This is a genomic window from Streptococcus sp. HMSC10E12, from assembly GCF_001807855.1.
In the GTDB taxonomy this organism is placed as follows: Bacteria; Bacillota; Bacilli; order Lactobacillales; family Streptococcaceae; genus Streptococcus; species Streptococcus salivarius.
The window spans coordinates 159,157-208,238 of the sequence record NZ_KV791104.1; the positions used below are offsets into that span (position 1 = coordinate 159,157).

At 40.4% G+C, this 49,082-nt stretch carries 35 protein-coding genes and 2 pseudogenes; 36 read left to right on the top strand and 1 reads right to left on the bottom strand.

All coding sequences use genetic code 11. The features are described from left to right. Nucleotides 1-202 precede the first annotated feature (202 nt). From HMPREF3112_RS11295 to HMPREF3112_RS07630, 26 genes and pseudogenes are all read left to right on the top strand, one after another. Nucleotides 203-341: pseudogene (locus HMPREF3112_RS11295) on the top strand (IS256 family transposase); the annotation flags it as partial. 208 nt (nucleotides 342-549) lie between these two features. Beyond that, nucleotides 550-5,349 (top strand): glycoside hydrolase family 70 protein, encoded by a 4,800-nt coding sequence (locus tag HMPREF3112_RS07510; protein WP_070439006.1) that lies wholly within the window; start codon nucleotides 550-552, stop codon nucleotides 5,347-5,349. Between the two features lie 142 nt (nucleotides 5,350-5,491). After that, nucleotides 5,492-6,661 (top strand): annotated as a pseudogene (locus tag HMPREF3112_RS07515) (FtsW/RodA/SpoVE family cell cycle protein); the annotation flags it as partial. A gap of 377 nt (nucleotides 6,662-7,038) precedes the next feature. Continuing rightward, complete coding sequence (gene hflX / locus HMPREF3112_RS07520; RefSeq protein ID WP_070439012.1) at nucleotides 7,039-8,277, top strand: GTPase HflX; 1,239 nt, start codon at nucleotides 7,039-7,041, stop codon at nucleotides 8,275-8,277. Next, entirely contained in the window at nucleotides 8,270-8,911 is a 642-nt protein-coding gene (locus HMPREF3112_RS07525; RefSeq protein WP_070439014.1) for a cystathionine beta-lyase, read from the top strand. Before hflX ends, HMPREF3112_RS07525 begins: the two co-directional genes overlap by 8 nt. Before the next feature lie 31 nt (nucleotides 8,912-8,942). Next, nucleotides 8,943-9,872 (top strand): ribonuclease Z, encoded by a 930-nt coding sequence (gene rnz, locus HMPREF3112_RS07530; RefSeq protein WP_070439016.1) that lies wholly within the window; start codon nucleotides 8,943-8,945, stop codon nucleotides 9,870-9,872. Next, nucleotides 9,872-10,639 carry an SDR family NAD(P)-dependent oxidoreductase gene (locus tag HMPREF3112_RS07535; protein ID WP_070439019.1) on the top strand — a complete coding sequence of 256 codons (768 nt, stop codon included), beginning with the start codon at nucleotides 9,872-9,874 and terminating at the stop codon, nucleotides 10,637-10,639. Before rnz ends, HMPREF3112_RS07535 begins: the two co-directional genes overlap by 1 nt. A gap of 11 nt (nucleotides 10,640-10,650) precedes the next feature. Then, nucleotides 10,651-11,361, top strand: a complete 711-nt coding sequence (locus tag HMPREF3112_RS07540) for a class I SAM-dependent methyltransferase (protein ID WP_014634312.1) — start codon at nucleotides 10,651-10,653, stop codon at nucleotides 11,359-11,361. 1 nt (nucleotide 11,362) lies between these two features. Further along, complete coding sequence (locus HMPREF3112_RS07545; protein ID WP_070439022.1) at nucleotides 11,363-11,767, top strand: GNAT family N-acetyltransferase; 405 nt, start codon at nucleotides 11,363-11,365, stop codon at nucleotides 11,765-11,767. Nucleotides 11,768-12,077: 310 nt separating this feature from the next. Beyond that, a complete protein-coding gene (gene recJ, locus HMPREF3112_RS07550; RefSeq protein WP_070439025.1) occupies nucleotides 12,078-14,279 on the top strand; it encodes a single-stranded-DNA-specific exonuclease RecJ in 2,202 nt (733 codons plus the stop codon). Between the two features lie 118 nt (nucleotides 14,280-14,397). Further along, nucleotides 14,398-14,916 (top strand): adenine phosphoribosyltransferase, encoded by a 519-nt coding sequence (locus HMPREF3112_RS07555; RefSeq protein ID WP_070439027.1) that lies wholly within the window; start codon nucleotides 14,398-14,400, stop codon nucleotides 14,914-14,916. A 172-nt stretch (nucleotides 14,917-15,088) separates the two neighbouring features. Beyond that, complete coding sequence (metA, locus tag HMPREF3112_RS07560; protein ID WP_004182659.1) at nucleotides 15,089-16,033, top strand: homoserine O-acetyltransferase MetA; 945 nt, start codon at nucleotides 15,089-15,091, stop codon at nucleotides 16,031-16,033. 71 nt (nucleotides 16,034-16,104) lie between these two features. After that, nucleotides 16,105-16,803 carry a DnaD domain-containing protein gene (locus tag HMPREF3112_RS07565; protein WP_070439030.1) on the top strand — a complete coding sequence of 233 codons (699 nt, stop codon included), beginning with the start codon at nucleotides 16,105-16,107 and terminating at the stop codon, nucleotides 16,801-16,803. Then, on the top strand, nucleotides 16,803-17,447 hold the full coding sequence (gene nth / locus HMPREF3112_RS07570; RefSeq protein ID WP_070439033.1) for an endonuclease III: 645 nt from the start codon (nucleotides 16,803-16,805) through the stop codon (nucleotides 17,445-17,447). The genes HMPREF3112_RS07565 and nth overlap by 1 nt, the downstream gene beginning before the upstream one ends. Nucleotides 17,448-17,574: 127 nt before the next feature. Continuing rightward, the gene (locus tag HMPREF3112_RS07575; protein ID WP_070439036.1) at nucleotides 17,575-18,336 is read left to right on the top strand and encodes a hypothetical protein; all 762 of its coding nucleotides are present in this window, start codon (nucleotides 17,575-17,577) and stop codon (nucleotides 18,334-18,336) included. A 186-nt stretch (nucleotides 18,337-18,522) separates the two neighbouring features. Continuing rightward, nucleotides 18,523-19,851: an exodeoxyribonuclease VII large subunit gene (xseA, locus tag HMPREF3112_RS07580; protein ID WP_070439038.1), complete on the top strand. Its 1,329-nt coding sequence runs from the start codon at nucleotides 18,523-18,525 to the stop codon at nucleotides 19,849-19,851. Beyond that, complete coding sequence (locus tag HMPREF3112_RS07585; protein ID WP_002884058.1) at nucleotides 19,841-20,056, top strand: exodeoxyribonuclease VII small subunit; 216 nt, start codon at nucleotides 19,841-19,843, stop codon at nucleotides 20,054-20,056. The genes xseA and HMPREF3112_RS07585 overlap by 11 nt, the downstream gene beginning before the upstream one ends. Next, the gene (locus HMPREF3112_RS07590) at nucleotides 20,056-20,928 is read left to right on the top strand and encodes a polyprenyl synthetase family protein (RefSeq protein ID WP_070439041.1); all 873 of its coding nucleotides are present in this window, start codon (nucleotides 20,056-20,058) and stop codon (nucleotides 20,926-20,928) included. Before HMPREF3112_RS07585 ends, HMPREF3112_RS07590 begins: the two co-directional genes overlap by 1 nt. Next, complete coding sequence (locus HMPREF3112_RS07595; protein WP_070439044.1) at nucleotides 20,921-21,748, top strand: TlyA family RNA methyltransferase; 828 nt, start codon at nucleotides 20,921-20,923, stop codon at nucleotides 21,746-21,748. The genes HMPREF3112_RS07590 and HMPREF3112_RS07595 overlap by 8 nt, the downstream gene beginning before the upstream one ends. Further along, nucleotides 21,735-22,181, top strand: a complete 447-nt coding sequence (locus HMPREF3112_RS07600; RefSeq protein ID WP_048674586.1) for an arginine repressor — start codon at nucleotides 21,735-21,737, stop codon at nucleotides 22,179-22,181. Before HMPREF3112_RS07595 ends, HMPREF3112_RS07600 begins: the two co-directional genes overlap by 14 nt. An 8-nt stretch (nucleotides 22,182-22,189) precedes the next feature. Then, nucleotides 22,190-23,860 carry a DNA repair protein RecN gene (gene recN / locus HMPREF3112_RS07605; RefSeq protein WP_048674589.1) on the top strand — a complete coding sequence of 557 codons (1,671 nt, stop codon included), beginning with the start codon at nucleotides 22,190-22,192 and terminating at the stop codon, nucleotides 23,858-23,860. 69 nt (nucleotides 23,861-23,929) lie between these two features. Continuing rightward, a complete protein-coding gene (locus HMPREF3112_RS07610; protein ID WP_048674592.1) occupies nucleotides 23,930-24,766 on the top strand; it encodes a DegV family protein in 837 nt (278 codons plus the stop codon). Continuing rightward, nucleotides 24,759-25,634, top strand: a complete 876-nt coding sequence (locus HMPREF3112_RS07615) for an SGNH/GDSL hydrolase family protein (protein ID WP_048674595.1) — start codon at nucleotides 24,759-24,761, stop codon at nucleotides 25,632-25,634. Before HMPREF3112_RS07610 ends, HMPREF3112_RS07615 begins: the two co-directional genes overlap by 8 nt. Then, nucleotides 25,627-26,199, top strand: coding sequence for a YpmS family protein (locus HMPREF3112_RS07620; protein ID WP_048674598.1), 573 nt, complete (start codon nucleotides 25,627-25,629; stop codon nucleotides 26,197-26,199). Before HMPREF3112_RS07615 ends, HMPREF3112_RS07620 begins: the two co-directional genes overlap by 8 nt. Nucleotides 26,200-26,335: 136 nt before the next feature. Further along, complete coding sequence (locus HMPREF3112_RS07625) at nucleotides 26,336-26,611, top strand: HU family DNA-binding protein (protein ID WP_002884048.1); 276 nt, start codon at nucleotides 26,336-26,338, stop codon at nucleotides 26,609-26,611. 59 nt (nucleotides 26,612-26,670) lie between these two features. Beyond that, nucleotides 26,671-26,871 carry a hypothetical protein gene (locus tag HMPREF3112_RS07630; RefSeq protein WP_002883994.1) on the top strand — a complete coding sequence of 67 codons (201 nt, stop codon included), beginning with the start codon at nucleotides 26,671-26,673 and terminating at the stop codon, nucleotides 26,869-26,871. A 61-nt stretch (nucleotides 26,872-26,932) separates the two neighbouring features. Here HMPREF3112_RS07630 and HMPREF3112_RS07635 read toward each other — a convergent pair whose 3' ends face one another. Continuing rightward, nucleotides 26,933-27,868: a dihydroorotate oxidase gene (locus HMPREF3112_RS07635; RefSeq protein ID WP_048674600.1), complete on the bottom strand. Its 936-nt coding sequence runs from the start codon at nucleotides 27,866-27,868 to the stop codon at nucleotides 26,933-26,935. A 256-nt stretch (nucleotides 27,869-28,124) separates the two neighbouring features. On the opposite strand from HMPREF3112_RS07635, the gene HMPREF3112_RS07640 reads away from it, so the two are divergent. The 10 genes from HMPREF3112_RS07640 to HMPREF3112_RS07685 form a co-directional block, all read left to right on the top strand. Further along, complete coding sequence (locus HMPREF3112_RS07640) at nucleotides 28,125-28,817, top strand: phosphoglycerate mutase (protein WP_002884137.1); 693 nt, start codon at nucleotides 28,125-28,127, stop codon at nucleotides 28,815-28,817. A 346-nt stretch (nucleotides 28,818-29,163) separates the two neighbouring features. After that, complete coding sequence (locus HMPREF3112_RS07645) at nucleotides 29,164-30,720, top strand: 2-isopropylmalate synthase (RefSeq protein ID WP_004182645.1); 1,557 nt, start codon at nucleotides 29,164-29,166, stop codon at nucleotides 30,718-30,720. A gap of 18 nt (nucleotides 30,721-30,738) precedes the next feature. Next, complete coding sequence (leuB, locus tag HMPREF3112_RS07650) at nucleotides 30,739-31,776, top strand: 3-isopropylmalate dehydrogenase (RefSeq protein WP_002884071.1); 1,038 nt, start codon at nucleotides 30,739-30,741, stop codon at nucleotides 31,774-31,776. Between the two features lie 4 nt (nucleotides 31,777-31,780). After that, nucleotides 31,781-32,062, top strand: a complete 282-nt coding sequence (locus tag HMPREF3112_RS07655; protein WP_037604432.1) for a DUF1294 domain-containing protein — start codon at nucleotides 31,781-31,783, stop codon at nucleotides 32,060-32,062. 30 nt (nucleotides 32,063-32,092) lie between these two features. Beyond that, nucleotides 32,093-33,484 (top strand): 3-isopropylmalate dehydratase large subunit, encoded by a 1,392-nt coding sequence (gene leuC, locus HMPREF3112_RS07660; protein ID WP_002884120.1) that lies wholly within the window; start codon nucleotides 32,093-32,095, stop codon nucleotides 33,482-33,484. An 11-nt stretch (nucleotides 33,485-33,495) separates the two neighbouring features. After that, nucleotides 33,496-34,086: a 3-isopropylmalate dehydratase small subunit gene (gene leuD, locus HMPREF3112_RS07665; RefSeq protein ID WP_070439047.1), complete on the top strand. Its 591-nt coding sequence runs from the start codon at nucleotides 33,496-33,498 to the stop codon at nucleotides 34,084-34,086. 214 nt (nucleotides 34,087-34,300) lie between these two features. Next, entirely contained in the window at nucleotides 34,301-37,411 is a 3,111-nt protein-coding gene (locus HMPREF3112_RS07670; RefSeq protein ID WP_070439050.1) for a DNA polymerase III subunit alpha, read from the top strand. Nucleotides 37,412-37,503: 92 nt separating this feature from the next. Continuing rightward, a complete protein-coding gene (gene pfkA, locus HMPREF3112_RS07675) occupies nucleotides 37,504-38,523 on the top strand; it encodes a 6-phosphofructokinase (RefSeq protein WP_002884051.1) in 1,020 nt (339 codons plus the stop codon). Between the two features lie 70 nt (nucleotides 38,524-38,593). Further along, nucleotides 38,594-40,096: a pyruvate kinase gene (gene pyk, locus HMPREF3112_RS07680; protein WP_002884118.1), complete on the top strand. Its 1,503-nt coding sequence runs from the start codon at nucleotides 38,594-38,596 to the stop codon at nucleotides 40,094-40,096. A 741-nt stretch (nucleotides 40,097-40,837) separates the two neighbouring features. Beyond that, nucleotides 40,838-49,082 (top strand): CshA/CshB family fibrillar adhesin-related protein (locus HMPREF3112_RS07685; protein WP_141738665.1); only part of this gene is annotated, 8,245 nt, incomplete at its 3' end.

Genomic DNA, 49,082 nt, shown 5'->3' on the forward strand with positions numbered 1-49,082 from the left:
AACCTCATTGAGTCTCTTAACAAAGAAATCAAACGTCAAACGAGGCTGGGACAATAGTCCTAGCCTCTTAATTGTCTTTGGATTGTCGAGCAAGACGCAGTGGTTGAGTGGGCTCTACTACGCTGATTTCATCAGCTTTTACTGCCCTACTCAACTGTGCGGAGGTGTGACGACGAAATCGACTTCTAACGAATTACCGATTTCTGTCCCACTCTCCTAACGAGGAGGCTCTGGAACGTTATTTAGTTACTTTGTTTGAAAATTATAATTTCAAGCAAAGTCAACGTATCCACAAAGGGTTTGGCCAATGTGCTGACACACTTGAAAGCTTATTTGATTAACATTCTTCAACTCTACTTGAGTGTTTACACAAAATTATTGACAGTATCCAATTCGATTACATGACAATTATTTAATCTTTCATTAAGATAGTAAAAAACTCGTTAAAATAAGATTTATCAAGTTTTTTTGGCGCTAAAAAATGATATAATGAATGAGTCTTTAAGGTGTAGATTTTTAGACAAAAAATATATTGGGGAAAAATTGAATATGGAAAATAAAGTACGCTATAAACTGCACAAAGTGAAGAAGCAATGGGTTACTTTAGCGGTTGCTTCAGTAGCCTTGGCTACCATTGTTGGTGCTAGTGTTACCACGTCTTCACTTGTTTCGGCAGAAGAAATAAATAATACTAATGGATCACCTTCAACAACTACAGTCGGGGAAAATACAAATCCTGTGGTTGAAAAAGAGGTAGGCACAACAACAGAGGTGGCAAATACTTCAAATGCCACAACAACAGACCGAGCAGCAGTTACTGCTGATAAACCAGCTGAAACGACAGTTCAACCAAATTCAGGAGCAACTAGTGATAGAGCTGCAGCAGTAGAGGTTGAAGCCAAACCTGAAACGACTGCTAAGCCAGAAGTAGCCGCTAAACCAGAAACAGCTACAACATCTGAAGTAGCTGCAAATGCTGGAGTAGCCGCTCCAACGGCTGACAAGTCTAAAGAGCTTTCTGAAGCTGAAATTAAAGCTGCAGTCTCACTCGATAATATTAAAAAAGAAAAAGATGGTAAATATTACTATCTTTTAGAAGATGGATCACATAAGAAAAACTTTGCCATTACTGTAAATGGTCAGGTCCTTTATTTTGATGAAAATGGTGCCCTTTCAAGCACATCAACTTATTCATTCACACAAGAAACAACAAATCTTGTTACTGATTTTACAAAAAATAATGCTGCCTATGATTCAACAAAAGCAAGCTTTGAACTTGTTGATGGTTATTTGACAGCAGATAGTTGGTACCGTCCAAAAGAAATCCTTGAAGCTGGTACAACTTGGAAAGCGTCAACTGAAAAAGATTTCCGTCCACTTTTGATGTCTTGGTGGCCTGATAAGGATACTCAAGTAGCTTACTTGAACTACATGACTAAGGCTCTTAGCAACGGTGAAGAAACAAAAGATGTCTTTACGATTGAAAATTCTCAAGCTAGTTTGAATGCCGCTGCTCAAATCATCCAACGTAAGATTGAAGTTAAGATTGCTGCTAATAAGTCAACAGACTGGTTGCGTCAGTCAATCGAGGCCTTTGTTAAAGACCAAGATAAATGGAATATTAACTCTGAATCTCCAGGTAAAGAACACTTCCAAAAAGGAGCTCTCCTCTTTGTTAATAGTGATTTAACGAAGTGGGCTAACTCAGACTACCGTAAACTTGATCAAACAGCGACAAGCCGTTTGGCAAAAGACAAGATCAAGAGTGGTAGTGATGCTGGTTATGAGTTCTTGCTTTCAAGCGATATCGACAACTCAAACCCAATTGTGCAAGCTGAAATGCTTAACCAATTGTATTACTTCATGAACTGGGGACAAATCGTCTTTGGTGACAAGGACAAAGATGCTCACTTTGATGGTATCCGTGTAGATGCTGTGGATAATGTTAGCGTTGATATGCTTCAATTGGTGTCTTCATACATGAAGGCTGCTTACAAGGTCAATGAGTCTGAAGCACGTGCCCTTGCCAATATCTCAATTCTTGAAGCTTGGTCTCAAAATGACCCATATTATGTAGACGAACATAACACGGCTGCCCTTTCTATGGACAATGGTCTTCGTTTGTCTATTGTTCATGGATTGACTCGTCCAGTAACTAATAAGGGGACTGGTGCACGTAATGCATCAATGAAAGACCTTATTAATGGTGGTTATTTCGGTCTCTCAAACCGTGCAGAAGTCACATCATATGATCAACTTGGTTTTGCAACCTACCTCTTTGTTCGTGCACACGACTCTGAAGTTCAAACAGTTATCGCAGACATTATCAGCAAAAAAATTGATCCTACAACAGATGGTTTCACTTTCACATTAGATCAATTGAAACAAGCTTTCGATATTTATAATGCTGATATGTTGAAAGTTGATAAGGAATATACGCATTCAAATATTCCAGCTGCCTATGCTTTGATGCTTCAAACAATGGGTGCGGCAACACGTGTATACTACGGAGACTTGTATACTGATAATGGTCAGTACATGGCTAAGAAATCACCATACTTTGATCAAATCACAACTCTTCTTAAAGCACGTCCTAAGTATGTAGCTGGTGGACAAACATCTTATATCCACAACCTTGCTGGAGATGGAGTATCATCTGCTAAAGACAATAAAGAAGTTTTGGTTTCTGTCCGTTATGGCCAAGATTTGATGTCTAAGACAGATACAGAAGGTGGAAAATACGGTCGCAATTCTGGTATGTTGACCCTTATTGCTAATAATCCAGATTTGAAATTAGCAGATGGTGAAACTATTACTGTAAATATGGGTGCAGCCCACAAGAACCAAGCCTACCGTCCACTCTTGCTTGGTACGGATAAAGGTATCGTGTCATCATTGAATGATTCAGATACTAAGGTTGTTAAATATACAGATGCACAAGGAAATCTTGTCTTCACAGCTGATGAAATTAAAGGCTTTAAGACTGTTGATATGAGTGGTTACCTTTCAGTTTGGGTACCAGTAGGTGCGACTGACGATCAAAACGTTCTTGCTAAACCATCAACAAAAGCCTACAAAGAAGGGGATAAGGTTTATAGCTCTTCTGCAGCCCTTGAAGCACAAGTGATTTACGAAGGCTTCTCAAACTTCCAAGACTTTGTTAAAGAAGATAGTCAATACACGAATAAATTGATTGCAGCTAATGCAGACCTCTTCAAGTCATGGGGTATTACGTCATTTGAAATTGCACCTCAATATGTCTCATCTAAGGATGGCACTTTCCTTGATTCTATTATTGAAAATGGTTATGCCTTTACAGACCGTTATGACTTTGCCATGAGCAAAAACAATAAATACGGTTCAAAAGAAGACCTTCGTGATGCCCTCAAGGCTCTTCACAAACAAGGAATTCAAGTCATTGCTGACTGGGTTCCAGACCAATTGTATACTCTCCCAGGTAAAGAAGTAGTGACAGCTACTCGTACAGATACGCATGGTAAGGTGCTTGATGATACTAGCTTGGTTAATAAACTCTATGTGACAAATACCAAGTCATCAGGAAATGATTTCCAAGCACAGTATGGTGGTGCCTTCCTCGACAAACTTCAAAAACTATATCCAGAAATCTTCAAAGAAGTTATGGAAGCGTCAGGTAAGACAATTGATCCATCTGTGAAGATTAAACAATGGGAAGCTAAGTACTTTAACGGTACAAATATCCAAAAACATGGTTCTGACTACGTTCTCAGCGATGGTAAATTGTACTTCACCGTTAACGATAAGGGTACCTTCCTTCCAGCAGCCTTGACTGGTGATACAAAAGCTAAAACTGGATTTGCTTATGATGGTACAGGGGTAACTTATTACACAACATCTGGTACTCAAGCTAAGAGTCAATTTGTGACATATAATGGCAAACAGTACTACTTTAACGATAAGGGTTACCTTGTAACTGGTGAACAAGCTATCGACGGTTCAAACTATTTCTTCTTGCCAAATGGTGTTATGTTTACTGATGGTGTTATTAAAAATGCCAAAGGTCAATCATTGGTTTATGGTAAGTCAGGTAAATTGACGACTCAAACTGGTTGGAAAGAAGTTACCGTTAAAGATGACAGTGGTAAGGAAGAGAAATTCTACCAATACTTCTTCAAGGGTGGCATCATGGCTACTGGTTTGACTGAAGTAGAAGGTAAGGAAAAATACTTCTATGACAATGGTTACCAAGCTAAAGGTATCTTCATTCATACAAAAGATGGACATTTGATGTTCTTCTGTGGCGATTCAGGTGAACGTAAGTACTCAGGCTTCTTTGAACAAGATGGTAACTGGTACTACGCTAATGATAAGGGCTATGTTGCCACTGGATTTACTAAGGTAGGCAAACAAAACCTTTACTTCAATGAAAAAGGTGTTCAAGTTAAGAACCGCTTCTTCCAAGTTGGTGATGCTACATACTATGCAAATAACGAAGGTGATGTTCTTCGTGGTGCGCAAACCATCAATGGTGACGAGCTCTACTTTGATGAGTCAGGTAAACAAGTTAAAGGTGAGTTCGTGAACAATCCTGATGGAACGACTTCATACTACGATGCCATTACAGGTGTGAAACTTGTGGATACATCACTAGTAGTTAATGGTCAAACCTTTAATATCGATGCTAAGGGTGTTGTGACTAAGGCACATACACCAGGCTTCTATACTACAGGGGACAACAACTGGTTCTATGCAGATTCACATGGACGTAATGTCACAGGTGCTCAGATTATTAATGGTCAACATCTCTACTTTGATGCAAATGGTCGTCAAGTTAAGGGTGGCTTCGTAATGAACACTGACGGTAGTCGTTCATTCTACCATTGGAATACTGGTGATAAATTGGTATCAACCTTCTTCACTACCGGTCATGATAGATGGTATTATGCTGATGATAAGGGAAATGTCGTTACAGGAGCTCAAGTGATTAACGGTCAAAAACTCTTCTTTGCTACTGATGGTAAACAGGTTAAAGGTGACTTTGCAACAAATGCGAATGGCAGCCGTTCATACTACCATGGAGCTACTGGTAATAAGTTAGTATCAACCTTCTTCACTACTGGAGACAACAACTGGTATTATGCTGATGCCAAAGGTGAACTTGTTGTTGGCGAACAGACGATCAACGGCCAAAACCTTTACTTTGACCAAACTGGTAAGCAAGTGAAAGGTGCAACAGCTGCGAATCCTGATGGCTCAATCTCTTACTATGATGTTCATACAGGGGAAAAGGCTATTAATCGTTGGGTTAAAATTCCTTCAGGGCAATGGGTATACTTCAACGCTCAAGGAAAAGGCTACGTGTCAAATTAAGATTAATGAATGAAAGAAGTCAATCACTTTTGTGGTTGCTTTTTTCGTTAAAAAAATTGTCTCTTTTTTATACATTCAGGTCATTTGTCTGGCCAAAAAAGTGGTATAATAACTCTTGCTAAATCTTTATTTTGGAGTACACATGGCTAAGTCAAAAAATACTATTGAAAGTCGGATAGATTACTCGATTCTCCTGCCAGTTCTCATATTGCTACTGGTTGGCCTGGTTTCGATATTTATCGCGACAAATTTTGATTACCCAAAGAATCTTGTGCAAGTCATGTCTCAGCAAGTACTATGGATTTTTCTAGGTTCAGTACTTGCTTTTGTTGTCATGTTGTTTAATACAGAGTTTCTTTGGAAGGTAACCCCCTGGCTCTATATTTTCGGTCTGGGGCTTATGGTTCTACCTCTCGTTTTCTATTCCCCTGCTTTGGTAGCCTCGACGGGAGCGAAAAACTGGGTAAGTATTGGATCAGTTACTCTTTTCCAACCATCTGAATTTATGAAGATATCCTACATCCTTTTTCTATCGAGAATAGGTGTTTGGGCTAAGCAAGGTAAGGAAGTGACCAACCTTCAGGATGACTGGTTATTGCTCTTCCAATATGTTGCAGTCACACTCCCTGTGTTAGGTTTACTGGTTCTTCAAGGAGATATGGGGACTGCCTTAGTCTTTCTGGCTATTTTAGCTGGTATCGTAGTGGTTTCGGGGATATCCTGGCGTATTATCTTACCAGTTGTTTTAGCCTTCGCTGCAGGTTTAGCCTTGTTTGTAATGGTATTTATCACAGATTGGGGTAAGGAAGCCATGCTTAAGATGGGGGTGCAAACCTACCAGATTAACCGTATCTCAGCTTGGTTGGATCCCTTCACTTATGCAGACGGTATCGCCTTTCAACAGACACAAGGTATGATTTCGATTGGTACCGGAGGAATCTATGGTAAAGGCTTTAATCATCTGGAGTTAAACGTACCGGTTCGTGAGAGTGATATGATTTTCACAGTCATTGCGGAAGATTTTGGTTTGGTAGGTGGTGGATTGGTTCTTCTAACCTATCTCTTCCTCATTTACCGCATGCTGCGAGTGACGTTCAAATCTAACAACCGTTTCTATACCTTTATTTCGACAGGCTTTATCATGATGATTGTCTTCCATATTTTTGAAAATATTGGGGCAGCAGTTGGGATTCTTCCTTTGACAGGTATTCCTTTGCCCTTTATTTCTCAAGGGGGATCATCGCTCATCTCTAACTTGATTGGTGTTGGTTTGGTGCTTTCAATGGCTTATCAGACTAACCTCAACGAGGAAAATAAAATTCTCTTGGCTATGTCTCGCCGTATGCGTACGTCTGGAACTAGTCAAGTGAAACCTATTTCTAAGAGTAAGTCTAAGAAAAACAAGCCTTCGAAGAGTGTTACTATGGCCACTCAAGAATTGGGCAAGGCTAAAGATAAGGTTGATAAGGCCACTGAGAAAATGCGTCAAACCATTTCTCAAAATACGCCAAGCATTCATCAAGGCAAACGTCGTAAGGGTTCGAAAAAGAAACCGACACGTAAACATTAAGAAGAAGCAAGTTGGTTAATCCAACTTGTTTTTCTTTGAAAAAAATTAAGGTCTGTGACCTTTTCTTTGCCCCTGCCTGTGGTATAATAAAAGTTGACTATTTTGAAAAGGGGTTTGCTATGATAGAGACAGCCAAACAGCAAGAACGTGCTATTTTAGTAGGTGTTGAATTGCAAGAAACAGAGCATTTTGACATGTCAATGGAGGAACTTGCCAGTCTTGCCAAAACTGCAGGAGCAGAGGTTGTAGCTAGCTATACCCAAAAACGTGAACGCTATGATAGTAAGTCTTTCGTAGGTTCAGGAAAATTAGAAGAAATCAAGGCCATGGTGGATGCGGATGAGATTACTACGGTCATTGTCAATAACCGTTTAACACCTCGTCAAAATACCAATCTTGAAGCAGCATTTGGCGTAAAAGTTATTGATCGTATGCAATTAATTTTGGATATCTTTGCCATGAGAGCTAGAAGCCATGAAGGGAAACTTCAGGTTCACCTAGCTCAACTTAAATACATGTTGCCCCGTTTGGCTGGTCAGGGGATTATGCTCAGCCGTCAAGCAGGTGGCATTGGTAGCCGTGGACCTGGTGAAAGTCAGTTGGAGCTTAATCGTCGTTCGATTCGTAACCAGATTGCTGATATTGAACGCCAGTTAAAGGTTGTTGAGAAGAACCGAGAAACCATTCGCGAAAAGCGTGTTGATTCAAGTACCTTTAAAATTGGTTTGATTGGTTATACCAACGCTGGGAAATCAACAATCATGAACCTTATGACGAATGATAAGCAATATGAGGCTAATGAACTTTTCGCGACCTTGGATGCAACGACTAAGAAAATTTACTTAAAGGATCAGTTTCAAGTGACCTTGACAGATACGGTTGGTTTTATCCAGGACTTGCCAACAGAATTGGTTGCTGCCTTTAAGTCAACTCTTGAAGAAAGTCGTAATGTGGACCTTCTTTTGCATGTTATTGATGCGAGTGATCCTAATCACGAAGAGCATGAAAAGGTGGTCTTAGACATTCTCAAAGACTTAGACATGACTGATATCCCTCGTCTAGCAATCTACAATAAGATGGATGTTGCTGATAATCTAGTAGCAACAGTCTTTCCTAATGTTCGTCTCTCAGCACGTGACAAGGGAAGTCGTGAGGCTCTCAGAAGACTCTTGATTGACGAAATTCAACAGATTTTTGAACCTTTTAGTATTAAGGTTCATCAGGATCAAGCGTATAAACTTTATCAGTTGAGTCAATTAGCCTTGCTAGATAGCTACTCATTTGAGACAGAAGTGGAAGAAATTACAGGTTATATTTCACCGAAAAATAAATGGAAATTGGAAGAATTTTATGACTGATTATATGGATTTAGCTTTAAAATATGGTGGTTTTACAAGTTTAGATAAGGTCTATTTGGAAAATACCTTGTCAGACCTTTCGGACAGTCAAAAATTGGCTTTCATTACGCCACCACCAAGCGTGATTAATGCTTATTTTGCAGAGATTTACCAAAAACAATCTCCTGAAGCAGCGACGGATTACTACTTAGACCTTTCAAAAGAGTTGAACCTCTTTAACCCTGCACCATCTTTTGATGAGCGCAAGCCATTTATTCGCCTCAATTTGTCAGGAAAATCCTATGGATTTTGCTATGAAAATGCTGATGAGGTGGCTTTAGTCTTTGCCGAGCATTTAGAGGTTCCAACGGCCAGTATTTTGTTTGAGCTTGCTCAAGTTTTTCCGCAGTATAAGGTTTATCTTGAAGGCACTCAAATTAAGATGACCAAGGTTGATTTTGACGAAGAAGTATTGGAAGAATTAACACCTGAGACCCAGTTACTTAGTCGTGTAACTAAGTTGAAGGGGAATGTCATTAAGTTGGCTAGCTTCAATCAAGATGAATTAGTGGAACTTTTGTCTCAATATAAAGGGCAAACCGTTTATTATGGCTTTGCTCAGCGTGAATGCCTGGCTTATATTGTCCAGAAATAAGAAGAACGATAGATAGAAAGTATAGGAAGTCATGGAATTACAATTTTTAGGGACGGGTGCCGGGCAGCCCTCCAAGGCCCGTAACGTGTCGAGTCTGGTTCTAAAGTTACTCGATGAAATCAATGAGGTCTGGATGTTTGACTGTGGAGAAGGTACCCAACGTCAGATTTTAGAAACAACAATCAAACCTCGTAAAGTTAAAAAAATCTTTATCACACATATGCATGGAGACCATATCTTTGGCCTACCTGGTTTCTTGGCTAGTCGTTCCTTCCAATCGAGTGAAGAACAAACTGACCTTGAAGTTTATGGTCCAGTCGGTATTAAACAATATGTCATGACCAGTCTTCGTACCTCTGGAACACGCCTCCCTTACCATGTGCATTTTAAGGAAATTGATGAGCATAAGCTAGGCTTGGTTATGGAAAATGACAAGTTCGCTGTTTATGCAGATAAGTTGGATCATACCATTTTTTGTATTGGTTACCGTGTGGTTCAAAAGGATCTCGAAGGAACCTTGGATGCTGTGGCCCTTAAAGCAGCAGGTGTGCCATTTGGTCCTCTTTTTGGTCAAATTAAGAATGGGCAAGATGTGGTCCTTGAAGATGGAACTAAAATCATTGCCAAGGACTTTATTTCCGCACCTAAGAAAGGTAAGGTTATCACTATCTTAGGTGACACCCGTAAGACCAATGCCAGTGTTCGTCTTGGATTGGGGGCGGATGTCCTGGTCCACGAGTCTACTTATGGTAAGGGCGACGAAAAAATTGCCAAGAGTCATGGTCACTCAACCAACATGCAAGCAGCACAGGTTGCTAAGGATGCGTCAGCTAAACGCCTTCTTCTAAATCACGTATCAGCTCGTTTCTTGGGGCGTGATATCGGTAAGATGGCAGCAGATGCTAAAACAATTTTCGAAAACACCCACATCGTTCGTGACTTGGAAGAGGTAGAGATTTAATGGCTAAACAACGTATTATCGCTATTACTGGTGCCTCAGGAGGTCTTGCACAAGAAATTGTCAATCAGCTCTCACCCAGTGATGGCATTATCCTCTTAGGAAGAGACAAGGATAAACTTGAGAAATGTTATCGCCATGTTGAAAATAAAACTTGCCTTGCCATTGACCTTAGAGACGACAGTGCCATTAAAGAAATGGTCGATTATCTCTATCAACGATTTGGACGTATTGATGCCTTTATCAATAATGCTGGTTTCGGTGAATTCAAGTCTTATGATCATTACACTAGCCAAGAAGTACGTGATATGTTTGATATCAATACTTTTGCAACGATGACCTTTTCACGTCTGATGGCTGAGAAAATGGTGGAGCAAGGCCATGGCCATATCATCAACATCGCCAGTATGGCGGGGAAAATTGCGACAGCCAACTCAAGTGTCTATGCAGCGACAAAGTTTGCGGTAATTGGCTTCTCAGATGCCCTGCGTCTGGAGCTAGCTGATAAAGGAGTCTATGTGACTACAGTCAATCCTGGTCCAATTGAGACAAGCTTCTTTGATCAAGCTGATCCCTCTGGAGCCTATCTTGAAAGTGTTAAGAAGTTTGTCCTTAGTCCTAAATACGTGGCTAAAAAGATTGTCCGTATTCTGGGTAAAAACAAACGTGAAGTCAATCTACCACGACTCTTATCAGTTGCCCACAAAGGATATACGCTATTTCCACGCATCTCGGACAAACTAGCTACCAATGTGTTTAACTACAAATAGGAGGATACTAGATGGCCGCAAATATCCAAGCGTATTTAGAGAATCTCAAGCAACCCTGGGGTCAAATCTATTATGATATTCTTTTTGACCAATTACAGGATATCAAGGGTAAGCGAGTTCTTGATTTTGGCAGTGGCTTTGGCCTTGTGGCCAACCACTTGGCTCAAGAAAATCAAGTTCTAGCTATAGAACCCAATGAAGAAATGGTAGCCTTGCGGACCCAGGATTACCCATATCAGCAACTAGTCGGGAGTCTGGATCAGTTAGAAAGCTTTGAGGATGCTAGCTTTGATGTCATTCTCTGCCACAATGTCTTAGAGTATGTAGAGAATCGCAAGGCTGTTCTCAAGGCATTCATCCGCCTCTTGAAACCAGGAGGCCTGCTCTCTATCGTCAAGCACAATGAAGTCGGCCGAGTCCTACAGACCGTCGTCTTTGAAAATGATACTCAGAAGGCCCTCGATTTACTAGCAGGCCAAGATCTGGAAACCCACTCCATGGGTTTGGCTCAAGCCTATGATCTAGATGCAGTAATAGAAAATCTAGCTCTTGAAAATAAAGACTACCAAGGAATCCGTGTCTTTTATGCCTTGCAGGATAATCGCTTCAAAGACCAAGAGGGATGGCGAGAGTCTATGCTCAAGATGGAGCTGGCGGTCTGCCAAGAGTCCCCTTATCGGGATATCGCCTTCTTCCAGCACTATAGATTAAAAAGGAGTTAAGATGTTAGAGTACAAACAAGAGATTCCAGAGATGACAGACCTACTCGCACTGTACAGTTCAGTCGGTTGGACCAATTATACCAACAACCCAGCTATGCTAGAAGAAGCTGTCAAAGCCAGTCTCTGGCAGTTGGCAGTCTATGATGAGGAAGAGTTAGTAGCCTACATTCGCTTGGTAGGAGATGGCCACTCTGTCATTTTTGTACAGGACCTCTTGGTGCGACCAGATCACCAACGCCAAGGCATCGGAACGAAACTCTTAGAAGAGGATTTAGGGACTTTCCCCAATGTCTATCAAAAGCTCCTTGCAACTGATCGTAGCGAGAAAAATCTAGCCTTTTACCAATCTCTGGGCTTTGTCGAACTTTCAGAGCAAGCTTGTACAGGGATGATTTATAAATATTGATGTAAAGGATTTCCAAATAGGGAATCTTTTTCTTGCTTTTCCTTATGTTGCTTGAAAGTGATAGTAGAATTGAGTTATATAAAAGGAAGAGAAGAAAGGAATATCTGAGAAAACATAAGTCAAATAAGGAGCAATACTCAGTCTTTTATTTTGTCTAGAAAAGCAGGGCTTGATTGGAAATGTACCGCAAGTCTAAGCAACTTACGATGTTTTCCATTCTCTTTTTAGGAAACTTAGGCTTCTATCCACTATGATAAATTTATTCATGATATAATAGATAGACTAGATGACAGGGAGAAAATATAAAAACATGATTACATCAACGTATGATTGGAAAATAAACACAAAAGAGCCAGATGCTGGCTTTTTTAAACTTGCCAAAGAACATGGGCTGGCAGAAACAGCAGCCAAGATTGCCTATGAACGTGGCGTGACGACAGAAGAAGCCCTTGAAGACTTTCTTAAGGCTGATCTATCACATCTTCATGACCCTTATCTTCTTCATGATATGGACAAGGCAGTGGCTAGGATTCGTCAGGCCATTGAAAATTACGAGCAAATCTTAGTCTATGGAGACTATGATGCGGATGGGATGACATCAGCATCGATTGTCAAGGAAGCCCTTGAAATGATGGGCGCTGAGGCTCGAGTCTATTTGCCTAACCGTTTTACAGATGGTTATGGCCCAAACGAAAGTGTCTACAAGTATTTCATTGAGCAGGAAGGCATTTCACTCATTGTTACAGTGGATAATGGGGTAGCGGGAAATGAAGCTATTGCTTATGCACAAGAGCAAGGTGTGGACGTTATCGTTACAGACCACCATAGTATGCCGGCACAGCTTCCAGATGCCTATGCCATTGTCCATCCAGAGTATCCAGATGCTGATTATCCTTTTAAGTATTTGGCAGGATGTGGTGTAGCTTTCAAATTGGCAACTGCCCTCCTTGAAACTATTCCTACAGAGATGTTGGACTTGGTAGCCATTGGTACCATTGCTGATATGGTTAGCCTAACGGATGAAAATCGTATTATGGTCAAGGTAGGTCTGGAAATTCTCAAGACTACTGAGCGTATTGGGCTTCAAGAATTGCTCCGCATTTCAGATGTAGACCCAACAACGATTTCCGAAGAAACGGTAGGTTTCAAACTGGCTCCTCAACTCAATGCCTTGGGACGCTTAGATGATCCAAATCCAGCCATTGAATTGCTGACCGGATTTGACGATGAGGAAGCTCAGGCCATTGCTCTAGAAATCAATGCTAAAAATGAAGAACGTAAGGAAGTTGTTCAAAAAATCTTTGATGAAGCCATGACCATGGTAGACTTGGACAAACCAGTTCAGGTTTTGGCCAAGGAAGGTTGGCATCCTGGTGTCCTAGGTATTGTGGCGGGGCGTATCATGGAACAAATCAGTCAGACAGTCGTGGTTTTGAATATTGAAGATGGCTTGGCTAAGGGTTCAGCCCGTAGTTTGGAATCTATCAATATCTTCCATGCCCTTGATGACCACCGAGACATCTTTACTGCTTTTGGAGGACACGCTGGAGCAGCTGGGATGACCCTTCCTGAGGAAAATCTTGGTCAACTCTCAGATATTTTGTGTCATTATGTCTACGATAATGACATTGATACGAGTGCCAAAAATACGCTTAATTTAGACGAGGAGCTTCAACTCAGCGAGCTTAGCTTGGATACCATTAAGAGCCTTGAAAAACTAGCACCTTTTGGTATGGATAATAAAAAGCCAGTCTTTTGGCTACATGATATTACCGTTACTCAAGCTAGGACAATGGGACAAAATGGGGCCCATCTTAAGTTTAAGGTTAAGCAAGGCAAGGATAGCTTTGACGTTGTCGCTTTTAATAAAGGTAATCTGCTTCAAGAATTTCAACAAGCTCAAGGTTTGGAATTGGCAGTGACCTTGTCTGTTAATGTTTGGAATGGTCAGACAACGCTACAGCTCATGCTAGAAGATGCGCGTGTAGATGGTGTTCAATTATTTGATTTTCGATCAAAAAACATGTCACTGCCTGAAGGCGTACCATCGGTAGAAGAAGCAGCAGACACAGAGCCTGCGGTTGTCCTCAACACCCTACCTGAATCAGCGACAGAATTAAAAGAGTGGTTTGAAGGTAAAGATTTTCAGGCTATCTATTTTAAAAATAGCATTAAGGAAGCCTATTATCTGACAGGTTATGGAACTAGAGAGCAATTTGCAAGACTCTATAAAATCATTTACCAATTCCCAGAATTCGATGTCCGCTATAAACTGGATGAGCTCAGTCATTACCTTAAAATTGATAAGATTCTTCTGATTAAGATGATTGAAATCTTTGATGAATTGGATTTTGTGACTATTGATAATGGTGTTATGACAGTCAATAAAGAAGCTGAAAAACGTGAGATTGAGGACAGTCAGATTTTCCAAGATCTGAAACGACTAGTTAAGTTCCAAGAACTTATGGCTCTGGGAACACCACAGGAAATTTATGACTGGCTGTATAAGTAGGGGAGTCTTAATCCAAAGGATTCGTCTCGAAATGAGGGTTAGCATTTTCTAAATTTACTATTTCATGCTATAATGATATGTAAATATTTTTTTGGCGAAAAGCCTATAGGAAGAACAAATGAAATTAGAAGATTATATTGCATCTATTGAAAACTACCCGAAAGAAGGGGTTACTTTCCGTGATATTAGTCCTTTGATGGCTGATGGAAATGCTTATAGCTATGCTATCCGTGAAATCGTTCAGTATGCGACTGATAAGAAGATTGACATGATTGTTGGTCCTGAAGCGCGTGGTTTCATCGTTGGTTGTCCAGTTGCTTTTGAACTTGGTATTGGTTTTGCTCCAGTTCGTAAACCTGGTAAATTGCCACGTGAAGTGATTTCAGCCAATTACGAAAAAGAGTATGGTGTTGATACACTTTGTATGCATGCCGATGCAATCAAGCCAGGTCAACGTGTACTTATCGTTGATGATCTTTTGGCAACTGGTGGTACCGTCAAAGCTACAATTGAAATGATTGAGCGCCTAGGTGGTGTCGTTGCTGGTTGTGCCTTCTTGATTGAGCTTGATGGTCTTAATGGACGTGAAGCTATTGAAGGTTACGATACTAAAGTATTGATGAACTTCCCAGGGTAAATCTACCTATGAATTAACAAAAGGCCTTAGGGCCTTTTTAACTCTTTTAAAACAAAGGTGGCCTCTAAATATAGTTTAAAGCTATAGCTAACTAGAGAAAATATATATTTGATAACAATACCTCCCCGGTTTATAATATGAAGATAGAATAAATAAGGATGGAGATATTGTTATGCCTATAAAACTTGATAATAAGTTACCAGCTCTTGATGTATTGCGTTCGGAAAATGTCTTCATCATGGATGAGAACAGAGCTAGTAGCCAGGATATTCGACCAATGGAGGTCTTAATCCTTAATCTTATGCCTACTAAAGAAGTTACGGAAACTCAATTGCTACGTCTTTTGGCCAATACGCCACTTCAAATTAACGTCGAGTTTCTTTATATGGCTAGTCATAAGTCAAAAAATACCCATGCCGAACATATGGAAACCTTTTATAAGACTTTTGATGAAATTAAGCATAAGTATTATGATGGTCTCATCGTAACAGGTGCTCCTGTTGAGCAAATGCCTTTTGAAGAAGTTGATTATTGGCAAGAATTGACACAGGTTTTTGACTGGTCTAAAAAGCATGTCTATTCAACCCTTCATCTGTGTTGGGGAGCTCAAGCAGGTCTCTATTATAAGCATGGAGTCGACAAGGTCCCATTATCAGAGAAACTATCTGGTATCTATAAACAAACGGTTGACATGCCTGAAAACTTCCTTATGAATGGCTTTGATGATAGCTTTGTGTCACCACACTCTCGCTATACTGAGGTTACGCTCGAGGATATTAAAAACAAGACAGATTTAGATATTGTTGTGTCAGGACCAGAGGTTGGTTTATCTATTTTAGCAAGTAAAAATCTTCGTGAAGTATATAGTTTCGGTCATTTTGAATATGACCGTGATACTCTGGCCAGAGAATACCGAAGAGATTTGGATGCAGGGATTAATCCAGACGTACCGGCAAACTATTTCCCAGAGGATGATCCAAGCCAGGAGCCTAAACTTCGTTGGAATCTTGCGGCATCTGCTTTCTTTAGCAATTGGATTAACTATGCGGTATATCAAGAAACACCTTATCGTTTAGAAGAGTTGGAAGACGATTTTTCATTCTACGGTTATTTGTAGTAGACAGTCTCAAAAGACTTATGTGAGCGCATAAAGACTTTTGGGGTGTCTAGCTACTCTGAAAGGTAAATATGAGTTTTTTTGAACAGTATCGATCAGGCAATCTGGTCCTTCCTAATGCTTTATTTTTCCACTTTAAGGATATTTTTCCATCTGCGGATGACTTTCTAGTTTGGCAGTTTCTCTATCTACAAACGACAACTCAGATTGGAGAAGTGGCTTCTAGTCAGATAGCGCAAGCAACTGGAAAGACACCAACTGAGGTTAATAAAAGTATTACGACATTGACTGAGGCTGGGCTCCTTGATTTCACGACTATTAAGGTTAATAATGAAATTGAGATGGTTGTAGATGCTTCACCTGCCTTGGCAGTTTTGGACAAGTTAGTGAGCAATGAAAAGACAACCTCAGGGCCTGTAGTTGGTCAGCCAACAAATACACAGCTCATCAAGCAATTAACAGATGAGTTAGAACAAGCTTTGGGAATCTTGAATCCTATGGTTATCGAAGATTTAAACAAGGAAATCCAACAAGAACACACTGATCCCGAGCTTATCCGTGAGGCTTTGAAAGAAGCAGTATTTAACCGCAAGACAAATTGGAATTACATCAAAGGGGTTCTGCGTAACTGGAAATTGAGTGGTATTACGACGAAAATTCAAGTTGAAGAGCGTCGTTTGGAGCATCAAGGTAAGAAGCACCATCACCAAGTTTCGGATGACTTCAAAACAGGAATGGATGCAGCCCGTCAATTATGGGGTGGCCAATAATGTTAGGAAGAAAACGTGTTAATGAGTCTCTAGCTCTCATGGGGGAGATGTTTCCCAATGCTCATGGAGAGTTGGAGTGGGAAACTCCTTTCCAACTGTTAGTTGCTGTTATTTTATCAGCCCAGACAACTGATAAGGCTGTTAATAAGATTACACCAGGCTTGTGGGCGCGTTATCCAGAAATTGAGGATTTGGCTTCTGCTAATCTTGATGATGTTGAGATGTGTTTGCGAACAATCGGTCTTTATAAGAATAAGGCAAAGAACATCATCAAGACTGCTAGAGCTGTTTTAATGAATTTTGATGGACAGGTTCCGAAAACGCATAAGGAATTGGAAAGTCTACCTGGTGTGGGACGAAAAACAGCTAACGTAGTATTGGCTGAAGTCTATGGCATCCCTTCTATTGCTGTAGATACGCATGTCTCACGTGTATCTAAGAGGCTAAATATCGTGCCAGAGGATGCTAGTGTAGAGGAAATTGAAGCAGAACTGATGAAGAAAATCCCAAAGAGGGATTGGATTATCAGTCATCACCGTATGATTTTCTTTGGACGTTATCATTGCTTGGCTAAGAATCCTAAATGCCAGACATGTCCTCTTCAAAGTTATTGTAAGTATTATAAAGAAACAACCAAGAAATAAGCTGGAGAATGTGGTTTTCTTCGGCTTTTTACAGCTGTAAGAATTTGTTACAAACTAGTAACTTGACAAAAGTCTCAGGCTTTAAGAAAATAGAAGAAACGATTTAGAAGCAGGAGCGATATAGTGAATGGCTGAATTCAGTAATGAAGAGTATCTGAGAGCCTTAGCTGATAATGGTGATAGAGAAGCAGCCAAAGAATATGAGCAAGCTTTGGATAATCGTATTTTTCAGTTGCAGATTTCATTGGCTCAAACGAGTGATCCGCAGGGTCGTAGGGAAGTGCAAAAACTCTTGGAACAAGAGGAAAAGAAAAAAAGGGACTACTTTCAAGAAAAAGAGGAAAAAGCTGTGAGCGAATTTAGACGTCGTAAAAATGAAACTACAAAGGGAAGAAAAGTTACGAGTTTTGATAAACTCAAAGATCCTAATATCATTAGATGGGTAATTGGAGTTGTTGCAGTACTTGCAGTGGTTATTCCTGTGGTTACCTTGATGTGGTATAGTAATAACCAAAAAGAGAGTGTAACAAATCCATGGAAAAACGGTCAGTTGGCTAAAAGCAAGGAAGCAGCTGCAGCATCATCTGATAACCAATCCTCTCAAGTTGATACCTCATCTTTGTCTGACCAACAGTTAGAAGACTGGGTAGTTTCTACTTATGCTAAAGAACAGGGGTCAACAGGAGAAAATTATAAGAATCTAGGTTGGAATGTCTATTCATGGACTGACGATGACGATGAATTGGTATATGCTCAACTTTATGATGCCTATGGTAATGATGTTCTTCTTTTCCGTGTGGACAAGAAGGGACAACTCGAAGCCTATGGTGGTATTGATGGTTCAAGCGATTCTTGGGACGTTGTTTCAAAAAAATATACAACCGATTAATGAAACCATATAAAACACCTGACAATGGTGGTTGAGACTGTCTTTTGACAGTCTTTTTTGGTATAATTTTAAGTAATCGTGTATACAATTAAAAAGCCGACTGAGAAGATTTGGGGATGATAGTTCTGCAGAACTTTTTTAATGTCTTCAGGTTTTCAAGGATAGCTTAAATAAAGGAGAGTTGTCGTGTCAGACTATTTATCGGTCACATCCTTAACCAAATATTTGAAAATGAAATTTGACCGTGATCCTTATCTAGAGAGTGTATATTTGACGGGGCAGGTTTCCAATTTTCGTCGACGCCCGAGTCACCAATATTTTTCGCTAAAGGATGAAGGAGCTGTTATTCAGGCGACGATTTGGGCTGGAGTTTTCAAAAAACTTGGTTTTGAACTCGAAGAAGGGATGAAGATCAATGTCGTTGGTCGGGTCCAGATTTATGAGCCTAGTGGTTCTTATTCCATTATTATCGAGAAGGCAGAGCCAGATGGTATTGGGGCTTTGGCCATCCAGTTTGAGCAGCTTCGTAAAAAATTGACTGCAGAAGGCTACTTTGATGATCGTCATAAGCAAGCTCTGCCTAATTTTGTCAAAAAAATTGGGGTTGTCACTAGTCCTAGTGGTGCGGTTATTCGAGATATTATTACGACCGTTAGTCGCCGTTTTCCTGGGGTAGAAATCTTACTTTTCCCAACCAAGGTTCAAGGTGAAGGAGCTGCACAGGAAATTGCTGAAAATATTCAAAAAGCCAATCAAAGGGATGACCTAGATTTACTTATCGTTGGCCGTGGTGGAGGTTCTATTGAAGATCTCTGGGCTTTTAACGAGGAAATTGTCGTCCAGTCCATTTTTGAGAGTCGTCTACCTGTGATTTCAAGTGTTGGTCACGAAACAGATACAACTTTGGCTGACTTTGTTGCAGACCGTAGGGCTGCTACGCCTACAGCAGCAGCAGAACTTGCGACTCCGGTATCAAAGGCTGAAACCTTAGTTTGGATTCGTGAAAGACAAAATAGAGCCTATCAAGCCTGTTTGAGACGTATACAATATAACCAGGAACGCTTGGCCAAATTGTCACAATCTGTTGTCTTTAGGCAACCTGAGCGCCTTTACGATGGTTATCTACAAAAGTTGGATCGACTAACAACAAGGCTTGAAACCTTTATGAGTCAAGATTTCGAGCGAAAACAAAAAGAAGCGGAACTTTTGAGACAACGATTACAAGGCTTAAATCTTCTGACTAGTGTTCAGAACTACCAAGACCGTCGAGAGTCTTTGCAACGTTTATTGGTGACTACAACCAAGAATACCATTAATGGTAAGCGTGTGAGATTAGAAAAGGCACAGGATGCCTTATTGTCTCTAGATACTAGCCGTATTGTTGCAAGGGGTTATGCCATTGTCAAGAAAGATGATAAACCTTTAACAAGTACCAAGAATATTACCGAAGGTGATCAATTAACCGTCCAAATGAGAGATGGAGAACTAGAAGTAGAGGTGAAAAATGTCAACTAAAAAAACATTTGAGGAAAATTTACAGGACTTAGAAGCTATCGTCACTAAGCTCGAAACAGGTGATGTTGCTCTTGAGGATGCTATTGCTGAGTTCCAAAAAGGTATGGCCTTGTCTAAAGATTTGCAGAAGACCTTGGAAGATGCTGAAAAAACACTGGTTAAGGTTATGCAAGCAGATGGTACAGAAACGGAAATGGATGCCTAATGAGCAAGCTAAATAAAATTGATGCGGCTATCCGTGATTACTACCAAAAAAAGAATCTTCCTGTATCAAGTGATTTAATCACTGCCATCCTTTATTCAGTTGATAGTGGAGGCAAGCGCATTCGTCCACTGATTTTCTTAGATTTACTTGAAGGATTTGGTTTAGAGCTTACTCCTAGTCATTTCGATGTCGCAGCGAGTCTTGAAATGATTCATACTGGAAGTCTTATTCACGACGATCTGCCGGCCATGGATGATGATGATTACCGTCGAGGACGTTTAACCAACCATAAGAAATTCGATGAAGCAACGGCAATCTTGGCTGGAGATTCTCTCTTTTTGGATCCATTTGACCTCCTGGCTCAAACAGACCTATCCGCAGAAATTCGAGTTCAATTGATTCAAGTATTGTCTCATTCCTCAGGAACCTTCGGTATGGTAGGTGGTCAGATGCTGGATATGAAGGGTGAAGGTCAGGAACTTGATTTATCGCAACTGGCTAAGATTCATGAGCATAAGACAGGTAAGCTTTTAACCTTTCCTTTTGTGGCGGCTGGTATTGTTGCTCAAAAAGATCAACAGGTCTTGGAAAACCTTCAAGAAGCTGGTCACTTGATTGGTCTTGCCTTTCAAGTACGTGATGATATTTTGGATGTGACTGCTGATTTCGAAGAACTTGGGAAGACACCTGGAAAAGATGTAGTTGCTGGAAAATCAACCTATCCGGCTCTGCTTGGTCTTGAAAAATCACATGCTATCCTCGAGGAATCACTTAATAAAGCGGAGGCTATTTTCCAAAATCTAGCTGAGACTCAAGGTTTCAAGAAAGACAGTATTATAGAAATCATAGAAAGGTTACGACTCCATGCCTAAGGAAAGAGTAGACGTCTTGGCTTATAAACAAGGCCTTTTTGAAACACGTGAACAGGCTAAACGTGGCGTAATGGCTGGTTTAGTTGTGAATGTTATCAATGGTGAGCGTTACGATAAGCCTGGTGAAAAAATTGACGATGGTACAGAGTTAAAGCTCAAAGGTGAAAAACTCAAGTATGTGAGTCGTGGAGGGCTTAAACTTGAAAAAGCCTTGAAAGTTTTTAATCTGTCAGTTGAGGGCATGACGACCATTGATATTGGAGCTTCAACAGGTGGCTTTACCGATGTTATGCTTCAAAATGGGGCCAAACTGGTTTATGCCGTGGATGTCGGTACCAATCAGTTGGTTTGGAAATTGCGTCAAGATGAGCGTGTTCGTTCCATGGAGCAATATAATTTCCGTTATGCTGAACCTGTCGATTTTACGGAAGGGTTACCGTCTTTTGCATCAATTGATGTCAGCTTCATCTCTCTTAATCTGATTCTACCGGCCTTGGCTAAGATATTGGTTGATGGAGGGCAAGTTGTTGCTCTTGTGAAACCCCAATTTGAGGCTGGCCGTGAACAAATTGGGAAAAACGGGATTGTCCGTGAGAGCAGTGTCCATGAAAAAGTGTTAGAAACAGTGACAGCTTTTGCGGTTGACTATGGCTTTTCAGTTAAAGAACTGAACTTTTCACCTATCCAAGGTGGTCATGGTAACATTGAGTTTCTCGCACACTTGGAGAAGACAAATTCTCCTCAAAATGATGCTCAAACCTCTATTAAGGAAGTTGTAGCACAAGCACATAAGGAGTTTAAAAAGAATGAAGAAGAATGATCGTTTGGAGTTAATCCGAAAGATTGTCCAAGAAAATAAAATTACGACCCAGGGAGAATTGGTAAAATTACTTCAAAATGAGGGATTAAAGGCTACTCAAGCGACTGTATCGCGTGATATCAATGAAATTGGTATTACCAAGGTGCCAACTGAAGACGGTTCTTACATCTATGGGCTCTCAACTGTTCCTAGACGAGTAGGTGGAACATCTGTTGCGCCCCGTCGCTTGTTGCGTGTTGATCGTCAACATGCCTTTATGAATATCGTTGTTCAACCTGGGACAAGCCGCCTCATCAAGAAGATTCTTTTGGATGAGTACAAGCATTTGATTTTTAGTGTCATTGCTGACGATGATACCCTCTTTTTAGTGGCTCAGTCAGAGTTAGCAGCTATCGAACTACAGGGGCAAATCATTAAGTGGGTTGAAGAATAGGAGGGCCTATGCTTCTCGAAATTACGATAAAGAATTTCGCAATTATTGAAGAGATTTCTCTAAACTTTGAGAATGGTATGACCGTCCTTACTGGTGAAACAGGTGCTGGTAAGTCCATTATTATAGATGCCATGAATCTTATGTTGGGCGCACGTGCCTCAAGCGAAGTCGTCCGTCATTCAGCATCTAAGGCTGAAATTCAGGGCTTCTTTTCAATCGAACAAAATCCTGCCTTGGTTAGTATCTTGGAAGATAATGGGATTCCTGTCGAGGATGAATTGATTATCCGTCGTGAAATCTTCCAAAATGGTAGAAGTGTTAGTCGCATCAATGGACAGATGGTCAATTTAACGACGCTTAAAGCTGTTGGGCACTTCTTGGTAGATATCCATGGACAGCATGACCAGGAAGAACTTATGAAACCTGCTCTGCATATTACCATGCTTGATGCCTTTGGGGATAAGGAATTTTTCCAAACAAAGAAAGAATACCAAGAGTATTTTGACCGCTATCGTGAGTTAAGAAAAGCTGTTCTTGAAAAGCAGAAAAATGAGCAGGAGCATAAGGCTCGAATTGAAATGCTAGCTTTTCAGATTGCAGAAATTGAAGCAGTCTCTCTAAAATCAGGAGAAGATTTGGCATTGATGAAGGAGCGAGATAAGCTTCTTAACCATAAGCAGATTGCTGATACCTTAACTAATACCTATGTCATGCTGGATAATGAAGATTTTTCAAGCCTTTCAAATGTCCGTTCTGCTATGAACGACCTCCAGTCTCTTGAAGAGTATGACTCTGATTACAAAGAACTCTCTGGAAATCTATCAGAAGCCTATTATGTTCTTGAAGATGTCACTAAGCAACTTGGTGACCTTTTGGATAATTTGGACTTTGATGCTGGGCGTTTGCAAGAGATTGAACACCGCTTAGATACGATTAATGCAATTACTCGTAAATATGGTGGAACTGTTGATGACGTCTTGGATTATCTGGAAAATTCAAGTAAAGAGTACAATCTTCTGACTGGCAATTCCAGTTCGTCAGATGCCATGGAACAAGAGCTTAAGCAACTTGAAAAAGATCTGCTAGCGTCTGCAGAGACACTACAAACGGCACGCCATCAAATAGCTAAGGCTCTTGAAGCTGAAATTAAGAACGAGTTATGCGACCTTTACATGGATAAGGCTGATTTTAAAGTTACCTTTACTAAAGGGAAATTTAACCGTGATGGCAATGAGCAGGTTGAGTTTTACATCTCAACCAATCCAGGTGAAGGCTTTAAACCGCTTGTTAAGGTTGCTTCAGGAGGAGAATTATCTCGACTCATGTTAGCGATTAAGTCAGCCTTTGCCCGCAAAGAAGACAAAACAAGTATTGTCTTTGATGAGGTTGATACTGGCGTTTCAGGTCGTGTTGCCCAAGCCATCGCTCAGAAAATTCATAAGATTGGGAGTCATGGTCAGGTCTTGGCCATCAGTCACCTTCCACAAGTTATTGCCATTGCTGATTATCAGTTCTTTATTTCTAAGGAAAGCGATAATGAGACGACTGTCTCTCGTGTTCGTCTCTTGACACCTGAGGAAAGGGTGCAAGAAATTGCTAAGATGTTAGCAGGAGATAATGTGACAGAGGCTGCCTTGAGCCAAGCAAGAGCCTTGTTAAAGGTGGATGACTCTCTTTAGAAAAAGACTTGGGAAAAGTTTTCCAGTCATGCTATAATAGAATAAAAATTTGTGTTAAGCGAGAAAAATATGAGTAAAATCAGAATTGTAACCGATTCGTCAATTACGATTGAACCAGAATTGGTTGAAAAATATAATATCACTGTTGTTCCATTGTCGGTTATGGTGGACGGTGTCATCTATTCAGATAGTGATCTTCGAGAAGAAGGCCGTTTCTTGGATATGATGAAGCATAGTAAAGAGTTACCAAAGACTAGCCAACCACCAGTAGGTTTGTTTGCTGAGACATATGAAAAGCTTGTCAAAGAAGGTGCGGAACAGATTGTGGCTATCCACATCATGCATACACTCTCTGGAACATGTGAAGCCTCACGTCAAGGAGCTAGCCTGTCAGGAGCAGATGTAACCGTTATCGATTCAGGCTTTACAGATCAGTGTCTCAAGTTTCAGGTTGTTGAAGCAGCTAAACTAGCTGAAGCAGGAGCAAGTCTTGATGAGATTGTAGCACATGTGGAAGAAGTAAAAAGTAAATCTGAACTTCATATCGGTGTGTCTACCCTTGAGAATCTTGTCAAAGGTGGCCGTATCGGACGTGTAACAGGTCTATTATCTTCATTGCTCAATATCCGTGTCATTATGGAGTTGAAAGACTATCAGTTAAATACCATTGCGAAGGGTCGTGGTGCTAAGACATTCACGAAATGGTTGGATTCTTATATTGATAGTATCAAGGATCGCAAAGTGGCAGAGATTGGTATTTCTTATGCAGGGACACCTGATTTTGCACATGAAATGGCTGAAAAACTTGAGGTTTTGGGTGCTCCAATTTCAATCCTTGAGACTGGTTCCATCATTCAAACGCACACTGGTGAAGGCGCCTTTGCCGTAACGGTTCGTTATGAATAAGTGGAAAGAATCAGAATTAGTTAGAAGCCTTGTAGGCTTCTTCTTGCTTTTTCTCTTATTTGTCGGCTTCTTCATTTTTGTAGTTCCTAGTGCGCATCAGTCATCAAAAATTGCAGAAAAGATAAAATCTATTAAAAATGAAAAGGTCACCTATGTTGCTATCGGTGATTCCCTTACGCAAGGTGTAGGTGATAGTAGTAATCAAGGGGGCTTTGTTCCTGTTTTGTCTCAGGCCTTAGAGTCAGATTTTGACTGGCAAGTGACCTCTCGCAACTATGGTATCGCAGGGAATACGAGCAATCAAATTCTCAAGAGAATGCAAGAAAAGAAGGATATTCAAAGAGATCTCAAGAAGGCTAAAGTGATGACTCTTACAGTTGGAGGTAATGATGTAATCCATGTCATTAAGGACAATATCACTAATCTTAATGTAGACACCTTCACTAAGCCAGCTCAGGCCTATCAAAAGAGATTAGGACAGATTATTGAGCTTGCTCGTAAGAATAATAAAACATTGCCAATTTATATTGTTGGTATTTACAATCCTTTTTATCTTAATTTTCCAGAGATGACAGAAATGCAAACTATCGTGGATAATTGGAACCAATCTACTGAAGAAGTGTGCAAGAAGTACGATAATGTCTATTTTGTTCCTGTAAATGATTTGCTTTATAAGGGAATTGACGGTAAGGGCGGTGTTACAAGCTCTGATGATTCGTCTCAGTCTAGTAAATCTTCTCAAGATAGCCTGAATGATGCTCTTTTTGAGGATGATCATTTTCATCCAAATAATACAGGTTATCAAATTATGTCAGATGCCATTTTGAAACGTATTAACCAAACAAAGAAGGAGTGGTCAGGTGAGTAAGATATGGAAGTGGTTATTTTTAGGACTCTTGGCCTTAAATCTAGCCTTAGTTAGTGTTGTGGCCTATAGAATCATGACTCCAGTGGAGACGACGAGTTCTGTATCCCTACCTAAGGGAGCAACTAAAATTGGTAAGTATAGTATGACTAGGGAGGAGCTTGACGCTGCTCTTACAGGCTTTGCCCAAGATTATTCGACCGATAAGATGCTTTTCAAGGTCAAGGTTACCAATTCTAAAATTGTTTTCGAAAGTAGCTATAAGGTTTTAGGTCATCCTGTTCCTCTTTATGTCTACTTTACGCCGGTTGTTAGTGAATCAGGAGCAATTGTACTTCATGTTTCTGAGCTTTCAGCTGGAACCTTGAAACTGCCTGTTTCGGATGTCCTTAAGATGATTAAACGTTCAACCAACCTTCCTGATTACATCGCCATCGATAGTAAGAAGGGAAAGGTTACCCTAAATATTCAGTCTATGAAGAATGAGAAGGGGATAACAGCACGTGCTCAAAGCCTTGATTTGGTTAATGACCGTATCGAATTTGACATCTATAAGACAATAAATTAAAAAGCCTTTACTTTTTGCAAAAAAGCGATTAAATTAGCGTTTATTACTTGACCTCATAGGCCTTTTAGGATAAGATAATACTTGTTCAAGCGCTAAAAAAACTATTCGCTTAGAAATAAATTGGAGGATTGTTACAATGGCTAACAAACAAGATTTGATCGCTAAAGTTGCAGAAGCAACTGAGCTTACTAAAAAAGATTCAGCAGCAGCTGTAGATGCAGTTTTCGCTTCTATCGAAGAATTCCTTGCTGCAGGTGAAAAAGTACAATTGATCGGTTTCGGTAACTTTGAAGTACGCGAACGCGCTGCTCGTCAAGGTCGTAACCCACAAACTGGTGAAGCTATCTCAATCGCAGCTTCTAAAGTTCCTGCATTTAAAGCTGGTAAAGCTCTTAAAGACGCAGTTAAATAATGTAAAAACCCCTAAGTTTTTAGGGGTTTTGATTTATACGAAATAAGTTAAGGAAATCTATGAAAACCATAACAGTGGTATTGATTTTTCTTTTGGTTTTTACTGTTATTAAACTATCAGGTATTGTTGCTATTAGCAAACTGATGAAGCCAAGTGAAAAACAAATCGAAGAAGCTCGTCAGAAACGTCTTCAAGCTGAGAAAGAGGGCAAGGATCCTTTTGAAGACTGGGATGAACGTGACGATGATGGTCTTGTCTAATAAGAGAATCCTCATCAAATAATAAAAAAGTTTGGAAGACCTTCCAAACTTTTTTTGTAGACTAGTCAATGTAGTGAAGTTTTCCTCGGAAGTCTTCAAGAGTTTCGTAACCTTTTTCTTCCATGATTTCTTTAAGTTCTTTAGTAATACGGTCAAAAACAGCGACACCTTCTTTTTGAAGGGCAGTACCCACTTGTACCATACTTGCACCACAGAGGATGTGTTCAAAGGCATCACGACCAGATTTGACACCACCAGTACCAATAATTTGGATTTCAGGTTTCAGACGTTGGTAGAAAGCGTGAACGTTTGCTAAGGCAGTAGGTTTGATGTAGTCACCCCCGATACCACCAAAACCATTCTTGGGTTTGATGACAACAGATTCATCTTCAATGTAAAGCCCATTACCAATTGAGTTCACACAGTTAACAAAGACAAGTGGGAATTGGTTGAACACTGCAGCAGCTTGGTCAAAGTGCACAATATCAAAATATGGTGGTAATTTCACACCAAGAGGTTTCGTAAAGTAAGAGAAGACCTCAGTTAGGATCTCGGTTGTTGTTTCAAAATCGTAAGCAATTTGAGGTTTACCTGGAACGTTAGGACATGAAAGGTTGAGTTCTACAAGCCCCTCGTAGTCACTTTCTTGAACTTTTTTAAGAATAGTATGCGTTTCCTCAGGTGAGAGACCAACAAGTGAAAGAAAATGATTTTTTGTATTGGGTTGCTTTTGCAATTCAATGACATAGTCAAGGTAGTATTCAAAACCGTTATTTGGCAAGCCCATTGAGTTGATTGACCCAAGAGGGACATTAACATAACGTGGTTCAGGATTACCAGGGCGGGCTTCAAGTGTCCCTGTTTTTGTGACGAATGAACCTGCAGCTGAAGCCTCGACCTCTGCCAATTCTCCCTTAGTCATACAATGAACACCCGCAGCATTCATAAGACAGTTAGAAAATGTAAACTGACCAACTTTTGTAGCAGTAGAAACCATAAGATCCTCCTTTAAAGATAACAATGTAAAATGTTACTAATTCATCTCATTTTAGCATGAATGAAGGCCTAAAACAAGGAAATAATGGATATGCAAAAGCATCTAAAGTGAATTTCTAATACCTTCGCTTTTGAGACTGACAGGATGTAATAGAATTTTACAGAATTTTTTGGATTATGCTAGCTTTTTCAAGGTTTTTTGGGTAGAATAGAGGGAGTAAATGGGTTTAACCCAAAATAAAAAGGAGACATAACTAATGGTAAAATTGGTTTTCGCTCGCCACGGTGAGTCTGAATGGAACAAAGCTAACCTTTTCACAGGTTGGGCTGACGTAGATCTTTCTGAAAAAGGTACTCAACAAGCTATCGACGCTGGTAAATTGATCAAAGAAGCTGGTATCGAATTTGATCAAGCATACACTTCAGTATTGAAACGTGCGATCAAAACAACTAACTTGGCTCTTGAAGCATCTGACCAACTTTGGGTTCCAGTTGAAAAATCATGGCGCTTGAACGAACGTCACTACGGTGGTTTGACTGGTAAAAACAAAGCAGAAGCTGCTGAACAATTTGGTGATGAGCAAGTTCACATTTGGCGTCGTTCATACGATGTATTGCCTCCAGCAATGGATCGTGATGATGAGCACTCAGCACACACTGACCGTCGTTACGCTTCACTTGACGATTCAGTAATTCCAGATGCTGAAAACTTGAAAGTTACTTTGGAACGTGCCCTTCCATTTTGGGAAGATAAAATCGCTCCAGCTCTTAAAGATGGTAAAAACGTATTCGTAGGTGCACACGGTAACTCAATCCGTGCCCTTGTTAAACACATCAAACAATTGTCAGACGACGAAATCATGGATGTTGAAATTCCAAACTTCCCACCATTGGTATTCGAATTTGACGAAAAATTGAACGTTGTTAACGAATACTACCTCGGAAAATAAGCTGAGATAAGTAGTTATCATTAACAATTAAAAAGTTGACTTCGGTCAGCTTTTTTCTTTTACTGAAAATAAATGTAAATAGTGGTCAGAAAAGTCAGTCAATTCAGTAATTTTTCCTTGACTTTCAAGTTGGAAAGATGTATCATATTAACCAAGATACATCGAAAGGAAATGAGTCAAATGACATTCGCAACTACAACTGTTTTGCTATTGCGTAATGAGGGCTAGTGCAAAAGCATTAGTCCTGTTTGGCTTACCAAGCGGGAGGTAAAAACATCTCGCTTGGGTTTCCGAGTGAGATGTTTTTTTACTACTATCGTTTTTACTTTTAGAAAGAGGATTGTCTATGCGTAAAGTTGAATTTTTTGATACAAGTCTTCGTGATGGGGAACAAACACCTGGAGTTAACTTCTCAATCAAAGAAAAAGTTGCCATTGCTAAGCAACTTGAAAAATGGGGAATTTCTGTAATCGAAGCAGGTTTCCCTGCAGCTAGTCCAGATTCATTTGAGGCAGTAAAACAAATTGCAGAAGCTATGACAACAACTTCTGTTACTGGTTTGGCTCGTTCAGTAAAATCTGATATTGATGCTTGTTATGAAGCTTTGAAAGATGCTAAGTATCCACAAATTCATGTCTTTATCGCAACAAGTCCGATTCATCGTGAGTTTAAATTGAAGAAATCAAAAGAAGAAATTCTTGAAGCTGTAAAAGAACATGTGTCATATGCACGTTCAAAATTTGAAGTTGTTGAGTTTTCTCCTGAAGATGCTACTCGTACTGAGCTTGATTTCTTGACTGAAGTTGTTCAAACAGCAGTTGATGCTGGTGCCTCATATATTAATATTCCTGATACAGTTGGCTTTACGACTCCAGAAGAGTTTGCACGTATTTTTGATCACTTGACTGAAAATATTAAATCAGATCATAAAGTTGTCTTTGGTGTTCACTGCCACGATGACCTTGGTATGGCAACTGCAAATACTTTGACAGCAATTAAACATGGTGCTGGACGTGTTCAGGGAACAGTCAATGGTATTGGTGAGCGTGCGGGTAATGTTGCTCTTGAAGAAGTAGCTGTTGCTTTGAAAATTCGTGAAGACTTCTTCCAAGCAACAAGTGATATTGTTCTTAATGAAACAATGAATACTTCAGAGCTTGTTTCTCGCTTCTCTGGAATTCCTGTTCCTAAAAATAAAGCTGTTGTTGGTGGAAATGCCTTCTCTCATGAATCAGGTATCCACCAAGATGGTGTTCTTAAGAACCCACAAACTTATGAAATCTTCACACCAGAATTGGTAGGTGTGAAGAGTAACAGTCTTCCTCTTGGTAAATTGTCAGGACGTCATGCCTTTGTTGAAAAATTGAAAGAACTTGAGCTTGACTTTGTTGAAGAAGATATCAAACCACTCTTTGCCAAATTTAAAGTCTTGGCTGGGAAAAAACATGATATCACAGATGCAGACATTCGTGCACTTGTTGCTGGTACTAGTGTAGATAATCCAGAAGGTTTCCACTTCGAAGATCTTCGCTTGACTACTAATGCTGATGAAACAATCACTGCTACAGTAAGCTTGGCTAATGAAGACGGTGAATCTGTAGAATTTTTGGCCAATGGTCAAGGGTCAGTTGAAGCTATCTTCAATGCTATTGACAAATTCTTCAACCAAACAGTTCGCTTGACTTCTTATAATATTGACGCTGTAACTGATGGTATTGATGCGCAAGCGCGTGTACTTGTAACTGTTGAAAATGTAGATACAGATACTATTTTCAATGCATCTGGTTTGGACTTTGATGTCTTGAAAGCATCAGCAATTGCCTATATCAATGCTAATACATTGGTTCAAAAAGAAAATGCTGGTGAGATGGCACGTAAAGTTTCTTATCGTGACCTTCCATAAGCCAAAGAGGATTTAAACATGACAAAGAAAATTGTAACACTTTCAGGTGATGGAATTGGACCTGAGATTATGGCAGCGGGTCTTGAAGTTCTTGAAAAAGTAGCTTCAAAAATTGGATTTGATTATGACATTGATGCTAAACCATTTGGTGGTGCTGGTATTGATGCCGAAGGTCATCCACTTCCTAAGTCAACTTTGGATGCTGCTAAATCAGCAGATGCTATCCTCTTGGCTGCAATTGGTGGACCTAAATATGACAATGCGCCAGTTCGTCCTGAGCAAGGACTCTTGGCCATTCGTAAAGAGTTGAATCTCTTTGCTAATATCCGTCCTGTCCGCATCTTTGATGCTTTGAAACACTTGTCACCTCTTAAACCTGAGCGTATCGAAGGAGTAGACTTCGTCGTTGTTCGTGAGCTTACAGGTGGTATTTACTTTGGTGAACATATTCTCGAAGAAGATAAGGCTCGTGATATCAATGATTATTCAGCAGATGAGATTCGTCGTATCATGCGTCGTGCTTTCAAGATTGCCCAAGGTCGTGGCAAAAAGGTCACTAGTATTGATAAACAAAATGTATTGGCAACTTCTAAATTGTGGCGTAAGATTGCTGATGAAGTTTCTTTGGAGTTTCCAGATGTAACTCTTGAACACCAACTCGTCGATAGTGCGGCAATGATCATGATTACCAACCCAGCTCGTTTTGACGTGGTTGTGACAGAAAACCTTTTTGGAGATATCTTGTCTGATGAATCAAGTGTCCTTCCAGGAACTTTAGGTGTTATGCCATCTGCTAGTCATTCTGAAAATGGTCCGAGTCTTTATGAACCAATCCATGGTTCAGCACCAGACATCGCTGGTCAAGGTATCGCCAACCCAATTTCAATGATTTTATCAGTAGCTATGATGTTGCGTGAAAGTTTCAATGAAACTGAAGGGGCAGAATTGATTGAAAATGCTGTTGATAAGACCTTGAATCAAGGTATCTTGACACGTGATTTGGGTGGTCAGGCTTCGACTGCTGAAATGACAGCAGCTATTATTAGCAATCTCTAAACTCATGACACTAAAACTAGTGTTACTAAGTGTTTTGTTGGTATGGAATCTCCTTGTTTTATGTGTTTATGGACTTGATAAAAGAAAGGCTATTCGACATAAGAGACGGATTTCTGAGAAGGTATTATTATTGCAGACCCTTATTTTTGGTGGTATCGGTGCCTTTATAGGTGGAAGACTTTTTAGACACAAAATTAACAAATGGTACTTTAAGCTTTGCTGGCTTATAGGAATTGTTATGGATGTTCTTCTTTTATACCTTATCCTAACGAAACTTTCGGATTAACCAATCCTTAGATAATAATTGGAGTATTTTATGAGCGGAAAATCAATTTTTGATAAACTTTGGGAACGTCACGTTGTTACTGGGAACGAGGGCGAACCACAATTGATGTATGTGGATCAACATTATATTCACGAGGTTACAAGTCCACAAGCCTTTCAAGGACTTCGTGATGCTGGACGTAAAGTTCGTCGCCCAGATCTAACTTTCGGTACGACAGACCACAACGTTCCTACGGTTGATATTTTTAACATTCGTGACCTTATTTCTAAAAACCAAATTGATACTTTGGCAAAAAACGTTGAAGAATTTGGTATTGATGCGGCTACCCACGGTACTGCTCGTCAGGGGATTGTCCACATGGTTGGTCCTGAAACAGGTCGCAGTCAACCCGGTAAATTTGTCGTCTGTGGAGATAGTCATACGGCTACGCACGGTGCCTTTGGTGCTATTGCCTTTGGTATTGGTACATCTGAGGTAGAACATGTCTTTGCGACACAATGTTTGTGGCAAGTGAAACCTAAGAAAATGAAGGTTGAATTTGTTGGTAAACCTCAGCCAGGTGTCTATTCAAAAGACTTTATTCTTGCACTTATTGCACGCTATGGCGTTGATGCTGGTGTAGGATACGCGGTTGAATATTGTGGTGAAGCAATTGATGCCCTTTCAATGGATGAACGCATGACTATTTGTAACATGTCTATTGAATTTGGTGCTAAGATGGGTCTTATGAATCCAGACCAAAAAACTTATGACTATGTAGAAGGTCGTCCATGCGCACCTAAGGGTGAGAAGTTCGAAGAAGCAGTAGCTGACTGGAAAACCTTGGTCTCAGATCCGGATGCTGAATATGATAAAGAGATTATTATTGATGTTTCAGAATTGGCGCCTATGGTTACATGGGGAACTAACCCTGAAATGGGTGTTGAGTTTGATCAGCCATTCCCAGAAATCAAGGACTTTAATGATGAACGTGCCTATGAGTATATGGACGTTAAGCCTGGTGAATATGCTAAAGATATCGATCTTGGCTATGTCTTTATCGGTTCTTGTACCAATGCACGTCTCAGCGACCTTGAGTTAGCTGCTAAATTCGTTAAAGGAAAACATATTGCACCAACATTGACTGCTATTGTTGTTCCAGGTTCACGTCCAGTTAAGAAAGAGGCTGAACGTCTTGGTTTGGATAAAATTTTCTTGGATGCGGGATTTGAATGGCGCGATCCAGGTTGCTCAATGTGTCTTGGTATGAACCCAGACCATGTTCCAGAAGGCGTGCACTGTGCCTCTACAAGTAACCGTAACTTCGAGGGACGTCAAGGATATGGAGCTCGTACTCACCTTTGTAGTCCAGCAATGGCAGCAGCTGCAGCAATCGCTGGTAAATTTGTAGATGTACGTGATATGCCAGAAGTTCAAGCATAAGGGAGAAGATAATGGAAAAATTTACCGTCTATACAGGGAAATCAGTACCTTTGATGAATGATAACATCGATACGGACCAACTCATTCCCAAACAATTCTTGAAAGCTGTTGATAAAAAAGGTTTTGGTAAGAATTTGATGTTTGAATGGCGTTATCTTAACGATAACTATGATGAAAATCCTGATTTCGTCTTCAATAAACCTGAGTATCGCGATGCGACCATTTTGGTTACTGGTGATAACTTTGGTTCAGGATCATCTCGTGAACACGCTGCATGGGCATTGGAAGACTACGGTTTCCGCTGTGTTATCGCTGGATCATTTTCAGATATCCACTATAACAATGAATTGAAAAATGGTATGTTGCCAATCGTTCAACCCTTGGAAGTACGTCAAAAATTGGCTTCACTTCCTGCAGGTGAAGAAATTACGATTGATCTTCCAAACCAAGTCATTAAATCTTCAGTAGGAGAGTTTCCATTTGATATCGATCATGAGTGGAAACGTAAATTGGTTGAAGGGCTTGATGATATTGGAATCACGCTTCAATATGAAGATTTGATTGCTGCCTATGAAAAACAACGCCCATCATATTGGCAATAAGGGACTAAGTTGTTTTTCTAAACTTTGATATTCAATCTTGCTATCAAAAGCAATGATGTGTTAGTAAAAAAATAATGATCACTTAAAAGAATGAGATAAAGACAATATCTAAAATGTTGTTCTATCTCATTCTTTTTGTTTGAAACAGTTGATATGGTAGAGGCGTTTTTACTAGTAGCGTATGCTATAATAGAAAGATAGAAAGGAGGCCTTCATGTTTGCACAATTGGACACAAAATCTGTCTATAGTTTCATGGATAGTGTTGTAGATTTGACCACCTACATTAAGCGTGCCAAAGAGCTTGGCTATCAGTCCCTTGGTTTGATGGATCGTGACAATCTCTATGCTGCTTATCATTTTGCCCAGATTGCAAGTAGACACGGTTTACATCCTTTGATTGGTATGGAAGCTAATCTGTTTTACGAGGGAAGAAAAATTCCTTTTCGTCTATTAGCTAAAAATAATCAAGGCTATAAAAATTTGATGAAGTTGGCAACAGAGCTCTCCTCAGGACAGCGTGAGTTTACAGCTTTCTCGGACTATCTTAATGATATTGCCCTCATCCTTCCAAGTGAAGACTGGGAGCCAGGGATGACTCTTGGTTCAGAGGTTTTCATTGGGGTAAGGCCAGAAGACGCTGGCAAAGAGTTTGATTATCCTGTAGTTCCCTTACATACAGTGCGTTACTTTGAGAATTCAGACCGCTCGACGATTCAGATGTTGCATGCCATCTCGCAAAACGTTTCCTTGTCAGAGGCCTCTATTTGTCCTATGAATCAGCTTCTTTTCTCGCCTCAAGAAATCGAAAGTGCGTATAGTGATATTCCAGAGGCTTTGAACAATTTGGAGCAACTTGTTTCAGACATTACTTATCAATTTGATACGGATTTGAAGCTTCCACGTTTTAATCGAGATATGCCTGCTGTTGACCAATTACGTCAATTAGCTCAATCTGGATTGGAGTCTAAAAAGTTAACATCACCAGTTTATCAGGAACGTTTAGACAAAGAATTGTCTATCATTCATCAGATGGGCTTTGATGATTATTTCTTGATTGTCTGGGACTTGTTACGCTTTGGGCGTAGCCGTGGTTATTATATGGGAATGGGACGTGGATCTGCTGCAGGAAGCTTGGTGGCCTATGTTCTTGACATTACTGGAATTGATCCCGTTAAAAATGACTTGCTTTTCGAGCGTTTCCTAAATGAAGAGCGTTATAGCATGCCTGATATTGATATCGACTTGCCTGATATCTATCGAAGCGAGTTTCTTCATTATGTTAGGGACCGTTATGGTAGTAAGCACTCTGCTCAGATTGTTACCTTTTCAACCTTTGGAGCCAAGCAGGCTATTCGAGATGTTTTTAAACGTTTTGGTGCTAAGGAATTTGAACTGTCCCAACTAAGTAAAAAGATTTCTTTTCGTGATAACTTGACCTCTGTCTATGAGAAGAATATGTCATTCAGACAGCTGATTAATCAGAGACAGGAATTTCAGAGGGCATTTGAAATTGCTAAGGCTATTGAAGGCCAGCCAAGACAAACCTCAATTCATGCTGCCGGTATAGTGATGAGTGATGATGACCTGACTAATCATATTCCTCTAAAAGCTGGTGAGGATATGATGGTTACTCAGTACGATGCCTCCGCAGTTGAGGCCAATGGCTTGCTTAAGATGGATTTCTTGGGTCTCCGTAATTTGACCTTTGTTCAAAAAATGAAAGAGAAGCTAGAAGAAGAGCAGGGCATCACTATTGATATCAAATCCATTGACTTGGAAGATCCACAGACCCTAGCACTTTTTGCCAGTGGTAAGACAAAGGGAATTTTTCAGTTTGAGCAGGCAGGTGCCATAAACCTCCTTAAACGAATTAAACCTGCTAAGTTCGAAGAAGTCGTAGCGACAACCTCACTTAACCGTCCTGGAGCCAGCGATTATACAGATAATTTCATTGCTCGTAAGTATGGTAAGGAAAAAGTAGATCTGATTGATCCAGTAGTTGCACCAATCCTTGAGCCTACTTATGGCATCATGCTCTATCAGGAGCAGGTTATGCAGATTGCCCAAGTATTTGCGGGCTTTACACTTGGAAAAGCCGATTTGCTTCGTCGAGCGATGTCTAAAAAAGATGCCAATGAAATGTCCAAGATGTCCGAACAATTCATGGAAGGAAGTCGTCAGTTAGGACGTGACCCACAGATTGCTGAAAGACTCTTTAGTATGATGGCTAAGTTTGCGGGTTATGGCTTTAATAGAAGTCATGCCTATGCCTACTCAGCTTTGGCCTTTCAGTTAGCCTATTTCAAAACGCACTACCCACAGATATTCTATGACGTTATGTTGAATTATTCATCTAGTGATTACATTAAGGATGCAATTGAAAATGGCTTCTCCCTAGCTAGACTCGATATTAATAGGATTCCCTATCTGGACAAGATTTCAGATGGCAAGATCGTATTAGGCCTTAAGACTATCAAAGGCTTGCCAAGAGATTTTTCCCTTTGGATTATTGAGGATCGCAAACAAAATGGCAAATACATTTCTATAGAAGACTTTTTGACACGTATTCCTAGCAAATATCAGAAAGTCGATAGTCTGACACCTCTTATTCAAATTGGTTTGTTTGATATTTTTGAACCAAACCGTCAGAAAATCATTGGCAATTTAAACAACCTCTTTACTTTTGTCAATGAGTTAGGAAGTTTGTTTGCAGAGTCCTCTTATTCTTGGGTTGATTATGAAGACTATAGCCAGACGGATCGTTATAATTTAGAACAGGAGTTACTAGGAGTTGGGCTTAGTCCTCATCCTTTACACCTAGCTCAAAAAATGGCCTCTCGTCCCTATCAACCAATTTCTGATTTGACGGTTAATACTAAGGCGACGGTTTTGGTTCAGCTAGAGTCCGTTCGAATTATCAGAACTAAAAAAGGTGATCAGATGGCCTTTCTGAACGTAACTGATGGGATCAATAAACTTGATGTTACTCTATTCCCAGAAACTTATTTCTATCATAAGGATAAATTAAGTGAAGGTGGTCTCTTTTATCTTGATGGGCGGACCCAGGAGCGTGATGGACGCATTCAGTTAATTTTGTCCAACATGGAGGAAGCTAGTACGGAGCGTTTCTGGATTTTACTTGAGAATCATGATCAGGACTTAGACGTTTCTCAAATCTTAGCTAAGTATCCTGGAAACATCCCTGTAATTATTCGTTATCAAGGAAGTAAGGAAACCATCGTTAGTCAAAGATATAGAGTATCCAAGAACGAGGAACTTAATCAGGAATTAGCACCTTATGTGTTGAAAACGGTTTTACGATAAAAAAAACAATAAATCTTTTCAAATTTAAAGCCATTTAGAATTCTTTATGTTATAATGAAAATGTTAAATATATAAAAGGAGTATCAGGAATAATGAAACGTATTGCTGTTTTGACTAGTGGTGGAGATGCCCCTGGTATGAACGCTGCCGCTCGCGCAGTTGTTCTCAAAGCAATTTCTGAAGGAATTGAAGTATTCGGCATTAACCGTGGATACGCTGGTATGGTTGAAGGAGATATCTTCCAACTTGATGCCAAAGGCGTAGACAACATCCTCAGCCGTGGTGGTACTTTCCTTCAGTCTGCTCGCTATCCTGAGTTTGCCCAACTTGAGGGTCAACTTAAAGGTATTGAGCAACTTAAAAAACATGGAATCGAAGGTGTAGTAGTTATTGGTGGAGATGGTTCTTACCATGGTGCTATGCGTTTGACTGAACATGGTTTCCCAGCTGTTGGTCTTCCAGGAACTATCGATAACGATATCGTTGGTACAGACTATACAATTGGTTTTGATACTGCTGTTGCAACTGCAACAGAAGCTATCGATAAAATTCAAGACACTGCTTTCAGTCACGGACGTACTTTTGTCGTTGAAGTTATGGGACGTCACGCTGGTGATATCGCTCTTTGGGCTGGTATCGCTTCTGGTGCAGACCAAATTATCGTACCTGAAGAAGAGTACGACATCAACGAAGTTGTCCGTAAAGTTAAAGAAGGTTACGAATCAGGTGTTAAAACTCACCACGTAATCGTACTTGCTGAAGGTGTTATGGGTGCTGAAGAATTTGCAGCTAAAATGAAAGAAGCTGGAGATACTTCAGATCTTCGTGCAACAAACATTGGACACGTGGTTCGTGGTGGTTCGCCAACTCCGCGTGACCGTGTTCTTGCTTCATGGATGGGTGCTCATGCGGTTGACCTCCTTAAACAAGGTATTGGTGGTGTAGCTGTTGGTATCCACAATGAAGAGCTTGTTGAAAGCCCAATCCTTGGTACAGCAGAAGAAGGCGCTTTGTTCAGTCTTACTGAAGACGGTAAAATTATCGTTAACAATCCACACAAAGCTCGTCTTGACTTTGCAGACCTTAACCGTTCATTGGCTAACTTGAGCTAATCTCGGTTATTTAAATTATTGTTAATCCGTCGCTAGGGCGACAAAAAATATAAGGGAGTTTTTATTTATCATGAATAAACGCGTAAAAATCGTTGCAACACTTGGTCCTGCGGTTGAAATCCGTGGCGGCAAAAAATTTGGTGAAGATGGTTACTGGGGTGAAAAACTTGACCGTGAAGCATCTGCTAAAAACATTGCTCAATTGATCAAGGAAGGTGCCAACGTTTTCCGTTTCAACTTCTCACATGGTGACCACGCTGAACAAGGTGAACGTATGGATGTCGTTCGTATGGCAGAAGACCTTGCTGGTCAAAAAGTAGGTTTCCTTCTTGATACAAAAGGACCTGAAATGCGTACTGAATTGTTCGAAGGTGATGCTAAAGAGTATGCATACAAAACTGGTGAACAAATTCGTGTTGCTACTAAACAAGGTATCAAATCAACTCGCGACGTTATCGCTTTGAACGTTGCAGGTGCACTTGACGTTTTTGACGATGTAGAAGTTGGTAAACAAGTTCTTATCGATGATGGTAAACTTGGTCTTCGTGTTGTAGACAAAGATGCTGAAAAACGTGAATTCATCGTTGAAGTTGAAAATGATGGTATCATCGCTAAACAAAAAGGTGTAAACATCCCTTACACTAAAATTCCTTTCCCAGCACTTGCTGAACGTGATAACGCTGATATCCGTTTTGGTCTTGAACAAGGTCTTAACTTTATCGCTATCTCATTCGTACGTACTGCAAAAGACGTACAAGAAGTTCGTGCTATCTGTGAAGAAACTGGTAACGGTCATGTTCAATTGTTGGCTAAAATCGAAAACCAACAAGGTATCGATAACATCGATGAAATCATCGAAGCTGCTGACGGTATCATGATCGCTCGTGGTGACATGGGTATCGAAGTACCATTCGAAATGGTTCCAGTTTACCAAAAAATGATCATCACTAAAGTAAACGCTGCTGGTAAAGTTGTTGTTACAGCTACTAACATGCTTGAAACAATGACAGAAAAACCACGTGCAACTCGTTCTGAAGTATCTGACGTATTTAACGCAGTTATCGATGGTACAGATGCTACAATGCTTTCTGGTGAGTCTGCAAATGGTAAATACCCAGTTGAATCAGTTCGTACAATGGCTACAATTGATAAAAACGCTCAAACTCTTCTTAAAGAGTATGGTCGTCTTGATTCATCAACATTTGACCGTTCAACTAAGACTGAAGTAGTTGCATCTGCAGTTAAAGATGCTACTAACTCAATGGATATCAAACTTATTGTTGCTCTTACTGAATCAGGTAACACTGCTCGTTTGATTTCTAAATACCGTCCAGAAGCTGATATCTTGGCTGTAACATTCGATGAAATTACTCAAAAATCATTGATGCTTAACTGGGGTGTTATTCCAGTAGTTACTGAAAAACCAAGCTCAACTGATGATATGTTTGATGTTGCTGAAAAAGTTGCATTGGAATCAGGTCTTGTAGAATCTGGTGACAACATTGTTATCGTTGCTGGTGTTCCAGTAGGTACAGGTGGTACAAACACTATGCGTATCCGCACAGTAAAATAATTTAAGTAGAACTTAAATTGAAAGAAGGTCTTTAGGATCTTCTTTTTTTGGCTCTATAATCGATTTAGTAGGTTAAACTATTGAAGAGATTATAGAGCTTTTTTCCTAGGTAGCTAAATCAATTGGATAATAATAACAAGTGAAGAATATCATATTTATTCCAAATGGTTTAAAGCAAGATGGCTGATTTGGTTTGTATTTTAAACAGATTTAGTTCTAAGTATCATATGGCCTAGAAGATATTTAGAGAAGAGGGGAATAATCTTTTCAAAGAAATATTGCTTTTCTTGAAAACAACAGGATAAAAAATGTCGTTAAATAGGCTTCTAAACTATAGTTAAGATGGTTATAAGCTATATTTTTTAGAAGGACTGAGTAGATAACCAACCATTTTTATTTCAATAATGACTTACTAATTTAAAAGTTCTAATGAATTATTAATTCTGAAAATCGATTTTTGAAAAAAATGAAATCATAAGTTTCTTTTTACTGACAATTCTAAATGCAAATAATTATAAAATTATTAATTGAAATATTTATAAAAATATCGATATCTATAATCATTCTATTGTTTACATGATTATTTTTAAGTGAACCTTATAAAAAATTTGAAAATAAGAGCATTTCTTTTCACAAATATTAGGAATTTTGTTAAAATATTTAACGATTAGTATTTTTAAATACTTTTAATCTCATTGAGGGGTGAGATACTTAATAGTATAAGTGTGGAGGATTACCAAAGTGGGTAAAGATTTATTTAATGATCGTATAAGTCGATTTTCGATTCGTAAGCTGAATGTAGGGGTTTGCTCCGTTCTTCTTGGAACTCTGGTTATGGTTGGTACTGCTAGTCAAGTATCTGCCGATGAAACAGCTAACCAAGTCCAAGCAGGAGATGTAGCTAGCACTACTGCTACAGTGAGTGATGAGACATCTTCTCAGAATGCTGTTGCTGCTCAAGCTTCGACGGAAGTCGCAAATATTTTATCTAGTACTGAGACTAATAGTCAGTCTCAAACCGTTTCAAATGCTAGCGCAGCTACTTCTGAAACGTCTACAACACAAGCTTCTAGTGAGACAACATCTCAAGCAGCTTCGTCAACGTCAGCAACTACTGCAGCATCTACCACTAGTGTTGCTGGCTCTACAAGTGTAGGCAATACTACGGGAGTTTCAACGACAGCCTCTGTTACATCAGCATCATCTGAAACACCTGCTTCAGAAACAGCATCTGAAGCACAAGGTGTGGACGTTCAAGCAGAAGCTTCTACAACGAATGCTCTTTCAAGTGGTGCCGAAGCGTCTGCTGTAGTGCAACCTGTTGTAACAGCAGAAACTTCTGGTCGCCGTCGTACACGTCGTGCCCTTGGTGATGCCAATGATCCAAACTTGATTGGTGATGATGTTGAAGACGCAACCTCAACTCCAAAAGTTGAAAAACCAGGCTTTACTACAAATGTTGATGCCAAATCAATGGCTAGCCAAATCTCATGGTTGGACTTTGGAGATGTAGCTAACTGGACAGGAACTACTACAGTATTAGTTCCTAAAAGTGAAGTTAAACCAACTGAGAACTTAGAAGAAAAATTGGCTCTTCAAGTTGGGTCTACCTATACCAAGGAAATCATGCCTGGTTATGTAGTTACTGTAAAAGTCAAATCTTTGAAACCTTTCCAAGCGACTGAAATCTATAAGAAACGGATGGAAAATCAAGGGGCTACAGAAGCTGAAAAAGCAACCTATGATCCAAATGCAAAAAATGGTTATGTAAGTGGAGTCACTTCAAATGCTGCTAAGCAAGCTTTTAACAATGGTGAAGAGGCCAAAATCGTCGCTGATGCCCAAAATAATTGGACTGAAATCAGATTTGAGAATATTGATACGAAAACCAAGAAGACTACCATAAGTTCAGCTTTGAATGGTGGAAATATTGGAGTTCAGTTTGAAATCTCTGCAACCTTCCGTGGTAAGACAGTTAAGCCAGCTATTGTTATGGCTGATGGGGAGTCTGCTAACCCAGGTGAATTAGTTATGTTTACTACCAATGGAGAAGGTTGGCAGCATATTGGAGAATGGAAAAAGTTTACCAGACCAAGTACTTCTGTAACATATTCACCACAAGATACTGAAAATCTTTTTGGACCTAATCCTAAATTTAATAATACCAACTTAAACCAACTTCGTAGATCTACTCAAGTTGGACCAGAAAAGAAACCAGTAGCTTGGAAGTATTTTGGAAATCCTGACCAAGTTACAGGTGGTCTAGGAACCGGTATCTTTGGACCAAACATTTCTGAAGGTAATTATACTGTTCCAATCGTTATGACGCGTGGTGCCTCTGAAGTTGGACTTTATGTCGCTTCAGGTGGTAAACAGTCAGCAATGCTAGGATTCTTCCCAATTGATGAAGGGGACGCTCCTGAGTCATACGGAAAAGCTATGCATACCATTGCAACTGTAGATGGTATAACTGGTGCTAAAGTAAATCAACCATATATTGGTAATGTGAGCCCAGATATGGATGAGAATACTGTTCTTGACTGGTTCGGTGATGATAAGGCAACTACGGCCGATGAAGGAATTGACCAATTGCTTCCAGATGAGCTTAAAGGTTCAACCAATGAGATGATCAAGATGGACCGTACACGCCCAGGGAACTACAAGCTGTCAGTAGAAGCTCATACAGATGGAGCCTCAGAAGCACATATCTATGGTTGGGTAGACTTTAACCAAAATGGTAAATTCGATGAGGATGAACGCTCAAATCTCGCTACAATCACACAAGATGGCACTGTTGAGTTGACCTTTGCAAATAGCAAGACTTATATCGACCCTAGCGTTAAAGAACTAGGTGCTCGTGTTCGTATTGCCAAGAAAGCTACCGAGATTGAGAGCCCAACTGGTATGGCCTTCTCAGGGGAAGTGGAAGACTTCAGAACTCAAATTACGCACCCACCAAAAGGGGAATTCAAGGAAACAAGTGGTCCTCAAGGGGCGAAGCAAACTGCAACTGTAACCTTTACAGCACGTGGAGAACACAAGTATGAGCTTAATTCTAGTGCCGTTATTGACGAAACGGTAGAACCATACATCGTTGATAAAGATGGCAACCGTGCTACTCTTGATGGGGACGGTTACTATGTCGTTCCAGGACAAGGTAAGTACAAGATTACTGCCAACGGTAAAGATGTAGACGTTGAATTTATTCCTGAAGATAACTTCCTTGGAACAGCTGATGGTATTTCTATCCGTCGTTCAGATAACAACGGTTATGATACTGGTTGGTCAACAAAATTCCCAGATCAAGAACCAAACATTAATGGTCAGTTGAATACCATGGATGGTCAATACGTTCCAACAGTCACTCCAATTGAAATCGAAGGAGTTGACAAAACTTCGACTGATGTTCAAGGGGCGACTCAAAAAGAAACTCCGACCTTTAACACAACTGAGACTAACTCAAATGGTGACAAGATTGCAATCACTCCAAGTGCAGAATATCCTGCTAAGTTGGTGGATCCTGCCACAGGTCTCACTACTGATGCGCCATCTGTAACAGTTGAAGGGGAAGGAACTTATACGATTAATCCTTCAACGGGTGAAGTAACCTTCACTCCAGATCCAAGCTTTACTGGTACAGCAAAAGGTGTGGAAGTTACATTGTCAGCGCCAGTTGGTAGAAACAAAGATGGTAAGATCCAACAGGATTACATCAAGACTGCAACAGCTAAGTACACACCAACAGTCACACCAATCACAGTGACTCCTACAGACAAGGTTTCTGCGGATGTTCAAAACGTTCCTCAAACCCAAACACCAACCTTTGATTTGAGTAATGATAAGACTGCTGAAATCACAAGCAAGAAATTGGTGGATCCAGCAACTGGTCAACCAACTGATGAAACAACTGTAACAGTAGCAGGAGAAGGTAGCTATACTATCGACCCAACGACTGGAGCAGTAACATTTACGCCAGAAAAAGACTTTGTTGGTACTGCAAAAGGAGTAACTGTTCAGGCAACAGCTACTATTACAAATGCTAACGGTAAGACTGCAACCATTACTTCAGATGCGACCTACACACCAACTGTTGTAGCTGCTGTTCCAACAGCTCAACCAGCTACATCTAAAGATGTTCAAGGTGCAACGCAAACAGGGACACCAACCTTTGCAGGAACTACTGTCCAAGTAAACGGTGAAGATAAAGCTATTACAATCAAAGATAATAGCTACACGCTTTTGGATAATGATGGCAATGAAGTGACAAGTACACCAGCTTATGCTGCTGATGGTACAACTGAAATCGGTACTTACTCTATCGATTCAGCTACTAGTCAAGTCACTTTCACACCGACTGATAAATCATACACAGGTGTGGTAACTCCAGCCAAGGTTCAAGCGGAAAGTTCAAACGGTATCAAGGTGGATACAACATACACACCTGAAATCGTTCCAGTAACACCGACAGCAACACCAGCTGAAACAGAAGATATCCAAGGTGCAACGCAAACTGGTAAACCTGAATTTAAGGGCGGAACTGTAACAGTAGATGGCGTTGAGAAAACAGTAGCGATTAATGAAGCTGTTCCAGCGACCTTCGATGATGGTTCAACGACTAAGACAGTAGACGGCGTTGGTACTTACACAGTAGCAGCAGACGGAACAGTTACATTCGTACCTGAAAAATCATTCGTTGGAACTGCACCAGCAGTGACGGTTGTTCGTGAAGATAAGAACGGAACCAAAGCCTCTGCAACTTATACACCAACTGTGACTCCAGTAACTCCAACGGCAACACCAGTTGAAACTACAGATATCCAAGGTGCTACACAAACTGGTAAACCTGTATTTACTGAGGGTAATAGCCGTGTGCCGATGAATGATGATGTTGCTGCAACATTTGACGATGGCTCAACGACTAAGACTGTTGACGGCGTTGGTACTTACACAGTGGCAGCAGACGGAACCGTAACCTTCGTTCCTGAGAAATCATTTACTGGAACAGCACCAGCAGTGACGGTTGTTCGTGAAGACATGAACGGTACTAAAGCTTCTGCGACATATACACCAACAGTAACCCCAGTAACACCGACTGCAGAAGATACAACATCTACAGGTAAACAAGGACAAACCCAAACAGGTAAGCCTAAATTTACTGAAGGCAACAGCCGTGTGCCAATGAATGATGACGTTCCAGCTATTTTTGATGATGGTTCAACTACCAAGACAGTCGATGGCGTTGGTACTTACACGGTGGCTTCAGACGGTACAGTTACATTCGTCCCTGAAAAATCATTCACAGGTAAAGCACCAGCCGTAACAGTTGTTCGTGAAGATAAGAACGGAACAAAAGCTTCTGCAACTTACACACCAACTGTAACTCCAGTAACTCCAACTGCAACACCTGCTGAATCTACTGGACCTCAAGGTTTGGTTCAAACAGGTACAGTAACCTTCACTGAAGGTGATGAAGTAGCACCAATCGACAAGGATACCATTACTCTTCTTGATGAAAATGGTCAACCAGCAACATCTGTAGTTGCTAAGTCACCAGAAGGTAAAGAAATTGGTACCTTCACCGTTGATAAAGATACAGGTGTTGTGACCTTCACACCAACGGATAAATCTTATTCCGGCGATGTTGTCCCAGTTAAGGTTCAAGCTGCGGATACTAACGGTACAACAGTAGAAACAACTTACACACCTAAGATTACTCCAGTTGTTCCAACATCTGAAGATGCTACATCAACTGATATCCAAGGTCAAACTCAAACAGGTAAACCAACCTTCACGGAAGGCAATCCAAATGTTCCAATTGATGAGGATACACCAGCTACCTTCGAAGATGGTTCAACGACTAAGACAGTAGATGGAGAAGGTACATACACTGTTTCTCCAGATGGAACCGTAACTTTCGTCCCAGAAAAATCATTCACTGGAACTGCTTCAGGCGTAACAGTGAAACGTGTTGATAAGAACGGTACTGAAATCACAGCTAAATACACACCAACTGTGACACCAGTAACCCCAACAGCTGCACCAGCTGAATCAACAGACATCCAAGGGGCAACCCAAACAGGCAAACCTGAATTCACTGAAGGCGATAGCCGTGTGCCTATGAACGACGCTGTTCCAGCAACATTTGATGATGGATCAACTACGAAGACTGTAGATGGTGTTGGTACTTACACAGTAGCAGCTGATGGAACAGTAACCTTTGTACCAGAAAAATCATTTGTTGGAACTGCACCTGCTGTAACTGTTGTTCGTGAAGATAAGAACGGAACCAAAGCTTCTGCGACTTACACACCAACAGTTACACCGGTAACACCAACTGCGACACCAGCTGAAACAACAGGTGTTCAAGGTGCAACCCAATCTGGCAAACCAACCTTCACTGAAGGTAATAACCGTGTACCAATGAATGATGACGTTCCAGCAACCTTCGATGATGGATCTACTTCTAAGACTGTTGATGGCGTTGGTACTTATACAGTAGCTGCAGACGGAACTGTAACATTTGTTCCAGAACCAAGCTTTACTGGTACTGCACCAGCTGTAACAGTAGTTCGTGAAGATAAGAACGGAACTAAAGCATCTGCAACTTACACACCAACTGTTAATCCAGTCACTCTTACTCCAACAAATAAAGTTTCTGAAGACATTCAAAATATTCCTCAAACTGAAACTCCAACATTTGCTTTGAGTGATGATGAGACTGCTCAAATTACAAGTAAGAAATTGATTGACCCTGCAACAGGTCAACCAACAGATGAAACAACTGTAACAGTAGCAGGTGAAGGTACTTACACAATCGATCCTACTACCGGAGCAGTAACCTTTACTCCTGAAAAAGACTTTGTCGGAACTGCAACTGGCGTGAAAATTCAAGCAATAGCGACGATTACAAATGAAGATGGTAAGACTTCAACCATCACTTCAGATGCAAGTTACACACCAACAGTTGTAGCAGCTGTTCCAACAGCTAAACCAGCTACATCTAAAGATATCCAAGGTGCGACACAAACTGGAACACCAACCTTTGAAGGTGCAACTGTTCAAGTAAATGGTCAAGATAAAGCTATTACAATCAAAGATAATAGCTACACACTTTTGGACAAAGATGGTAATGAAGTGGCGACTACGCCAGCCTATGCTGAAGATGGTACAACTGAAATCGGTACGTACTCAATTGATCCAGCAACTGGACAAGTGACCTTCACACCAACTGATAAATCTTATACAGGTAAGGTAACGCCTGTTAAGGTTCAAGCTGAAAGCTCAAATGGCATCAAGGTGGATACAACCTACACACCTGAAATTGTTCCAGTAACCCCAACAGCTACACCAGCTGAAACAACGGATATTCAAGGTGCTACTCAAACAGGTAAACCTGAATTCAAGGGTGGAACCGTAACAGTTGATGGCGTTGAGAAAACGGTAGAAATCAATGAAGATGTTCCAGCCACATTTGACGATGGCTCAACAACTAAGACAGTTGATGGCGTTGGTACTTATACAGTAGCTGCAGACGGAACTGTTACATTTGTTCCTGAGAAATCATTTACTGGAACTGCTCCAGCAGTGACGGTTGTTCGTGAAGATAAGAACGGAACCAAAGCTTCTGCAACTTACACACCAACTGTAACTCCTGTCACACCGACAGCTACACCAGCTGAAACAACTGATATTCAAGGTGCAACTCAAACAGGTAAGCCTGTATTTACTGAAGGCGATAGTCGTGTGCCAATGAACGATGATGTTCCAGCAACATTTGATGATGGCTCAACTACCAAGACAGTTGAGGGAGTTGGTACTTACACAGTAGCTTCAGACGGAACAGTTACTTTCGTTCCTGAGAAATCATTCGTCGGAACTGCACCAGCAGTGACAGTTGTCCGCGAAGATAAGAACGGAACAAAAGCTTCTGCAACCTACACACCAACTGTAACACCGGTAACACCAACTGCAGAAGATACAACATCTACTGACAAACAAGGTCAAACGCAAACAGGTACACCAACCTTCACACCAGGTAATCCAAATGTTCCAATGGATGATGATACACCTGCAACATTTGAAGATGGCTCAACAACCAAGAACATTCCAGGTGAAGGAACTTACACTGTTGCTCCAGACGGAACCGTAACATTTGTTCCAGAAAAATCATTCACAGGAACAGGTACAGGCGTAACTGTGAAACGTGTTGATAAGAATGGTACACCAGTTACAGCTAAGTACACACCAACTGTAACTCCAGTAACTCCTACAGCAACTCCAGCTGAATCAGAAGCCCCTCAAGGTGTGGTTCAAACTGGAACTGTAACCTTCACAGAAGGTGATCCAGTTGCGCCAATCGACAAAGATACCATTACTCTTCTTGATGAAAATGGCCAACCAGCAGCATCAGTAGATGCGAAATCACCAACAGGTGATGTGATCGGTACCTTCACAGTTGATAAAGAAACTGGTGTTGTAACCTTCACACCAACTGATAAATCATACTCAGGTGAAGTCGTTCCAGTTAAAGTTCAAGCCAAAGACACAAACGGAACTGTTGCTGAAACAACCTACACACCTAAGATTACTCCGGTTGTACCAACTGCTGACCCTGCAACATCTACAGATATCCAAGGTAAAACTCAAACAGGTACACCAAGCTTCAAACCTGGTAACCCTGCAATCCCAATGGATGATGATGTTCCAGCAACCTTTGAAGATGGAACAACTACGAAGACCATTCCAGGCGAAGGAACTTACACAGTTGCTCCAGACGGAACAGTAACCTTCGTACCAGAAAAATCATTCACAGGAACAGGTAAAGGTGTAACCGTGAAACGTGTTGATAAGAACGGTACTCCAGTTACTGCAACATACACACCAACTGTAACTCCAGTTACACCAACTGCTGAACCAACAACATCAACAGGTAAACAAGGTCAAACTCAAACAGGTAAGCCTGAATTTACTGAAGGTGACAGCCGTG

Coding starts and splice junctions, on each gene's coding strand:
- leuD (WP_070439047.1), top strand. CDS start 33,496: ATGGAAAAATTTACCGTCTATACAGGGAAATCAGTACCTTTGATGAAT.
- HMPREF3112_RS07565 (WP_070439030.1), top strand. CDS start 16,105: ATGAGTTTTTTTGAACAGTATCGATCAGGCAATCTGGTCCTTCCTAAT.
- HMPREF3112_RS07535 (WP_070439019.1), top strand. CDS start 9,872: ATGGCTAAACAACGTATTATCGCTATTACTGGTGCCTCAGGAGGTCTT.
- hflX (WP_070439012.1), top strand. CDS start 7,039: ATGATAGAGACAGCCAAACAGCAAGAACGTGCTATTTTAGTAGGTGTT.
- rnz (WP_070439016.1), top strand. CDS start 8,943: ATGGAATTACAATTTTTAGGGACGGGTGCCGGGCAGCCCTCCAAGGCC.
- HMPREF3112_RS07525 (WP_070439014.1), top strand. CDS start 8,270: ATGACTGATTATATGGATTTAGCTTTAAAATATGGTGGTTTTACAAGT.
- HMPREF3112_RS07575 (WP_070439036.1), top strand. CDS start 17,575: ATGGCTGAATTCAGTAATGAAGAGTATCTGAGAGCCTTAGCTGATAAT.
- leuB (WP_002884071.1), top strand. CDS start 30,739: ATGACAAAGAAAATTGTAACACTTTCAGGTGATGGAATTGGACCTGAG.
- HMPREF3112_RS07585 (WP_002884058.1), top strand. CDS start 19,841: ATGTCAACTAAAAAAACATTTGAGGAAAATTTACAGGACTTAGAAGCT.
- HMPREF3112_RS07600 (WP_048674586.1), top strand. CDS start 21,735: ATGAAGAAGAATGATCGTTTGGAGTTAATCCGAAAGATTGTCCAAGAA.
- HMPREF3112_RS07640 (WP_002884137.1), top strand. CDS start 28,125: ATGGTAAAATTGGTTTTCGCTCGCCACGGTGAGTCTGAATGGAACAAA.
- pfkA (WP_002884051.1), top strand. CDS start 37,504: ATGAAACGTATTGCTGTTTTGACTAGTGGTGGAGATGCCCCTGGTATG.
- pyk (WP_002884118.1), top strand. CDS start 38,594: ATGAATAAACGCGTAAAAATCGTTGCAACACTTGGTCCTGCGGTTGAA.
- HMPREF3112_RS07625 (WP_002884048.1), top strand. CDS start 26,336: ATGGCTAACAAACAAGATTTGATCGCTAAAGTTGCAGAAGCAACTGAG.
- HMPREF3112_RS07540 (WP_014634312.1), top strand. CDS start 10,651: ATGGCCGCAAATATCCAAGCGTATTTAGAGAATCTCAAGCAACCCTGG.
- HMPREF3112_RS07555 (WP_070439027.1), top strand. CDS start 14,398: ATGAAATTAGAAGATTATATTGCATCTATTGAAAACTACCCGAAAGAA.
- recN (WP_048674589.1), top strand. CDS start 22,190: ATGCTTCTCGAAATTACGATAAAGAATTTCGCAATTATTGAAGAGATT.
- HMPREF3112_RS07595 (WP_070439044.1), top strand. CDS start 20,921: ATGCCTAAGGAAAGAGTAGACGTCTTGGCTTATAAACAAGGCCTTTTT.
- HMPREF3112_RS07655 (WP_037604432.1), top strand. CDS start 31,781: ATGACACTAAAACTAGTGTTACTAAGTGTTTTGTTGGTATGGAATCTC.
- leuC (WP_002884120.1), top strand. CDS start 32,093: ATGAGCGGAAAATCAATTTTTGATAAACTTTGGGAACGTCACGTTGTT.
- HMPREF3112_RS07610 (WP_048674592.1), top strand. CDS start 23,930: ATGAGTAAAATCAGAATTGTAACCGATTCGTCAATTACGATTGAACCA.
- HMPREF3112_RS07645 (WP_004182645.1), top strand. CDS start 29,164: ATGCGTAAAGTTGAATTTTTTGATACAAGTCTTCGTGATGGGGAACAA.
- HMPREF3112_RS07590 (WP_070439041.1), top strand. CDS start 20,056: ATGAGCAAGCTAAATAAAATTGATGCGGCTATCCGTGATTACTACCAA.
- recJ (WP_070439025.1), top strand. CDS start 12,078: ATGATTACATCAACGTATGATTGGAAAATAAACACAAAAGAGCCAGAT.
- nth (WP_070439033.1), top strand. CDS start 16,803: ATGTTAGGAAGAAAACGTGTTAATGAGTCTCTAGCTCTCATGGGGGAG.
- HMPREF3112_RS07635 (WP_048674600.1), bottom strand. CDS start 27,868: ATGGTTTCTACTGCTACAAAAGTTGGTCAGTTTACATTTTCTAACTGT.
- HMPREF3112_RS07670 (WP_070439050.1), top strand. CDS start 34,301: ATGTTTGCACAATTGGACACAAAATCTGTCTATAGTTTCATGGATAGT.
- HMPREF3112_RS07615 (WP_048674595.1), top strand. CDS start 24,759: ATGAATAAGTGGAAAGAATCAGAATTAGTTAGAAGCCTTGTAGGCTTC.
- HMPREF3112_RS07545 (WP_070439022.1), top strand. CDS start 11,363: ATGTTAGAGTACAAACAAGAGATTCCAGAGATGACAGACCTACTCGCA.
- HMPREF3112_RS07630 (WP_002883994.1), top strand. CDS start 26,671: ATGAAAACCATAACAGTGGTATTGATTTTTCTTTTGGTTTTTACTGTT.
- metA (WP_004182659.1), top strand. CDS start 15,089: ATGCCTATAAAACTTGATAATAAGTTACCAGCTCTTGATGTATTGCGT.
- HMPREF3112_RS07510 (WP_070439006.1), top strand. CDS start 550: ATGGAAAATAAAGTACGCTATAAACTGCACAAAGTGAAGAAGCAATGG.